This window comes from Haloactinospora alba (assembly GCF_006717075.1).
In the GTDB taxonomy this organism is placed as follows: domain Bacteria; phylum Actinomycetota; class Actinomycetes; order Streptosporangiales; family Streptosporangiaceae; genus Haloactinospora; species Haloactinospora alba.
On the sequence record NZ_VFQC01000001.1, the window covers coordinates 3,241,397 to 3,297,288 of the forward strand.

The 55,892-nt window shown below is 70.1% G+C and carries 55 protein-coding genes and 2 pseudogenes (1 of these 57 cut by a window edge); 13 read left to right on the plus strand and 44 right to left on the minus strand.

Annotation, left to right across the window (positions count from 1 at the left end; genetic code table 11):
* A protein-coding gene (locus FHX37_RS23900; RefSeq protein ID WP_141924407.1) for an RHS repeat domain-containing protein crosses the window boundary here: on the minus strand, positions 1-495 show its 5' end (the start). 6,036 nt of this gene lie to the left of the window's left edge; only the first 495 of its 6,531 coding nucleotides appear in the window; its start codon is at positions 493-495; its stop codon lies beyond the left edge, outside the window.
* Between the two features lie 143 nt (positions 496-638).
* A complete protein-coding gene (locus tag FHX37_RS14535) occupies positions 639-4,097 on the minus strand; it encodes a LamG-like jellyroll fold domain-containing protein (protein ID WP_141924408.1) in 3,459 nt (1,152 codons plus the stop codon).
* 431 nt (positions 4,098-4,528) lie between these two features.
* Between FHX37_RS14535 and FHX37_RS14540 the strand changes: the two genes are divergently transcribed.
* Together FHX37_RS14540 and FHX37_RS14545 are read left to right on the plus strand one after the other, a co-directional pair.
* On the plus strand, positions 4,529-6,265 hold the full coding sequence (locus FHX37_RS14540) for a stealth family protein (RefSeq protein ID WP_246062295.1): 1,737 nt from the start codon (positions 4,529-4,531) through the stop codon (positions 6,263-6,265).
* Between the two features lie 178 nt (positions 6,266-6,443).
* On the plus strand, positions 6,444-7,010 hold the full coding sequence (locus FHX37_RS14545) for an HDIG domain-containing metalloprotein (RefSeq protein WP_141924409.1): 567 nt from the start codon (positions 6,444-6,446) through the stop codon (positions 7,008-7,010).
* Positions 7,011-7,110: 100 nt separating this feature from the next.
* Here the strand turns inward: FHX37_RS14545 and FHX37_RS14550 are convergent, their stop codons facing one another.
* Together FHX37_RS14550 and FHX37_RS14555 are read right to left on the minus strand one after the other, a co-directional pair.
* Entirely contained in the window at positions 7,111-8,832 is a 1,722-nt protein-coding gene (locus FHX37_RS14550; protein WP_141924410.1) for a glycerol-3-phosphate dehydrogenase/oxidase, read from the minus strand.
* A 159-nt stretch (positions 8,833-8,991) separates the two neighbouring features.
* Entirely contained in the window at positions 8,992-10,107 is a 1,116-nt protein-coding gene (locus FHX37_RS14555; protein ID WP_141924411.1) for a GuaB3 family IMP dehydrogenase-related protein, read from the minus strand.
* A 251-nt stretch (positions 10,108-10,358) separates the two neighbouring features.
* Between FHX37_RS14555 and FHX37_RS14560 the strand changes: the two genes are divergently transcribed.
* Positions 10,359-11,027: a hypothetical protein gene (locus FHX37_RS14560; protein WP_141924412.1), complete on the plus strand. Its 669-nt coding sequence runs from the start codon at positions 10,359-10,361 to the stop codon at positions 11,025-11,027.
* Positions 11,028-11,083: 56 nt separating this feature from the next.
* Here the strand turns inward: FHX37_RS14560 and FHX37_RS23645 are convergent.
* A pseudogene (locus tag FHX37_RS23645) lies at positions 11,084-11,239 on the minus strand (DUF397 domain-containing protein); the annotation flags it as partial.
* Positions 11,240-11,377: 138 nt separating this feature from the next.
* Positions 11,378-11,518: a hypothetical protein gene (locus FHX37_RS22915; RefSeq protein ID WP_170181591.1), complete on the minus strand. Its 141-nt coding sequence runs from the start codon at positions 11,516-11,518 to the stop codon at positions 11,378-11,380.
* 67 nt (positions 11,519-11,585) lie between these two features.
* Here FHX37_RS22915 and FHX37_RS14570 point away from each other — a divergent pair, with 67 nt between their 5' ends.
* Entirely contained in the window at positions 11,586-11,789 is a 204-nt protein-coding gene (locus FHX37_RS14570; protein WP_211351837.1) for a ribbon-helix-helix domain-containing protein, read from the plus strand.
* A gap of 11 nt (positions 11,790-11,800) precedes the next feature.
* Positions 11,801-11,935: a hypothetical protein gene (locus FHX37_RS23905; RefSeq protein WP_281288301.1), complete on the plus strand. Its 135-nt coding sequence runs from the start codon at positions 11,801-11,803 to the stop codon at positions 11,933-11,935.
* 170 nt (positions 11,936-12,105) lie between these two features.
* Here FHX37_RS23905 and guaB read toward each other — a convergent pair whose 3' ends face one another.
* From guaB to groES, 4 genes are all read right to left on the minus strand, one after another.
* The gene (gene guaB / locus FHX37_RS14575) at positions 12,106-13,593 is read right to left on the minus strand and encodes an IMP dehydrogenase (protein WP_141924413.1); all 1,488 of its coding nucleotides are present in this window, start codon (positions 13,591-13,593) and stop codon (positions 12,106-12,108) included.
* 121 nt (positions 13,594-13,714) lie between these two features.
* The gene (shbA, locus tag FHX37_RS14580) at positions 13,715-14,347 is read right to left on the minus strand and encodes an RNA polymerase sigma factor ShbA (protein WP_141924414.1); all 633 of its coding nucleotides are present in this window, start codon (positions 14,345-14,347) and stop codon (positions 13,715-13,717) included.
* A 176-nt stretch (positions 14,348-14,523) separates the two neighbouring features.
* Positions 14,524-16,131, minus strand: coding sequence for a chaperonin GroEL (gene groL, locus FHX37_RS14585; RefSeq protein ID WP_141924415.1), 1,608 nt, complete (start codon positions 16,129-16,131; stop codon positions 14,524-14,526).
* 106 nt (positions 16,132-16,237) lie between these two features.
* Positions 16,238-16,546, minus strand: coding sequence for a co-chaperone GroES (gene groES / locus FHX37_RS14590; RefSeq protein WP_141924416.1), 309 nt, complete (start codon positions 16,544-16,546; stop codon positions 16,238-16,240).
* A gap of 194 nt (positions 16,547-16,740) precedes the next feature.
* Here groES and FHX37_RS14595 point away from each other — a divergent pair, with 194 nt between their 5' ends.
* Both FHX37_RS14595 and FHX37_RS14600 read left to right on the plus strand, forming a co-directional pair.
* Complete coding sequence (locus FHX37_RS14595) at positions 16,741-17,982, plus strand: class I SAM-dependent methyltransferase (RefSeq protein WP_141924417.1); 1,242 nt, start codon at positions 16,741-16,743, stop codon at positions 17,980-17,982.
* Positions 17,983-18,355: 373 nt separating this feature from the next.
* Positions 18,356-20,542: an apolipoprotein A-IV repeat region-like domain-containing protein gene (locus FHX37_RS14600; RefSeq protein WP_141924418.1), complete on the plus strand. Its 2,187-nt coding sequence runs from the start codon at positions 18,356-18,358 to the stop codon at positions 20,540-20,542.
* Between the two features lie 127 nt (positions 20,543-20,669).
* Here the strand turns inward: FHX37_RS14600 and tsaD are convergent, their stop codons facing one another.
* The 5 genes from tsaD to alr form a co-directional block, all read right to left on the minus strand.
* On the minus strand, positions 20,670-21,713 hold the full coding sequence (tsaD, locus tag FHX37_RS14605; RefSeq protein WP_141924419.1) for a tRNA (adenosine(37)-N6)-threonylcarbamoyltransferase complex transferase subunit TsaD: 1,044 nt from the start codon (positions 21,711-21,713) through the stop codon (positions 20,670-20,672).
* Positions 21,703-22,212 carry a ribosomal protein S18-alanine N-acetyltransferase gene (gene rimI, locus FHX37_RS14610; RefSeq protein WP_141925272.1) on the minus strand — a complete coding sequence of 170 codons (510 nt, stop codon included), beginning with the start codon at positions 22,210-22,212 and terminating at the stop codon, positions 21,703-21,705. The genes tsaD and rimI overlap by 11 nt, the downstream gene beginning before the upstream one ends.
* A 32-nt stretch (positions 22,213-22,244) precedes the next feature.
* The gene (gene tsaB / locus FHX37_RS14615; protein WP_141924420.1) at positions 22,245-22,910 is read right to left on the minus strand and encodes a tRNA (adenosine(37)-N6)-threonylcarbamoyltransferase complex dimerization subunit type 1 TsaB; all 666 of its coding nucleotides are present in this window, start codon (positions 22,908-22,910) and stop codon (positions 22,245-22,247) included.
* A gap of 11 nt (positions 22,911-22,921) precedes the next feature.
* Positions 22,922-23,413, minus strand: coding sequence for a tRNA (adenosine(37)-N6)-threonylcarbamoyltransferase complex ATPase subunit type 1 TsaE (gene tsaE / locus FHX37_RS14620; protein ID WP_141924421.1), 492 nt, complete (start codon positions 23,411-23,413; stop codon positions 22,922-22,924).
* Positions 23,414-23,518: 105 nt separating this feature from the next.
* A complete protein-coding gene (alr, locus tag FHX37_RS14625) occupies positions 23,519-24,646 on the minus strand; it encodes an alanine racemase (protein ID WP_141924422.1) in 1,128 nt (375 codons plus the stop codon).
* A 359-nt stretch (positions 24,647-25,005) separates the two neighbouring features.
* Between alr and FHX37_RS14630 the strand changes: the two are divergent.
* A pseudogene (locus FHX37_RS14630) lies at positions 25,006-25,292 on the plus strand (RNHCP domain-containing protein).
* Positions 25,293-25,305: 13 nt separating this feature from the next.
* On the opposite strand, the gene FHX37_RS14635 reads toward FHX37_RS14630, so the two are convergent.
* The 4 genes from FHX37_RS14635 to FHX37_RS14650 all read right to left on the minus strand — a co-directional run bounded on the left by FHX37_RS14635 (position 25,306) and on the right by FHX37_RS14650 (position 31,046).
* Positions 25,306-27,498: a PrsW family intramembrane metalloprotease gene (locus FHX37_RS14635; RefSeq protein ID WP_141924423.1), complete on the minus strand. Its 2,193-nt coding sequence runs from the start codon at positions 27,496-27,498 to the stop codon at positions 25,306-25,308.
* Between the two features lie 155 nt (positions 27,499-27,653).
* On the minus strand, positions 27,654-28,667 hold the full coding sequence (locus FHX37_RS14640; RefSeq protein ID WP_141924424.1) for an endonuclease/exonuclease/phosphatase family protein: 1,014 nt from the start codon (positions 28,665-28,667) through the stop codon (positions 27,654-27,656).
* Between the two features lie 106 nt (positions 28,668-28,773).
* Complete coding sequence (locus tag FHX37_RS14645) at positions 28,774-30,054, minus strand: methyltransferase family protein (protein ID WP_246062297.1); 1,281 nt, start codon at positions 30,052-30,054, stop codon at positions 28,774-28,776.
* Positions 30,051-31,046, minus strand: a complete 996-nt coding sequence (locus tag FHX37_RS14650; protein WP_141924425.1) for an SRPBCC family protein — start codon at positions 31,044-31,046, stop codon at positions 30,051-30,053. The genes FHX37_RS14645 and FHX37_RS14650 overlap by 4 nt, the downstream gene beginning before the upstream one ends.
* Before the next feature lie 125 nt (positions 31,047-31,171).
* On the opposite strand from FHX37_RS14650, the gene FHX37_RS14655 reads away from it, so the two are divergent.
* Together FHX37_RS14655 and FHX37_RS14660 are read left to right on the plus strand one after the other, a co-directional pair.
* Positions 31,172-31,819, plus strand: a complete 648-nt coding sequence (locus FHX37_RS14655) for a TetR/AcrR family transcriptional regulator (protein ID WP_246062298.1) — start codon at positions 31,172-31,174, stop codon at positions 31,817-31,819.
* A 37-nt stretch (positions 31,820-31,856) separates the two neighbouring features.
* Positions 31,857-32,348 (plus strand): NUDIX hydrolase, encoded by a 492-nt coding sequence (locus FHX37_RS14660; RefSeq protein WP_141924427.1) that lies wholly within the window; start codon positions 31,857-31,859, stop codon positions 32,346-32,348.
* Positions 32,349-32,411: 63 nt separating this feature from the next.
* Here FHX37_RS14660 and FHX37_RS14665 read toward each other — a convergent pair whose 3' ends face one another.
* The 3 genes from FHX37_RS14665 to FHX37_RS14675 form a co-directional block, all read right to left on the minus strand.
* Complete coding sequence (locus FHX37_RS14665; RefSeq protein ID WP_170181592.1) at positions 32,412-33,389, minus strand: zeta toxin family protein; 978 nt, start codon at positions 33,387-33,389, stop codon at positions 32,412-32,414.
* Between the two features lie 278 nt (positions 33,390-33,667).
* On the minus strand, positions 33,668-35,161 hold the full coding sequence (locus tag FHX37_RS14670; RefSeq protein WP_141924429.1) for an NAD(P)H-hydrate dehydratase: 1,494 nt from the start codon (positions 35,159-35,161) through the stop codon (positions 33,668-33,670).
* Between the two features lie 110 nt (positions 35,162-35,271).
* On the minus strand, positions 35,272-35,880 hold the full coding sequence (locus FHX37_RS14675) for a Uma2 family endonuclease (protein WP_246062405.1): 609 nt from the start codon (positions 35,878-35,880) through the stop codon (positions 35,272-35,274).
* A 515-nt stretch (positions 35,881-36,395) separates the two neighbouring features.
* Between FHX37_RS14675 and FHX37_RS14680 the strand changes: the two genes are divergently transcribed.
* Positions 36,396-36,944, plus strand: a complete 549-nt coding sequence (locus tag FHX37_RS14680; protein WP_141924431.1) for a DUF4913 domain-containing protein — start codon at positions 36,396-36,398, stop codon at positions 36,942-36,944.
* 146 nt (positions 36,945-37,090) lie between these two features.
* Here FHX37_RS14680 and coaA read toward each other — a convergent pair whose 3' ends face one another.
* Positions 37,091-37,996, minus strand: coding sequence for a type I pantothenate kinase (coaA, locus tag FHX37_RS14685; protein WP_211351929.1), 906 nt, complete (start codon positions 37,994-37,996; stop codon positions 37,091-37,093).
* A 363-nt stretch (positions 37,997-38,359) separates the two neighbouring features.
* On the opposite strand from coaA, the gene glmS reads away from it, so the two are divergent.
* Positions 38,360-40,213, plus strand: coding sequence for a glutamine--fructose-6-phosphate transaminase (isomerizing) (gene glmS / locus FHX37_RS14690; RefSeq protein ID WP_141924433.1), 1,854 nt, complete (start codon positions 38,360-38,362; stop codon positions 40,211-40,213).
* Between the two features lie 117 nt (positions 40,214-40,330).
* On the opposite strand, the gene glmM is transcribed toward glmS, so the two are convergent.
* The 4 genes from glmM to FHX37_RS14710 all read right to left on the minus strand — a co-directional run bounded on the left by glmM (position 40,331) and on the right by FHX37_RS14710 (position 44,142).
* Positions 40,331-41,671 carry a phosphoglucosamine mutase gene (gene glmM, locus FHX37_RS14695; protein ID WP_141924434.1) on the minus strand — a complete coding sequence of 447 codons (1,341 nt, stop codon included), beginning with the start codon at positions 41,669-41,671 and terminating at the stop codon, positions 40,331-40,333.
* A 208-nt stretch (positions 41,672-41,879) separates the two neighbouring features.
* A complete protein-coding gene (gene rpsI / locus FHX37_RS14700) occupies positions 41,880-42,395 on the minus strand; it encodes a 30S ribosomal protein S9 (RefSeq protein WP_141924435.1) in 516 nt (171 codons plus the stop codon).
* A 36-nt stretch (positions 42,396-42,431) separates the two neighbouring features.
* The gene (gene rplM / locus FHX37_RS14705) at positions 42,432-42,881 is read right to left on the minus strand and encodes a 50S ribosomal protein L13 (protein WP_141924436.1); all 450 of its coding nucleotides are present in this window, start codon (positions 42,879-42,881) and stop codon (positions 42,432-42,434) included.
* A 448-nt stretch (positions 42,882-43,329) separates the two neighbouring features.
* A complete protein-coding gene (locus tag FHX37_RS14710) occupies positions 43,330-44,142 on the minus strand; it encodes a hypothetical protein (RefSeq protein WP_141924437.1) in 813 nt (270 codons plus the stop codon).
* A 108-nt stretch (positions 44,143-44,250) separates the two neighbouring features.
* Here FHX37_RS14710 and FHX37_RS14715 point away from each other — a divergent pair, with 108 nt between their 5' ends.
* The gene (locus tag FHX37_RS14715) at positions 44,251-45,015 is read left to right on the plus strand and encodes a hypothetical protein (RefSeq protein WP_141924438.1); all 765 of its coding nucleotides are present in this window, start codon (positions 44,251-44,253) and stop codon (positions 45,013-45,015) included.
* 73 nt (positions 45,016-45,088) lie between these two features.
* Here FHX37_RS14715 and truA read toward each other — a convergent pair whose 3' ends face one another.
* From truA to rpsH, 17 genes are all read right to left on the minus strand, one after another.
* The gene (gene truA, locus FHX37_RS14720; protein WP_141924439.1) at positions 45,089-45,931 is read right to left on the minus strand and encodes a tRNA pseudouridine(38-40) synthase TruA; all 843 of its coding nucleotides are present in this window, start codon (positions 45,929-45,931) and stop codon (positions 45,089-45,091) included.
* Between the two features lie 82 nt (positions 45,932-46,013).
* On the minus strand, positions 46,014-46,487 hold the full coding sequence (rplQ, locus tag FHX37_RS14725; protein ID WP_141924440.1) for a 50S ribosomal protein L17: 474 nt from the start codon (positions 46,485-46,487) through the stop codon (positions 46,014-46,016).
* 69 nt (positions 46,488-46,556) lie between these two features.
* Positions 46,557-47,579 (minus strand): DNA-directed RNA polymerase subunit alpha, encoded by a 1,023-nt coding sequence (locus FHX37_RS14730; protein ID WP_141924441.1) that lies wholly within the window; start codon positions 47,577-47,579, stop codon positions 46,557-46,559.
* Positions 47,580-47,720: 141 nt separating this feature from the next.
* Positions 47,721-48,131, minus strand: a complete 411-nt coding sequence (rpsK, locus tag FHX37_RS14735) for a 30S ribosomal protein S11 (protein WP_141924442.1) — start codon at positions 48,129-48,131, stop codon at positions 47,721-47,723.
* 66 nt (positions 48,132-48,197) lie between these two features.
* On the minus strand, positions 48,198-48,578 hold the full coding sequence (gene rpsM / locus FHX37_RS14740; RefSeq protein ID WP_141924443.1) for a 30S ribosomal protein S13: 381 nt from the start codon (positions 48,576-48,578) through the stop codon (positions 48,198-48,200).
* A gap of 190 nt (positions 48,579-48,768) precedes the next feature.
* Positions 48,769-48,882 carry a 50S ribosomal protein L36 gene (gene rpmJ / locus FHX37_RS14745; RefSeq protein WP_141924444.1) on the minus strand — a complete coding sequence of 38 codons (114 nt, stop codon included), beginning with the start codon at positions 48,880-48,882 and terminating at the stop codon, positions 48,769-48,771.
* 63 nt (positions 48,883-48,945) lie between these two features.
* Positions 48,946-49,167: a translation initiation factor IF-1 gene (infA, locus tag FHX37_RS14750; RefSeq protein WP_211351839.1), complete on the minus strand. Its 222-nt coding sequence runs from the start codon at positions 49,165-49,167 to the stop codon at positions 48,946-48,948.
* 278 nt (positions 49,168-49,445) lie between these two features.
* Entirely contained in the window at positions 49,446-49,898 is a 453-nt protein-coding gene (locus tag FHX37_RS14755; RefSeq protein ID WP_342777616.1) for a DUF1707 SHOCT-like domain-containing protein, read from the minus strand.
* Between the two features lie 176 nt (positions 49,899-50,074).
* Positions 50,075-50,896: a type I methionyl aminopeptidase gene (map, locus tag FHX37_RS14760; RefSeq protein ID WP_141924446.1), complete on the minus strand. Its 822-nt coding sequence runs from the start codon at positions 50,894-50,896 to the stop codon at positions 50,075-50,077.
* Complete coding sequence (locus tag FHX37_RS14765; protein WP_141925275.1) at positions 50,896-51,534, minus strand: adenylate kinase; 639 nt, start codon at positions 51,532-51,534, stop codon at positions 50,896-50,898. The genes map and FHX37_RS14765 overlap by 1 nt, the downstream gene beginning before the upstream one ends.
* 11 nt (positions 51,535-51,545) lie before the next feature.
* Complete coding sequence (gene secY, locus FHX37_RS14770; RefSeq protein ID WP_141924447.1) at positions 51,546-52,862, minus strand: preprotein translocase subunit SecY; 1,317 nt, start codon at positions 52,860-52,862, stop codon at positions 51,546-51,548.
* 286 nt (positions 52,863-53,148) lie between these two features.
* Positions 53,149-53,607 (minus strand): 50S ribosomal protein L15, encoded by a 459-nt coding sequence (rplO, locus tag FHX37_RS14775; protein WP_141924448.1) that lies wholly within the window; start codon positions 53,605-53,607, stop codon positions 53,149-53,151.
* On the minus strand, positions 53,604-53,789 hold the full coding sequence (gene rpmD, locus FHX37_RS14780; RefSeq protein WP_141924449.1) for a 50S ribosomal protein L30: 186 nt from the start codon (positions 53,787-53,789) through the stop codon (positions 53,604-53,606). The genes rplO and rpmD overlap by 4 nt, the downstream gene beginning before the upstream one ends.
* A gap of 2 nt (positions 53,790-53,791) precedes the next feature.
* Positions 53,792-54,397 carry a 30S ribosomal protein S5 gene (gene rpsE / locus FHX37_RS14785; protein WP_141924450.1) on the minus strand — a complete coding sequence of 202 codons (606 nt, stop codon included), beginning with the start codon at positions 54,395-54,397 and terminating at the stop codon, positions 53,792-53,794.
* A 52-nt stretch (positions 54,398-54,449) separates the two neighbouring features.
* Entirely contained in the window at positions 54,450-54,839 is a 390-nt protein-coding gene (gene rplR, locus FHX37_RS14790; protein ID WP_141924451.1) for a 50S ribosomal protein L18, read from the minus strand.
* Between the two features lie 2 nt (positions 54,840-54,841).
* Positions 54,842-55,378 (minus strand): 50S ribosomal protein L6, encoded by a 537-nt coding sequence (rplF, locus tag FHX37_RS14795; protein WP_141924452.1) that lies wholly within the window; start codon positions 55,376-55,378, stop codon positions 54,842-54,844.
* A 15-nt stretch (positions 55,379-55,393) separates the two neighbouring features.
* A complete protein-coding gene (gene rpsH, locus FHX37_RS14800) occupies positions 55,394-55,792 on the minus strand; it encodes a 30S ribosomal protein S8 (protein WP_141924453.1) in 399 nt (132 codons plus the stop codon).
* Positions 55,793-55,892 lie beyond the last annotated feature (100 nt).

The following is a 55,892-nucleotide window of genomic DNA, read 5'->3' on the forward strand; positions in this document are numbered from 1 at the left end:
TGCGGACGGTTCGGGGGCCGCGGAGGGTGAGGCTTCCGGTGACGGTTCGGGCTGGCGGGGTGCCAGCGCGTTGTGCCGCCCCGGGTCGTCTTCCCCGCGGGACAGGGGGGATTCCCAGTCGGAACGGGTGTCATCGTCCACCGCGCCCAGGGTGGCGACGGTGCCGTCACTGTTGTCGGGCGCCCGGAACGTGCGCGGTTCCGGGGAGCCGGAACCGGGTGCCAACTCGACCGTGTGCCGGTCCGGCCAGTCGGCGTCCTCCAGTTCGGTCACCGCGGCCTCGTCCACGGCGTCATCGGCGCCGCTCGCGTCCGGTGCGGCGGTTTTCCCGGCCACGGACTCCTGTTCGGGTACGTCGGGCCGGTCGTTGTAGGCCACAGCGGAGGCCGGCATGACCGAGATCAGCCCGGCCACGAGGATGAACGCTGTCGCCTGGGTGAACCACGACCGGCCACGGGAGCGGGGTCTCACCGGCGTGTCGGGGGGTGTGGGCACAGGAGGCTCCTCCTACCCGGCGGCTCCTCCCACCGGGTGCCGTATCTGGGGGGAAGGGGGATCGTGGGGGTGGTACCTGTTCGATGGACGCGTGTTCTGCGGCGCGTTCACCGAACAGGCCTAACGCGGGGGGTGGGAGACGCTCAGGGCAGGTATCCCTCCTTGACCCGCTCGACTCCGGCGGCGCTGAGTACTCCCTGGTAGACGTGCACGTCGTCGATGTCGCCGTTCCAGGAGCCGTTGGGGCTGCCTTCGAACCGTCCGGTGCCGAGGGTGAGGGAGCCGTCGGCGTTCCACGGGCTTTCGTGGGTGTCGGTGGTGCCCTGCCTCACCCCGTTGACGTAGAGGGTGAGCTCGTTCGTGGTGTGGTCGTAGGTTGCGGCCAGGTGCGTCCACGCACCGAGTTCGGGAGCTCCTCCGGACAGGGCACGGTGCCAGCCGCTGGCATCCGCGTCGTCGGACGGGGGCATCTTCAGCACCCAGTTGTCCCAGTCGTAGGTGTTCTGGTGGCCGAGGTAGAACCCGCTGTGCACGTTCCCGTTCTGGGACACCGCTGTCGAGTTCGCGCCTTTCTCGTCCAACCGCACCCAGGCGGCGACGCTGAAACTGCGGTCCGTGCGCACGGCTGGAGCATCCGTGGTGATGCGATCCTCCGAGCTGTCCACCGTGGCTCCCGAGGAGGAGGTGGCGGGATTAGTCGCACCGCTCCACACGGTTTCCGGATCGCCGTGCAGCGTCCCGGTCAGGCCGTGGTCGCTGGAGTCCGCGGCTTCGGTTCCACTGGTCTCGTTCAACCGCCAGCGTCCTGCCAGCGCCGCCGGCTGATTCGCCAACCTCCAGGTTTCCGGCCTTCTATCAGAGCCGTCCGGTTGCTCACCGATGACCGTCCGGTCCCACAGGCGCACGTCGTCGATAGCGCCGGGCCAGGCGTCTGCGGGATCCTCCTCGAATTTGGCTCCGCCAATAACGAGCGGCCCGCCAGCGTTCCACGGGTTTTCCCGTTTTTCGGTGGTGTCCTGACGCACTCCGTTCACGTACAGGATCGCTTCACCGGTCTCTGGGTCCACTGTTCCCAACAGATGAGTCCATACCCCAGTCTTGGCGGGTTCGTTGGACACAGCACGGGTCCAACCGGAAGCGCCGACGGTGTCTTCCGGAGGAATCTTCAGTACCCAGTTGTCATGTCCGTATGTGGTTTGGTATCCGAGGTAGAAGCCGCTCTGCGCGTTTCCAACCTGGGAAACCGCAGTTGCGTTGGCCTCCTTGCTGTCCAGCCGCACCCAGGCTGCGACGGAGAACTCCTCGCTGGTGTCGACGACAGCCCCGTCGGTGGCGAGGCGGCTGTCATCGGTCCCGTCGGTAAGGACAGCGGTGCCGTTGGCCCGGTAGGAGTCGCCGTCGGGTTGTCCGACTCGTCCCCGGGTCCATTCCACGTTGCCGACCGCTGTGGCAGTACGCCCGTCGGCGACGGCGTCGGCCGCTGTGTCTCCGCTCCCCTCATCCATACGGAAACGTGCCACATCGCTGCTGGGCGGGGCGACGGTGAAGGTGTGTACGAGTACGCATTCGGATGAGTTGCCGTGCGCGTCCGTGGTGCGTGCGTGGATCAGGTTCGGTCCGTCCGCACGCGGGGTGATGGCGGCTGTGACCGAATCTCCCGGCTCGTCCGGTATGAGTTCGGTGGAGCAGGAGGCGTCGTTGACGCTGTAGTGGTACGCCTCCGCGTCCGCGACGCCGTTGGCGCTGAACGTGAATTCTCCGGCTTCCCCGACACCACCGTGTGTGGTGTCGTCGTCGGGGTAGTCCGTGGAGGAGACTTCCGGTCCGGTGTCGGGGGCGTCGGTGTCCACCTCGACGTAGCACCAGTTCGACCAGGGACCCCAGTGCTGGCCGTCGGAAGCTTTGGCACGGTAGCCGACGACGGGACCTTCGGGAAGACCACTGGCTTGGGCGCTGCGGTATGAGCCGTCGGGCCATTCGTCCACGTCGGTCGAGGCCGAGTCGGCGTCGCCGAGGGTGTCCCCGTCAGGGTGCTCGCGCCATTCGAACCGGGCTTTGACTTTCTGGCCGCCCCATTTGGAGTCGTAGTCGCGTACCTTGGCGCGCAGTGTCGGCTCGGTGGTGTTGATCAGTCGGGGGTCATCCGGGTCCGTGGAGCACACGCCACCATGTGAGTCCGACATGCTGTCGGTTTTCGGTGTCGCCGGGGTGGTGTTGTACTTCACGACAAGTTTGGGGTCCTTGGCGAACCGTCGCCAGTCCCAGTTGTCTCCGGAGGCGGTCTCGTTGCCGTACAGGCCGAGGGTCACGTTCGGCCAGTCCTCGTCCACGCCGGACGTGTAGGCGTCGGTGGCGTCGAATTCCACGCCGGGGCCGTCGCAGCCGGGACGCCCGTGGTCCACGTCGACGGTGTCCTGGTGGTCCGCTTTGCGGGGCTGGTTGTTCCAGGTGGTATCCGAGTCGATCGTTCCCGTGAGGTGCAGGCTGAATTCCGCGCCGGTGCAGCCGAACGCGTGGGTGACCTCCATGCGCAGGGTCGCGCTGTCGATGACGGTGTGGGGGCGTTTGGTGCGTCCCGCCACGTCGAACTCCCAGAAGGCCCGTTTGGTGTGGCCGTACTGGGGTTCGTAGCCGACACCGGTGTCCTCGTCCGAACTGTTGAAGTAGCTGGTGGAGGGGTACTGCTTGTCGACGTAGGCCCAGTCCTCACGGTTCACCGACACTGACGGGTCGATGTAGACGGGATATGTGGTATCCGCGCTGTCCAGCATCTCCTGGTCAGGGGTAAGCGTGACCGCATCCGGTGTGAGATCCGTGTCGACCCGAGCCGTGCGGTCACCGGAGGTGGGTGTTTGGGTGCGCAGTTCGGCCGGTGCGTCCCCGCCCTCGTTCTGGTTTCCACCGGAGTCCCACATCTGCGGTGCCGAGGCCACGAACACGTCCTCGCCACCGTCGTTCCCGGCGGCTGTCAGGTTTCCGGCCTCGTCCCGGCTCAGTTCCACGCCGGTAGTGTCCAGGGCGAACTCGAGTTGGTCCAGCTCGGGGCTGGCTGCGGCTTCGGCGCTGTGCACCTCCAGAACCTGGGAGAAACCGTCCACGCCGGCGGTCAACACCAGGTCCACGTCAGGTAAGACGTCAGGGTAGGTGGCCGTGTTTCCGTCCAACTGCGGTTCGGGCAGTTCACTGACCCAGTCCAGTTCGACGGTGTTGGATCCCAGCTGTATCCGGGCCATCGGCGCTGCACCACCAGCGGAGAACGCGAGGTCGGCGGCAGCCGCTTGAGGGCCGATGGTGCCGTCCTCATGCTGCGTGAGGGTGGTGTCGACAGGAGTCCACCCGTCTCCGTCACGCACCCGCACTGGTTGCGGGTACTCCTCCAGGGTGAAGGTGCCGTCCGGTTCGGCGAACACTTGGGTCGTTTCGGTGGTGGCTGACGGGACCTCGACACGTTCGCCGCTGTCATCCGCCTCAGCCAGCGCCTCACGCTCCTGCGCCGTTTCGGGTCCGGTAGCTTCGTCAGCTTCCGCTGTTCCTGTCACCAGTGCCGGAAGCACTACGAATCCCGCTACCGCGGCGCCGGCCGCCCGCATCGCAGCGCGCATAGTGTCGCGCCTCGCCTCTCATGTCGCTTTCCGCACCCGGATTTTTACGGTTCGTGATGTCCGGGTTAAAGACGAGCTAAAGGTGACATGGATATGTGAGAGTTAACAAATATGACTCAAATCACATAAAGCACTCACGCCCCAGTATCGCCAGTGCCGACAGGAGCGGGGTATTGCGGGGTCTCCAGGGGGGTCGCACCCGGGCCGGGTGACTGCCAAGAGAGGTCAACAAAATTCGCATAAAGATATATGGCCGACTTCGGCCACATAAGTTATTTAGTCGTGACGCGGTATATTGAACGGCGGCAAAACATCAGTTAAATTCGCCGCGCGTCCTGGAAGCCACCCCCCTCCCCCGTAGCATCCGCTCCGTAAGCCCCGCCGCTGTCCACGGTGGACGCGTCGCCACCCGGCACGAAGGAAACCAGCCGTTGCCCTCACACCTGCCCGCCCGCATCAGACGGGCCAGCGAGCGCCTGCTTCCCGCGAGCAAACGCCACGAGCTTGAGGAGCGGCGCCGCGCGGAACGGGAAGAAGCCGCCGAGCGCAAACGGCTGGCCCGCGTCGAACAGCGCCGTACGGACCTCCTCGCCGGGGACACGGAACTGCGCCGGTTCGACCTGGACGGTGTGGAGCGCATCGGACGCGTCGTTACGCGGTTCACCGCCGATGAGGCCTCCGCGCACAACCTGCGCCTGGTCACCGCGGCGCTGGACCAGGCGGAAGTGTCCTACTTCCTGGTTCCCGGCAACTCCCCCACCCGCTACGTGGTCGGGGTGGAGCGGTGGAACAAGAAGACGGCGCTGGAGGCACTGCGCGAGCTATACCGGACCAGCCCCCTCTACACGGGGGTCCCCGGCCCCAAGGGCGTGCTCGACAACGTCTCCTTCTACGTCGACGGTGCCCTTCCCGACGAGGTCAAGGCCGCCAACACGCTCCGGTTCGGAGAACTTTTGCTCGGCCCGCAGGAGCAGCTCCTCGGCGGTGTCGAGTTCGGCTGCGACGTGGAGTTCTGGCGCTCCGGGGACCAGATCTCGGAGGAGAAACGCGCCGCGCTGCACGTACAGGCGCCCGACGACGTACTCGGCGACGCCCTCGTCGCGCCGCGCGGCAACCAGGTCTCCGACGTGCTGGCCACCGACGCGCGCAAACCGGCGAGCCGCACCGTGCAGGGGCGGGACTACCCCACGTTCGTGCCGTTCACCCAACCCCGCGTCGACGAGGTCACGTTCCCGATCGACGCCGTGTACACCTGGGTGGACGGCTCCGACCCCGAACACGCCGCCAAACGGCAGGCCCACCGCTCCGGGGGGTCCACCTCCGACACCGTGGCGCACGCCACCGCCGACTCCCGTTACACCGACCACGACGAGCTGAAGTACTCCCTGCGGTCGCTGCAGATGTACGGCGGCTTCGTCCGGCACGTCTACATCGTCACCGACGGGCAGGTGCCGCCCTGGTTGGACACCAGCGCACCCGGGGTGACCGTGGTGGACCACCGCGACATCATCCCCGCCGACGCGCTGCCGGTGTTCAACTCCCACGCGATCTCGAGCCGGCTGCACCACATCCCGGGATTGTCCGAACGCTACGTGTACCTCAACGACGACATATTCCTCGGGCGCCCGGTCACGCCGGACCGGCTCTTCCACGCCAACGGCATCGCGCGGGTCGCGTTCTCGCCCTACCAGCTCGGTCTGGGGGTGCCTCACCCGGAGGAACCCGCCCCCAATTCCGCGGGGAAGAACGTCCGCGACCTGCTGCAGGAAGAGCACGGGCGGTTCATCACCCACAAGTTCAAGCACGTCCCGCACCCCCAGGTGAAGTCGGTGATGCGTGAACTGGAGGAGCGTTTCCCCGAGGACTTCGAGCGGACCTTCCACGCCAGATTCCGGTCCCTGAACGACATCGCGCCGGCGGCGATCATGCACCACCACCACGCGCTCCTGTCGGGCCGTGCCGTGCCCGGGAACCAGAAGCTGCGCTACGTCGACATCGGGGCGCCCGACGCGTGGGAGCGGATCGCCGACATCGAGGAGAGCCGCGGCTACGAGTTCTTCTGCCTGAACGACGTCAACACGCCCCAGGAGACCCAGGAGCGGATCGCCGGCCAGCTGCACGCGTTCCTGGAGCGCTACTTCCCGTTCCCGTCGACGTTCGAACGCTGATCCGAGGGGTCCGGTCGCGCGCGGGGCGTGTTGTCTCCGCCCGACCCCCTGGGATCAGGCGCTCAACAGCGACATACTCTCGTCCCGGCGGAGCGCGGAAAGCCGGTACCCGCCAGCCGCGACCGCGGACGGGGACCGGACGGCCCCACCCCTCTGCCCGCGTACTACGGTAGCGAGGATGGTCATCCCGAGTGACAAGGAGATCCGTCTCCTCCACGAGCGCTACGCGCCCAGCACCGAGGTGTTCGAGAAGGTCTACTCGCACTGCGCGATCGTGTGCGACATAGCCGAGCAGTTGATCGAACGGCAAGGGCTGGCTCTGGACCTCGAACTGGTCAGAGCCGGTGCTCTGCTTCACGACATCGGTGTTTACCGACTCGGTGGAGTAGGACACGACAACTACCTGCGCCACGGTGTTCTCGGCCATCGGATCCTGGCCGAGGAGGGGTTCCCCGAGGAACTGTGCCGGTTCTGCTCGTGCCACACCGGTGTCGGGCTGACCCGTGACGATGTCCGACTGCAGGGGATCCCGATCCCGGAGGCGGACTACGTCGCGGAGACCGGGGAAGAGGAGATCGTGATGTACGCGGACAAGTTCCACAGCAAGAAGGAGCCGCCGGTACTCGTCTCCGCGGATTCCTACTCCGCTACCGCCAGGGGCTTCGGCGCGGACAAGGCCGCGGCGTTCCAAACGATGCGGGAGCGGTACGGCGACCCCGACCTGACACCGTTCATGGACGGCTGACGAGCACCGGCGCCGGGAACGACCGCTCGCATCGGACCGGGGAGACGCGGATCCCACCGGCACCGGCGGGAGAACAGGCCGGCGGCAGGGACCGGTCCGCTCACCCCGAGACCGTGCGGACCTCCTGGACGATGTCGGCCGCGCCCTGCTGGACGGCGTCGGCCTCCTGGTCGCTGTCCTGCTCCTGGGCCTCGCGTTCGGCCTCGATGCGCTTGCTGTAGTACTCCACCTCGCGCCGGATCTGCTCCTCGTCCCAACCGAGTGGTTCGGCCATCAGCCGGGCGGCCTCGTCGGCCACGGCGATGCCCCGGTCCCAGGTCTCGATGGAGATCCGGGTGCGCTGGGACAGCGCGTCGTCCAGGTGGCGCGCCCCCTCGCACCGCGCCGCGTAGACGACCTCCGCCCGCAGGTAGTCGTCGGCGCCCGACAGCGGTTCCTTGAGGTCGGGGCGTTCGCGCATCAGCGCCAGCAGTTCCTCGGTCAGGGACCCGTACCGGTGCAGCAGGTGGGCCACCCGTGAGACGTGCAGCCCCTCCCGTTTCGCGATCCGGCCGCGCTGGTTCCACAGCGCCGCGTAACCGTCGGCACCCACCAGCGGGACCCGGTCGGTGACCGAGGCGGGGATCTTGCTGCCCAGGCCGTGGGCCACCGCGTCCACCGCGTCCTTGGCCATCACGCGGTAGGTGGTGTACTTGCCGCCGGCGATCAGCACCAGACCGGGCACCGGGTGGGCGACCGTGTGCTCCCGGGAGAGTTTCGACGTCTCGTCGGACTCGCCGCTGAGCAGCGGCCGCAGTCCCGCGTACACCCCTTCGACGTCGTCGCGGGTCAGCGGCACCTTCAGTACCCGGTTGACGTGGTCCAGCACGTAGTCGATGTCGGAGCGGCTCGCGGCGGGGTGGGCCTTGTCCAGGTCCCACGGGGTGTCGGTGGTGCCGATGATCCAGTGCCGCCCCCAGGGGATCACGAACAGCACACTCTTCTCCGTGCGCAGGATCATCCCGGACGACGCCTGGATGCGGTCGCGCGGCACCACCAGGTGGATGCCTTTGGAAGCACTGACGTGGATCTGGCCCCGGCCGCCCACCATCTCCTGGATGTCGTCGGTCCACACCCCGGCGGCGTTCACCACCTGCTTCGCGCGGATCTCGAACTCGGCACCGGTCTCCAGATCGTGGGCCCGCGCCCCGGTGACGTGCTCCCCCTCGCGCAGGAAACCGGCCGCGCGCACCCGCGAGGCGATGCGGGCGCCGTAGGTGGCGGCGGTGCGCAGCACCGTCGTCACGTAGCGGGCGTCGTCCACTTGGGCGTCCCAGTACTGCACGGCGCCGGCGAGCGCGTCGCGGCGCAGCGCCGGGAACACGCGGGTCGCTCCGCTGCGGGTGAGGTGGCGGTGGTGCGGGAGCCCGCGTTCGCCGCCCATCGTCATCGCCAGCATGTCGTACAGGGTCACGCCGGCGCCGATGTAGGCGCGTTCCCAGTGTTTGGCGAACGGGAACAGGAACGGCACCGGCCGCACCAGGTGCGGCGCGATGCGCTGCAGCAGCAGCCCGCGTTCCGTCAGCGCCTCCCGGACCAGTTCGAAGTCGAGCTGCTCCAGGTACCGCAGACCGCCGTGGATGAGCTTGCTGGACTTGCTGGAGGTGCCCGAGGCGAAGTCCCGCACTTCGATCACCCCCACGGACAGGCCGCGGGATACCGCGTCCAGCGCCACCCCGGCGCCGACGATGCCGCCGCCGACAACCAGGACGTCGAGTTCGTTGCCGGCCATGTAGGTGAGCGCTTCGACGCGCTCCTCCGGCCCCATCCGCGCTGCCGTCATCACGTGCCCTTCTGCGACGGGAGTCTCCCGGGCGGATGCCCGCACCGCCCGGGACTTCAGCCTAACCGCTCGCTCCCGCGTCACGCGGGAGCGACGGGCGGCACGGCGACGACGGGTCGCGACTGGCGGGCGCGGTGCCCCGCGCGAGGACAACGCGTCCTAGCGGTGCGGGTTCACGACCACCTCGACGCGCTGGAACTCCTTGAGGTCGGTGTAGCCGGAGGTGGCCATGGTGCGGCGCAGCGCCCCCATCAGGTTCATCGAACCGTCGCTGGTGGAGGCGGGGCCGTGCAGGATCGCGTCCAGGCTGCCGACCGTGCCCACGTCGACCCGCTCCCCGCGCGGGAGCTCGTAGTGGTGCGCCTCGCTTCCCCAGTGGTAGCCGCGCCCCGGCGCCTCGCTGGCGCGGGCCAGGGGCGAGCCCACCATGACCGCGTCGGAGCCGCAGGCGAGCGCCTTGGCCATGTCACCGCTGAGGCTCATGCCGCCGTCGGCGATGACGTGCACGTAGCGGCCGCCGGACTCGTCGAGGTAGTCGCGGCGGGCGGCGGCGACGTCCCCGATCGCGCTGGCCATCGGCACCGACACCCCCAGTACGGAGCGGGTGGTGTGGCCGGAACCGCCGCCGAAGCCGACGAGGACACCCGCCGCGCCGGTGCGCATCAGGTGCAGCGCGGCGCTGTAGGTGGCGCAGCCGCCCACCACGACCGGGACGTCCAGGTCGTAGATGAACTGTTTGAGGTTGAGCGGCTCGGCCTGCCCGGAGACGTGCTCGGCGGAGACGGTGGTGCCGCGGATGACGAAGATGTCCACGCCCGCGTCGATGACGGCCTGGTGGTAGCGGGCTGTGTGCTGGGGGGACAGCCGGGCGGCGGTGACGATGCCGGACTGGCGGATCTCCTCGATCCGGCGGCCGATCAGCTCCTCCTGGATGGGAGCGGTGTAGATCTCCTGGAGCCGTTTGGTCGCGGCCGCGTCGTCCATCTCCGCGATCTCGGCCAGGAGCGGTTCGGGGTCCTCGTAGCGGGTCCACAGCCCCTCCAGGTCGAGCACACCCAACCCGCCGTGCTGTCCGATGGCGATGACGCTCTGCGGCGAGGCGACACTGTCCATGGGGCTGGCGACCAGCGGCATGTCGAACCGGTAGGCGTCGATCTGCCAGGTGAGGGACACCTCCTCCGGGTCACGGGTGCGCCTGGCCGGGACGATCCCGATGTCGTCGAGCTCGTAGGCGCGGCGTGCGTTCTTGCCCAGCCCGATCTCCGTCTGCGCCAAGGCTTCGACCCCCTCTGCTGTGTTTCACCGGCGGGACTGCCGGCGCGGTTCACCGACGGCCGAGTTTACCCGGGTGACGACCCCGTTCCCGCCCCGGTGGTGGGCACGGGCCCCGCGCTGGCCGCCGTCGGGCTGGAGTGGAGGACCTGCCGCCGGGAGGCGCTCGGGCACTCGGCGGCGGTGCGCGGAAGAGGCCGGGAGGGTCCACGACGGGCTTCTGTTCCCGTTGCCCGCTCTGTTTGGGTAGAGGCATGGACGCCACCCCCCACACGACCCCCGACCCTGACGTGGTCGCTTACGCGGAGCACGTCCTGGACCTGTACGGGGAGCCAGCGGACGGTTCCGCCACCGGTGGTCCCTACCTGCCCCAGGGCTACGGGGCCTCTCCCTCAGAGGCCGGTACTGTCCCACCGCCGCCGTACCCCGCGCCCGGGCCGGAGGGGACGAGCGGAGGAACACCGGCCGCCGGAGCGCCCGCCCTGGGTGCTCCGCCGCAGGGCGCTCCCGCTCCGGGTCCTCCCCCGCAGGGCGTTCCCGCACCGCCTCCCCGGCGCCGGCCCGGCCCTCTCAGGAGACTCTGGGACTCGGTGCGGGATCCGGAAACCGTCAGGGCCCGCGGCCGGCAGCGCCCCTACGGCGAGAACGCGTCCCAGGCGCGGCGGGATCTCACGCGCAGTCTGGAGAGCTACAGGACCGAGCCCAGCAACGACCACCATCTGGAGCTGCTCCACGACATCTCCAGGAGCCTGCACGAGCATCTCCGTGTCCAGGCGGAGGCGGCCCAGGAGCAGCGGGACCAAGCCCACCAGGCCCAACGGGACTCGACGGTGTCCCGGAGGATCGCGCTGGCCAGCATGGTCTTCGGCGCGGCGGGGTGGATCGTGGCCCTGAGCCAACTACTCCTCGACGCGTTCGGATAGCCGCGCCTTCCCGGCTACCGGCGCCCCGTCCTCAGAGGAGGGAGCCGGCACCGGCCTCACAGCTCACCGCGACGCACGCTGGCCAGGAACACGTTCCACTCCCGGGCGGGAACCGACACCCGGTCGCCCTTCCGATGCTGGGTGTCCCGCATCCACACACGCCGAGGCTGCTCCGCAACCTCAAGGCAGTTTCCGCCATCCGGCCCCGAGTAGCTGGATTGATGCTATTCAAAGCTCATCTTCAGAGTCCTTCCGGAAAAGCTCGAATCATCCCAGTCGACTCCTGTGGTGACAACGCCCCACGTTCGGTAGATGCGAAGACCGTACCGAGGACCTCAACTTCTTGGAGATCATCGGAGAGTTCTCCCCAGTGCGCTCTCTGCATAGGAAATTTCCCCCTCCACGCCCTCCAGGATGAGCTTGTCCTCGGTGGTCACCTCGGCCTGGGAATAACGGTCCTTGGAGGACGACCGGCCACGCATCTCCCCCATCGAGCACAGCGTTACTCTCGAACGCGCCTCTTTTATCCGGATTCCCTTGGAGTGGCACCATCAAGGTATGCCGATAGCGCCCCGCCTTTCCGACTCCGAAGCGGCCGCCCTGCGCAGTCTCGCCGAACGCGAGAACCGTTCGCTGCAGGACGTCGCCAGAGAGGCGATCCGCGAGTACGCGGAGAACCGCAGTAGGACTGAACTGCTCGACCAGATCCTCGATGAGGAACTCCCGCGCTACGCCGAGGCGCTGGAACGGCTCGGCCAGTGATTTATCTGATCATGCCCGGGTTTATCCACGCCGCCGAACGGACGTTCGGAGGCGAGACCGTCATCCGCAACCACGGGTTACTCGCCTCGGCACTGGCTCGACCACAGGCAACGGTCTTCGGTAAACGTGCCGACACCCGCCTGTAGGAGAAGGCCGCGGCTGTGCTCCACTCCCTGGCCCGCAACCACAGGGGAGCCGGTCCAGCTCATCGGCGGTCTCACCTTCCCCAGCACACCGGCCACGCTAAGTGCCGGGCGCGCCCCTTATCTCCCGGAGACGGCGCGCCCGACGGCACACGGCCGCCAAGGACCACGTCTCACCCCTGGTAGTTGGGGGCCTCCACCGCCATCTGGATGTCGTGCGGGTGGCTCTCCTTCAACCCGGCGGAGGTGATCTGCATGAGCTGGCCGTGCTCGCGCAGATCGGCGACGGTGCGGGTTCCGGCGTACCACATGGACTGCCGCAGCCCACCGGTGAGCTGGTGCGACACCGCGTGCAGCGGCCCCCGGTAGGGAACCTTGCCCTCGACACCCTCCGGGATGAGCTTGTCCTCGGTGGTCACCTCGGCCTGGGAGTAGCGGTCCTTGGAGAAGGAGCGGCCCCGCATCGCCCCCAGCGAGCCCATGCCCCGGTAGGTCTTGTACTGCTTGCCGTTGATGAAGATGAGCTCGCCCGGGCTCTCCTCCACACCGGCGAGCAGGCTGCCCACCATCACGGTGCTCGCGCCGGAGACGAGGGCCTTGGCGATGTCACCGGAGTACTGCAGACCGCCGTCGGCGATCAGCGGCACCCCCGCCGGCCCGGCCGCCTTGGCGCTCTCCATCACGGCGGTGACCTGCGGCGCCCCCACACCGGCGACGACCCGGGTGGTGCAGATGGAGCCCGGCCCGACACCGACCTTGACCCCGTCGGCGCCGGCGTCGATCAGCGTCTGGGCGCCGCCGCGGGTGGCGATGTTGCCGGCGACCACGTCCACACGGGAGTTGGCCTTGAGCTTGGCGACCATGTCGGCGACACCGCGCGAGTCTCCGTGGGCGGTGTCCACCGTCAGGAAGTCCACGCCCGCCTCCACCAGGGCCCGGGCACGCTGCTCCCCCTCGGGCCCCACCCCGACGGCGGCGCCGACGATGAGGCGGCCGTCGGCGTCCTTGGTGGCGTCCGGGAACTGTTCGCGTTTGATGAAGTCCTTGACGGTGATCAGCCCGCGCAGCCGGCCGCGTTCGTCCACCAGCGGCAGCTTCTCCACCTTGTTCTCGCGCAGCAGCCGGTAGGCCTCGTCCCTCTCGACGCCGACCGGTGCGGTCACCAGCGGCATCGGTGTCATGACGTCGCGGACCTCGCGGCTGCGGTCCTCCTCGAACCGCATGTCGCGGTTGGTGACCATTCCCACCAGACGCCCCTCGGCGTCGGTCACCGGTGCGCCGGAGATGCGGTAGTGGCCGCTGATCTCCTCCACGTCGGCCAGGCTGTCGTCCGGGCGGCAGGTGACCGGGTCGGTCACCATGCCCGCCTCGGAGCGTTTCACCAGGTCGACCTGGTCCGCCTGCTCCTCGGTGGTCATGTTGCGGTGCAGTACTCCGGCGCCGCCCTGGCGGGCCATGGCCACGGCCATCCGGGCCTCGGTCACCGTGTCCATCGCGGCCGACAACAACGGGATACGCAGCTCGATATTGCGCGAGAGGCGCGTTCCGGTGTCGGCTTCGCCCGGCTGCAGGTCCGAATAGGACGGCACCAGCAGAACGTCGTCGTAGGTGAGCCCCGGCGGCAGCACCTTGCCGCCCTCCCCAGTGAACAGCTGCGTCATCAGCATCTCCAACCACTCGCGCCTGTAGTCTCATCCTAGGACGCCAGTGGAGGGGTGCGGTGCCCAATCCCGAGGTCGTGACCGCCGGAGGCGTGTGGGCACGGCCACCCGCCGGCGCCGGTCAGCCGAGCCGGTCGAGGGGACCGCTCGCCGCCAGGTGGCGCAGCCGGGTGAGGGCGCGGTGCTGGGCGACCCGCACCGCCCCGGCGGACATGCCCAGGGCGTGGCCGGTCTCGTCTGCTGTGAGTCCCGCGATCACCCGCAGCACCAGCAGCCGCCGCTGCTGGTCGGGGAGTTCGTCCAGCAGGTCGCGCGCGTGTTGGGAGTCGAGGGCGCGGACCGTGGCCTCCTCCGGGCCGGGCCGTTCGTCGGGGTGGTCGGGGACGGTGTCGGTGGGGAGGTCGGCGCGGGAGGTCTTGCGTAGCGCGTCGGCGACCTTGTGTGAGGCGATGCCGTAGACGAACGTCGCGAACGGGCGCCCCATGTCCTGGTAGCGCGGCAGCGCGGTGAGCAGCGCGATGCACACTTCCTGGGCGACGTCGTCGGAGTGGTGGGTGGCGCCGGAGACGCGTGCCAGGCGTGCCCTGCAGTAGTTGAGGACCATGGGGCGGACCTCCCGGATGAGGGAGTCCACCGCACCGTGCTCGCCCCGGAGCGCACGCGAGGTCAGGCGGTTGAGTTCCGTGTCGTTCGTTTCGCGCCGGGTGGGCGTTCGTTTGGCGCGGCCGTCCCGCGCGGCGCGTCGATCGGTCACATCTGGAATGGTGCCCCGCACAGTGGACTCACCCGGCACAGTCAGAGGCTACAGAATGGTCACATTTCACTGTAAGGGCGGAAACACACACGTGTGCCCCGGGAGTGTTCCCGGGACACACATGGTAGGAGCTCACGGCTCGGCGGGCGCTGTGCCGCGCTGCCGCGCCGGAGGTATCAGTGGCCGTGTCCGTGACCGGACTCGGACTCCTCCTCTTCCGGCTTGTCCACGACCAGCGCCTCGGTGGTGAGCAGCATGCCGGCGATGGACGCGGCGTTCTCCACCGCGGAACGGCTGACCTTGACCGGGTCGATGATGCCCTGGCTCATCAGGTCGGCGTACTCGCCGGTGGCGGCGTTGTAGCCCTGGCCCTTGCCGAGCTCGGCGATCTTGTGCGTGACGACGTAGCCCTCGGCGCCGGTGTTCTCCGCGATCCAGCGGGCCGGCTCCTGCAGCGCGCGGCGCACGATGGCCGCGCCGGTGGCCTCGTCGCCCTCCAGGTCGATCCCGTCGAGCGCGGAGGCGGCGTGCACCAGGGAGGCACCGCCGCCGGAGATGATGCCCTCCTCGATCGCGGCGCGGGTGGCCGAGATCGCGTCCTCCAGACGGTGCTTCTTCTCCTTGAGCTCGACCTCGGTGGCGGCACCCACGCGCAGGACGGAGACGCCGCCGGCGAGCTTGGCGAGCCGCTCCTGCAGCTTCTCCCGGTCCCAGTCGGAGTCGCTGGCCTCGATCTCCTTCTTGATCTGGCGGACCCGGTCGTCCACGTCGGCCTGGTTGCCCGAGCCGTCCACGATCGTGGTGTCGTCCTTGGTGACCGTGATGCGGCGGGCGTTGCCCAGCACGTCGAGGTCGGCGTTCTCCAGGGTGAGGCCGACCTCCTCGGCGATGACCTGGCCGCCGGTGAGGGTGGCGATGTCCTGCAGCATCGCCTTGCGGCGCTCGCCGAAGCCGGGCGCCTTCACCGCGGCGACGTTGAGCTGGCCACGGATCTTGTTCAGCACGAGCGCCGCCAGGGCGTCACCCTCGATGTCCTCGGCGATGATCAGCAGCGGCTTCTTGCTCTGGGCGGCCTTCTCCAGCAGCGGGAGCAGCTCGTTCAGGTTGGAGATCTTGCCCTGGTTGATCAGGATGTTCGCGTCCTCGAGCACCACTTCCTGGCGCTCGTTGTCGGTCACGAAGTAGGGCGAGACGTAGCCCTTGTCGAACTGCATCCCCTCGGTGAAGTCGAGGTCCAGCCCGAACGTGGGCGACTCCTCCACGGTGATGACGCCGTCCTTGCCGACCTTGTCGAAGGCCTCGGCGATCATGTCACCGATCTGCTCGTCCTGAGCGGAGTTGGTGGCCACGTAGGCGATGTCACCGCGCTCCTCCACGGAGCGGGCGTTGTTCACCAGCGTCTCGGAGACGGCGCGCGCGGCGGCGTCGATGCCGCTCTTCAGCGACATCGGGGAGGCGCCGGCCGCCACGCTGCGCAGGCCCTGGTGCACCAGCGCCTGAGCGAGAACGGTGGCGGTGGTGGTGCCGTCGCCGGCGGCGTCGTTGGTCTTGGTGGCGACCTCCTTGACGAGCTGAGCGCCGAGGTCCTCGTAGGAGTCCTCCAGCTCGATCTCACGCGCGACGGTCACGCCGTCGTTGGTGATGGTGGGTGCGCCGTACTGCTTGTCGATCACGACGTTGCGGCCGCTGGGGCCCAGGGTCACCTTGACGGAGTCGGCGAGGTGGTCCACACCCCGCTCGAGGGCGCGGCGGGCCTCGTCCTCGAATTCCAGGATCTTCGGCATAGTTACGAGTCCTCGCAAGTACGTGGGAATCAAAAACCGCCCCGCCCGGCGTCGCGCCGGCCGGGGCGGGAGGTCATGTCAATGACGCCGGGAAGCGCGGTCGGCGCTACTTCTCGACGACCGCCAGCAGGTCGCGGGCGGAGAGCACGAGGTAGTCCTCGTTGTCGTACTTGACCTCGGTGCCGCCGTACTTGCTGTACAGGACGATGTCACCGACCTTGACGTCCAGCGGGGTGCGGTTGCCGCTGTCGTCCAGGCGGCCCGGCCCCACGGCCAGAACCTCGCCCTCCTGCGGCTTCTCCTTCGCGGTGTCCGGGATGACGAGGCCGGACGCGGTGGTCTCCTCGGCCTCGAGCGTCTTGACAACGACGCGGTCGTCAAGGGGCTTGAGTACGGTCTTGGTGGCGGTCGACACGGTTGTGACCTCCCCCTCCATGGTCAATGATCCGAAACGGCACGCTAGCTAAATGGGGCGACCACGGCGGCCTGCCGTCGCGGGTGCCAGACCGGCCTCGTCGCGATTAGCACTCTACCTTGGCGAGTGCCAGTATGGAACATTAGTCGGGCCCACACGGCTCGTCAAACAGCGGATAACAGGAGAGCAACCCGGTGACGAGCGACCCATCAGCGGCACTGCAGGCCCTGCGCACCCCGGATGGGCAGCGGCTACTCGGCGCGGTGAGCGCCGCGGACGCCGCGGCCGATCCCCTGGCTGCGGCGACCCGACTGCGCCGCGATCCCCACGCGCGCGCGGCCGCCGGCGACGACGGCGCCGACGACGTGGCCGCGGCGGCGCTGACCCAGATCCGGCTGCGGGACCGGGCACGCGCGAAGTTCGGCGATGAGGCCGAGGCGATGTACTTCACCACCGACGGGTTGGAGCAGGCCACCCGCCTGACCGTGGCCCGGCACCGGGCCGGGAGGTTCGCCTCCGCCCTGGCACCGGGTTCGCTCGTCGCGGACGTGTGCTGCGGCATCGGCGCCGACACGCTCAGCATGGCGCGTGCGGGACTGGCGGTGGAGGGCGTCGACAGCGACCCGCACACCGTGGCCGTCGCCAACGCCAACATCGACGCGTGGGGCGTGGGCCAACGCGCCACGGCACGCGTGGCCGACGCGGAGGCGCTCGACGCGGGCGCCTACGACGCCGTGTTCTGCGACCCGGCCCGCCGGGGCCAACGGGGCCGGGTGTTCGACCCCGACGCCTACTCGCCGCCGTGGTCGACCGTGCTCGGGCTCGCCCGCGGCGCGCGCGCCGCCTGTGTGAAGGCCGCCCCCGGGATACCGCACGAACGCGTCCCCGAGGGGGCCCACGCGGAGTGGGTCTCGGTCAACGGGGAGGTGAAGGAGGCGGCCCTGTGGTTCGGCGCCCTGGGTGGTTCCGGGCGCCGGGCCACACTGCTGCGGGAGGGCTCCGCGGAGCCCGCGACACTCACCAGCGCGGCCGAGGAGGACTCCGCGCCCGTGGCCGCGCCCGGACGCTACCTGTACGAACCCGACGGCGCGGTGGTGCGCGCGCACCTCGTGGCGGCCGCCGCCCGCGAGGTCGACGGAGCCCTGCTGGACCCGCACATCGCCTACATCACCGCCGACCGGCTCGTGGCCACCCCGTTCTGCCGGGCCTACGAGGTCACCGACGTACTGCCGTTCTCGGCCAAACGGCTCCGGGCCGTGCTGCGGGAGCGGAGGGTCGGGACGGTAACGATTAAGAAACGCGGTTCGGCCGTGGACGTGGACAAGCTCCGCCGCGACCTCAAACCCTCCGGGCCGAACTCCGCCGTTGTGGTCCTCACCAGGATCGACGACCGCCCGGTGTGCCTGCTCTGCAAAGACGCCGCCTCCGCCCGGTGACGACGTGTCCGGGGTCACCGGCCGCCGCGGGCGTGACCGCGCCCCGGCGGCGTACTAACGTGACTCACGCGGGCGGCTGCGAAAATCCCGGATCTTTGGCACTTGGCCCAGGCAGCCAGGGCCTGTGTCGTTAAACTGGCCCCGCTGAATCCTTCCCCTCTCATCGCGGGTTTGTCCGACGGAACCACCGGGCGGTCGACAACAAGTGGAGTGTTCGCCATACGTCGTCGCTGCACCATCACGGAACGCCAGGGAACAGCTCCCGCCTGTGGCGCCCGCGCCGGTGCGCTCCCGGAGCCCGCCGGGATCCGTCGAGAACACCATCCATCCGCGGCCGAAACCGGATGGGCGTCAGACCAAAAGGAGCACCTCGGTGGAACAGACCAACCAGGACTTCCTCAACGGAGGAGGCCAGACCGGGATCTCCGACCGAATGCGGGATCTCCTGTCCCGAGCCGCGCAGGACCAGGCCTCCGAGCAGAAAACGCAGGGGGCGGTCAGCGAGGAGATGCGCCAGCGGCTCGAGGGCATGGAGTGGCTGCTGCGCGAGTTCCGCGAGCGTGAGTTCGCGGCGCTGTCCGAATCGGTCGCGACGATCCAGACCCGTGTGGACGAGCTCGCCTCGCGCCCGCCGGAGTGGGCCGAGACGCTGGCGGAGCACATCGAGTCGGTCGGTGAGCGGGTCAAGCCCCTCAGCGAGATCCCGTCGATGCGGGAGGACATCCACGGCATCGCCGGGAACCTGGAGACCACGCTCTCCCGGCTGCAGACGGTCGCCGACGCGGGCGAGCGGACCGAGAGCCAGATCGAGGCGCTGACCACCCGCGTGGAGGAGCTCGCTTCCAACGTGCAGGAGCGGTTCGCGCGGCTCGACGAGGCGATGGCCTCGCTCACCTCCCGCGCCGAGGCGCTGGAGAGCTCCCTGAGCACCACCACCGAGCGTCTGGACTCCCACCACGAGACGTTGACCACGACGATCTCCGAGGGCCGGGAAGCGCTGGAGCAGGCCGTCAGCGACGGCAAGGAAGCCCTGGCGGCCACCGTCAACGAACGCCACGACACCCTCGCGACAACCCTCCAGGACCAACACACCACCGTCACCAACAAACTCGACACCACCGAAGAAAACCTCCGCACCACCACCAACGAGACCCACACCGCCCTCACCAACAAACTCGACGAGAACCGGGCGGCGCTGGAGCAGGCCGTCAGCGACGGCAAAGAGGCCCTGGCGGCCACCGTCAACGAACGCCACGACACCCTCGCGACAACCCTCCAGGACCAACACACCACCGTCACCAACAAACTCGACACCACCGAAGAAAACCTCCGCACCACCACCAACGAGACCCACACCGCCCTCACCAACAAACTCGACGAGGTCAACAACGCCCTCGCGGCCAAGGCCGACGAGCAGCACGAGGCGGTGGCGTCCAAGGTCTCCGAGGGGGTCAGCCGCCTCAGCACGCAGGCCGAGGAGAACCACGCGGAGGCCACGGCCGCGGTCGCCGACGCGAACAACGCCGTCGGCAAGCTCACCGAGACCACCGAGGAGAAACTCGGGGAACTGCGCGGCCAGCTGCAGGACCGGCTCACCGAGCTCAACGAGCAGCTGGAACTGCACCGCGCCGACGTGCGGGACCGCGACGACCAGCACCGCGAACACCTGGCCGCCAAGCTGGAGGAGAACACCCAGAGCCTGCGCGCCAAGGCCGAGGAGGACCTCGCCGCGACCACCGCGGCCCTCGAGGAGCTGCGCGGGTCGGTGGAGGAGAGCGTCAACACGCTCAACACCAGGACCGACGAGCAGCACACCGTCGTCACCGGACTGTTCGAGGAGCACCGGAGCTCGGTGCACGAACGGCTCGACCAGCACGAGAAGGACCTCACGGAGAAGGTCGACCAGCACGGCAAGGGGATCACCGAGAAGGTCGACCAGCACTTCACCAGCCTCAGCGGCGACTTCGAGCACAAACTCGGCCGGCTGAGCGAACGGTTCGACACCTTCGAGGGACACTTCGACGGCAGCTTCGAAGGTGTGGAGGGCAAGGTCGACGGTGTCGACGGACGACTCGACGGCATCAACGGGCGCCTGGAAGGCATCGAGGGCCGGGTCAACGGCGTCGAGGGCCAGTTCGAAGGGGTCAACGGCCACATCACCGGTGTGGACGGCCGGCTGGAGGCGGTCGACGACCGGCTGGAGGCGCTCAACCAGCGCCTCAGCCAGCTCCCCGCGAACATGGAGGTCAGCGAGCTGCACCGCCGGCTCACCGAACTTGCGGAGCGCCCGCAGGTCGACCACTCCGACAAGCTCGCCGCGATCGACCAGCGGCTGGTGGACTCCCTCGAACCGCTGATGCGTGAGCTGCAGTCCCGGCCCGACCGGCACGAGTTCGAGGAGACGGTCAGCGACACGGTGGAGACGTCGCACGACGACATCACCAAGCGCCTGGCGTCGCTGGAGGAGACCATGCTCGCCCTCGCCGAGGCGCTGCTGCGGCCGGGCGACCGGAAGAAGAAGCGCCGCAAGGACGACGAGGACGAGGACGACGACGAGTAGAGGAACCCGACTCGTCGCTTCCGACGCTCACGGCAGGGGCCGGCCCGCGCGGTCGGCCCCCTCGCGTGTCACCCCCCGCCGGCGGGACCCGTGCGCCGGCCGGTGCACGCCGCGCGGGCGGTGCGGATCATCCCGCCAGCGGCCGTTCCACCGGCAGGGAGGTGTCGGTGGCCAGATCCAGCGGTGACGGGGGGAAACCGGCCGCGACGATGTCGGCCCCGAGCGCGGCGATCATCGCCCCGTTGTCGGTGCACAGCCGCGGCCGGGGAATCCGCAGCTCCACCCCGGTCTCGGCGCAGCGCTGGCCCGCGAGGTCGCGCAGCCGCGAGTTCGCCGCCACACCCCCGCTGATCACCAGGTGCCCCACGCCGTACTCCACGCACGCGTCCACGGCCTTGCGGGTGAGCACGTCCACCACGGACTCCTGGAACGCCCCCGCGATGTCGGGCACGGACGGCTGGAGGCCGTTGCTCTGCCCGTCCTCCACCTGCCGCGCCACCGCGGTCTTCAGACCGGAGAACGAGAAGTCGTAGCTGCCGTCCCCCAGCTTGCCGCGCGGGAACCGGAGCGCCAGCGGGTCGCCCTCCCGGGCAGCGCGGTCGATCGGCGGACCGCCCGGGTACGGCAGCCCCAGCAGCCGCGCCACCTTGTCGTAGGCCTCGCCGGCGGCGTCGTCCACCGTGTCGCCGAGCAGCCGCACGTCCGTGGCGACGTCCCGCACCAGCAGCAGCGAGGTGTGCCCGCCGGAGACCAGCAGCGCGACGCAGGGGGTGGGCAGGGGGCCGTGCTCCAGCTGGTCGACCGCCACGTGCCCGAGCAGGTGGTTCACGCCGTAGAGCGGTTTGTCCAGCGCCAACGCGTAGGCCTTCGCCGCCGACACGCCCACCAGCAGCGCTCCCGCCAGCCCGGGGCCGGCGGTGACGGCGATCGCGTCCACGTCCTCGAGGCGCGCGCCCGCGCTGTCCAGCGCCCGCTCCACGGTGGGTGACATCGCCTCGAGGTGGGCGCGGCTGGCCACCTCCGGCACGACCCCGCCGAACCGGGCGTGCTGCTCGACGCTGGAGGCGACCTCGTCGCTGAGAAGCTCGCACCCGCGCACGAGACCGACACCGGTCTCGTCGCAGGAGGTCTCGATACCCAGAACCAGCGGGTGACCGTCGTTACTGGCCATGGTGACTCCCCTCGGAGGGTCGTTCCTGTTCCGGTGCGGTACGGCGCATCACGATCGCGTCCGCGTCCCGGTAGTAGTTGCGTCGCGTCCCGATCTCGGTGAAACCGAACCGCCGGTAGAGTTCCTGCGCCCGGGGGTTGTCCGAGCGCACCTCCAGGAAGACCTCGGTCAGTTCCTCCTGGCGGGCCCGGTCGAGCAGCCCGGTCAGCAGGGCGGCACCGATCCCCCGGCCCCACTGGGCGGACGACACCGCGATCGTCTGCACGTCGCCCTCCGGCGGGACCATGCGCAGCCCGGCGTAGCCGAGGATCTCGCCGCGTTCCGGGTTGCCCGGACGTCCCGGAAGGACCATGCGCTCGCCCGGGTCCGGTTGGACGGCCACGATGTAGTAGCGGGTGGGCTCGGCCACCTCCGAGCGCAGCATCCCCTCGGTCCAGGCCTCGCCGTGGAACACGGCGCGTTCCAGCTCCATCACCGCGGCGACGTCCTCGTCGGCCATCCGGCGCAGTTCGTAGTCGGGGGTGGCGTCCGTCACTGTCGCACCTTCTTGGGGGAGCCCGGCTGGGCGGCGTCGGGTCTGCGGAGGTAGAGCGGCCGTGCGGCGGGAAGCTCCTCCCCGGCATTCAGCCGGCCGAGCGCGACCTCGCCCAGGGCGGCGGCCGAGGGGTACAGCGGCTCGGCGTCCTCGGCGGACACGCCGAACACGTCGGCGTGGAGCCACGCGCCGTGGCCCACTACCGGGAGGCCGCCGGTGGCGACGTCGGCGGGACGGTCGACGGCGATCTCGCCCGTGCGGGTGGCCGCGTTGGCGTAGTGCGCCCAGAACACCTCCTTGCGGCGGGCGTCGCTGACCGCGATGAACGGTTCCCGCCGCCCGGAGGCGAACGCGACCGCGTCCAGGGTGGGAACCCCGTGGCACGGGATACCGAGGGAACCGGCGAGCGCCTGGGCGGTGGCCAACCCCACACGCAGCCCGGTGTAGGGGCCGGGCCCGATACCGACGGCGACGTGGGTGAGGTCGCCCGGGGAGGCGCCCGCCTCGTCGAGGACCCGCCGGATGGTCGGGGTCAGCAGCTCACCGTGGCGGCGGGCGTCCACCGAGGAGGCGCTCGCGCGCACGTTGACGTTCTTCCCGTCGTCCGCGCATACCGCTGCGGTCACGGCGGGGGTAGCGGTGTCGAAAGCCAGAAGCAGCACGGCCAACCAGCTTATTCGGTGTCGGGGAGCGCGCCGGACCACCGGTCGCCGTGGCCGGTGAACCGCACGATCCGGGTCTCGTCGGGGTGGCGTTCGATGTCGACCTCCAGCCGCCGCTCGGACAGCTCCTCCGCGAGGCCCGAGCCCCACTCCACGACGGTGACCGTGTCGTCCAGGCTCGAGTCCAGGTCGATGTCGTCGAGCTCCGCGGCGTCGGCCAACCGGTAGGCGTCCGCGTGCACCAGGTCGGGTCCGCCGCTGCGGGAGGGGTGGACACGCGTCAGTACGAAGGTGGGCGAGGTGATCGGACCGCGCACCCCCAGCCCCTCGGCGATCCCCTGGGTGAGGGTGGTCTTCCCCGCTCCCAGCGGGCCGGAGAGGATCAGCAGGTCGCCGGCGCGCAACCGGCCGGCCAGGCTCCGCCCGAGTTCCCGCATGGCGGCGTCACTCGCCGCGGTGACAGTGGTGGTGTGCGCGGCGGTCGCTGCTGTGGTGTCAGACATTGGCTCACCGTGGTGCTCTGTTCCGGTGGTCCCCGTTCCCGTCGCGGGGCTCCCTCCCAGGGTAGGGCCGCGGCGGCAGCGCCCGTGCGGCCCGCGGGATGGGCGTCAGCAGACGCCGACGTGGACGCGCGGCACCCGCGGGCCGACGCGGGTGACCACCTCGTAGGGGATCGTGGACAGGACGCTCGCCCAGTCGTGGGCGGTGGGCTCGCCGCTGTCACCGGGGCCGAACAGCACGGCGTACTCGCCGTGGCCGTTCGTGGCGTCGTCCCCGAGGTCCACGACGAACTGGTCCATGCACACCGTCCCGGAGATGGTGCGCCGCTTCCCGGCGACCAGCACCGGTGCGGCGTTGGAGGCGGCGCGCGGCACCCCGTCGGCGTAGCCGAGCGGGACGAGGGCCAGCGTCGTCTCCCGGTCGGTGGTGTAACGGTGACCGTAGGACACCCCGCTGCCGGGCGGTACGCGCTTCTCCAGGGCGATGGCGCAGCGCAGCGTCATGGCCGGGCGCAGGCCGGTGTCCGCGAGGTCCGGGATGGGGCTCAGGCCGTAGGCGGCGATACCCGCCCGCACCAGGTCGAAGTGGGTATCCGGCAGGGTCAGGGTCGCCGCGGAGTTCGCCAGGTGACGCACCTCGGGCCGCAGCCCGGCCTCGCGGGCGGCCCGCAGCGCCGTGTCGAACGCCTCCTGCTGGACGGCGATGGACGGGTGGCCGGGTTCGTCCGCGCAGGCGAAATGGGAGAAGACACCGGTCACCCGCAGTTCGCCCGCCTGCTCGGCGCGCGCCGCCGCCTCCACGGTGGCGGGCCAGTGCTCGGCGACGACACCGCCGCGGCTCAGACCGGTGTCGGCCTTCAGGTGCACCCGTGCGGGCCGCCCCGCCGCCCGTCCCGCGGCGGCGGCCTCGGTGACGAGGGAGGGGGTGCTCACCCCGAGGTCGATCCCGGCGGCGACCGCGTCGGCCAGGGGCGCGCCCGGCGGGAGGATCCAGGCGACCGCCGGCGCGGCGACGCCGGCGTCGCGCAGTTCGAGCGCCTCCTCCACGAACGCCGTTCCCAGCCACGTCGCCCCGCCGGCCAGCATCGCCCGGGCGGCGGGAAGCATTCCGTGTCCGTAACCGTCGGCCTTGACCACTCCCATGACGGCCGAACGGGGTGCTGTGCGCTGGAGGGTCGCGATGTTGTCCCGGATCGCGCCCAGGTCGACGCGGGCTTCGGCGAACGTAGGCGGCATGCTGTCCAGTCTGGCACGGGTGCGCGGTCACCGGTACGGAGAAATCGGGTTGCGCCGCCCGTACCGCGGTGGTCGACTGTCGGGCGGACCGCGGTGTCGTGGAACGAAGAGAGGTGGCCCCGTGCCGACGAACCGGACTGCTCCGAGTGCGCCCCGCATCTCCCGTGCCGGGGACGCGCCGCCGGCCTGACCCCCGACGGCCGGCGGCGCGGGACACGACTCCCGCACGGGGCGCCGGGCGCGCTCGGAGGACGGAGACACCCGTCACCACCCGAGTTCCCGTCTGGAGTACCACTGTGTCCCAGAACCGACAGCGTTCCCGTACCGCGTCGTTCCGCTGCCTCAACTGCCGCACGGACGTGGCGGCCAGCGCACCGGGGACGGCGCACCGCAACCACTGTCCCGTGTGCCTGTGGAGCAGGCACGTCGACGACGGCGCACCCGGCGACCGCAAGGCGGAGTGCCGCTCCCGTCCGTGTCCGTGCGCGGGGACGGCGAGTGGGCCCTGATCCACCGCTGCACCGGATGCGGCCGGTTGAACGGCAACCGCACCGCCGGTGACGACACTCCGCTGGCGCTGTTGCGGCTGGCGGTGCGGCCGCTGGCACGTCCCCCGTTCCCGTTGGAGCACCTGGTGCGGCTGTGAGGAACAACTCCCCTCACCGGGGGCGCAGCAGCCGCACCACCCCTGCGGGAAGCAGTCCGCCCAGCAGGGGCACGGCGACGTAGCCGAGCTGGCCCGGAGCGGCGGCCCCCAGGATCGTGCTGAGGCTGCTGCCCGGGTGACGCAGCACGTTGCGCAGCGCGGGGTGGGTGTGCGGCACGCCCACCCCGACCGTGACCAGGTTCACCAGGGCGAACGCCGCGGCTGCCGCCCACAGCCGCTCGTGGGCGGGCAACGCCCGGAGCCACTGCCCGGCCTCCTGCACCGTGACGGCGGCCACCGCGACTCCCCCGTCGCCCGCGCCGTCCGGAAGCGCGCTCGCCGCGGGAAGAGTGAGGGCGGCCACCGCCCCGGCCGCCGCGACCGCCGCGGCGGTCGCGGCGGGAGCGCAGCGCAGCGCGGTCTCCAACCGTTCCCTGGTCGCGCTGAGGTCGTCCCGGGTGGGGAACGCGCGCCAGGGCCTCTCCTGCGCCCGGGCGGCACCCATCGCGTGCGCGCGGCGGTGCCGCAGGAACCGCCAGGCGGTGGCGAGCGTCTCCGGTCCCTGCCGGGCCGAGGCCAGCATCACCGCCGCCTCGTGCAGGACCGCCGACAGGGCGGTGGCCAGCGTCACCGGGAACCGCGCCCACACCAGGGCGGCACGGCGGAACACGGGCGCGATGTCCCCGGGGACCCGCACCGCGATCCGAACGGCGCGGCCGCGCGCCCGGCTCCGCAACCGCGCCAGTGGCGCGCGGCCCGGAAGCGGCGGGGTGGTGTCGGCGGAGAAACGCGCCAACCGGTAGTCCAGCAGGACCGCCGCGGCCAGCAGCGCCAGCAGCAGCCAGCGGGTCGCCGCGCCGTTGCCGACCACGGCCGCGAGGGCGGCGGTGGCGGCGGTGGGCTCCACACCGCTGCGGGCCGCGTTGAACATGAGGTGTTCGAGCGAGGCGACCCACACCGCCGCGGCCGGAAGCAGCCACAGCCACGCCCCGTAGTAGCGGCGCCCCACGATCGCCAACCCCAGCGCCGCTCCGACGAGGCCGGTGGTCACGGCGTGCCCGGAGAACCGGATCCCGTCGGCGGGAAGGTCGACCCAGCCGGGCAGCAGCGTGAACACGCCGAGGTGGGCGGCGACGGGGTAGAAACCGGCGCCGGCGGCGGCCCGCACCCCCTGTTCGGCCAGGTGGAAACCCGCGCCGGAGGCGGCGGCGAGCAGCAGGTAGTCCACGGCGGCGAAGCGCCTGCAGCGGCGGCGCGCCACCACCTTGCACAGCAGCAGCGGCGCGAACTTGCCCACCTCCTCCACCGGGACCGCGACGTAGGTGGCGGTGAGCCACCCTCCCACGTCCGCTCCCACGGCACGGGCGGCCGCCTGCTCGGCCAGCGCCAGCGGCCACAGCGTGAGCGCGCCCAGTGCCAGCACCCGCAGCAGGGTCGCGACGCTGACGGTGCGCGACCGCGCCAGCCAGGCGAGCTGCAGCAGCAGCCACAGCATGCCGGTGACGACCGGAACGGCGGTGGGAAGCCCCGGAACGAAGGTCAGGGACAGCAGCAGCACCGCGGCCATGGCCCATCCCCACGCCCCGCGCAGGGCCCGCGCGGCGTTGACGGCGGCGCCGGCGTTCTCCCGCACGGTCCGGGCCCGGTTGGCGACGCGTTCGGCCAGGTCCGGGCCGGGGCCGCGGTTGCCGCGCGCGTGGCGCGCCCCGGCCTCGATGCAGTTGTAGCGTTGCGCGGCGCGGATGAGTTCCTGGTCGTGGCTCTCCCGCGCCTCGGTGGCGAAACCGGCGCGCGCCCGCGGAATGTCGTCCCCCACGAACGCGCGGACGAAGTCGTCGGGGCCGGCGGCGACGGTGAGGGGGGATGCGGTCACCAGCACGGCGGCGGAGAGGTCCTCGACCGCGACGAGGACGTCGGTGGGTTCGGAGCCCCAGTCGCGGATGACGTCGACGATGCCGGGGACGGTGGCCGGAACCAGTGTCACCGGCTCGTAGGAGAACTCTCCCCTGGTGCGGCACATCAGCAGGCGGTCCACGCCCATGGTGCGGCTGGCGGCGACGATCGTCTCCAGGAGGGCGTTGTCCCGTTCGGCGGTGAACGGGGCGGTGATCCTGCGATCCTGCCGGAGCCAGTCGTGGTCGAATTCGGTGGGACTCGCGCAGATGCGCAGCACGAGGTCCCGGGTGAGCATGGCCTGTTCGTCCATAAGACCCCTTCAACCGTGCCCGGTCGCGACGGGTTTCCGGCGTTCTCCGGCGTGCGGCACGCGGCGACGCGCGTATCGCCGGGGGGCGACTACCGTACCGCGCGCGGGGTGGCGGGTGACCACGAGGCCGCCGCGGTCGGCGGCCGGTCGCGGCCTCACTCCGCCGGGAGGGTGAGCGAGGCCAGCACCGCGGCGTGGTCGGTCCCCTCCACCCGGTGCACCCCCACCTGCGTCACGGCGGCGCGGTCGTCCACCAGGACATGGTCGATGGTCAGCGGAGGGAGCGGGAGATCGTCGGGCCAGGTGCTGCGCCACCCGTCTCCGGTGGCGGCAGCGGCGTCGGTGTAGCCCGTCGCGAGGAGGGAACGCAGCCGCGCGTGGTCCAGTGTGGCGTTGAGGTCACCCGCCACCACCCGCAACGGCCCGTCCGCCTCCGCCTCGGGCAGGGCGTCCAGGGACTCCTCCCACTGGCCGATGGTTCCGGGGAGCATTGGCGGCATCGCGTGGGCCGACACCACCTCCACCGGGGGTGCCTTCGGCACGTCCAGTTCCGCGTACGGCATCGCGAACTGCGTCTCCGCCGGAGCCGCGACGCGTTCGAGCGGGTGGCGGGCGAACAGCGCGCCGCCGCCCGCCCCGGGTGCGGGTTCGGCAACGCTGTGCGGCAACGCCTCGGCCACCCCCTGCCGGGAGAGCGCCTCCGCGGCGTCCGGTGTCAGTTCCTGGAGGCTGAGCACGTCCACGTCGTGTTCCCGCACCAGCTCCATGACCCGCTCCGGGTCGGCGTCGCCGAACCCGGTGTTCACCGTGAGTACCCGCAGGGTCGGCCCGTCGGGTTCGGGGCGGGGATCCGGGGCCGGGAGGGCGCGGGGAACGACGCAGTACCCCAGGAAGGCGAGGACGGCGACCGCCACGGTGGCACCCCACCACCAGCGCGCCAGCAGCGCCGCCGCGAGCGGGATGACCGCCGTGACAGCGGCGTAGGGGGTGAACGCGACGGTGGGAACCAGGGGGAACCCGGTCTCCAGGCCGAACAGCCGCACGACCGCCCAGACGGCCCACGGCGCGATCAGGAGGGCGAGCAGGAAGCGCGGCCACCGGCGCCGCCGCGGGGCGGGGCGGTCGGGGCGGGGCTCCGCTGCGGGGGCGGTCTCACTGTTGTTCTGCATCGTGGCTCCTGCCGGTTCCTCACTCCCGGAGCAGTATGGCGGTCACACGCGTCACCGCAATCCCGGAACCGGGGTGCGCCCCTCCGCGGGAGGCCGGGCCGTGGGGTCAGCCGCGGTCGGGGCGGGGGAGCCGCCGCGGTCCCGCGCCCGCGGCGTCCGCGGCCAGTTGCAGGAAGTGGCGGAGCCCCGGCAGCGCTATCGCCCACCCGAACAGGGCCCAGCCCAGGTGGAGGTGTTCCAGTGCCCGCGCCAGTGCGGCCACACCACAGACACGGAGTCCGTGCCCTCCCTCGTAGGTCAGCCTCTCCAGCGGCCGGTGGTGCTCCTCGGCAGGGCGCAGCCGCAGCGCCACCGGTCGGCGCGACGCCAGCCACCGGCCCAGCTCGGAGCACATGCCGCAGCTTCCGGCCACGTACAGCGTCGCCGGGTCGCGGCCCGGGTACGGCCGGATCCGCGGCAGCCACGGCCGCACCCCGGCGCGGTAACGGCGCCAGTCCTCCCCGAAGCGGCGGTGCAGCCGCCCGTTCTCGTGCCACGTGGCGAGCGCGCCGTAACCGGCGGCCGTGGCGACGCCGGCCAGTACGCGGACGTCGGCGGCCAGCAACGCGTAGGCGGCGTAGGCGGCGGCGACCGACACCTGCATGGGGTTGCGCAGGTAGCCGTACGGTCCGCTGGTGACCAGGCGCCTCGGCGGGTCGTAGGGCAGTGGGGTGCCCCGGCCCGCGGCGGCGAACTCGCGGGCGGCCGCCAGCCCGGGCAGGACGGTCCCCGCCACGAGCTGCGCGCCGGCGGCGACCCGCCACGAGGGGCCGGTGGGCTCGGCCCCGAGCAGGTACAGCGGCAGCGCCAGGGTCAACGCCCCCGCGAGCAGGGCCTGGGTTCCGCTCCGGAGGGCGGGGTTACGGCCCGAACGGGTCAGGGCCGACAGCGCCGCCGCCGGCCCCAGGCAGGTCACCACCCCCGCGAGCTCTCCGACCAGCCACCCCTCCCCGAGGCGGACCACCGGACCGGCCAGCGGCATCGTGGCCACGTCCAGCCAGGTGAGTCCGGCCAGTACCGGCACCGTGGGGAGGTCGCGCAGCAGCAGCGCCGGGAGCGCGCCCCACAGGAGGGCCCACCCCAGCCACAGGTCGACGGGGGTGCCGCGCACCACGGCGCCGTCGGCGTGCAGGGACCACCACTCCAGCGCCGGCGCCGCCTGGTTGAGCAGGAACACGCCCAGACCGCTCCAGGCGGTCGCGACGACGGCGCCGGCGGTGTCCACGGGGGTGGGCGGGCGCCGCGCCGCCACCGCCAGCAGTGCCAGCAGCGGCGCGAAAACGGCGACGGCGCGGATGACGGCGGCGTCCTGCAGCATCGCCCCGTGGGCGACCAGAGCGGGGATCACGGTGCGGTGCGGCCGGCTGGCGGCTGGCCGTAGGCCTCGGCGGCGACGGTGTCGAGGAGGTAGCCGGCGGCGCGGTCCATGCCGTAGCCCTGCAGCGGCCCCCAGTACCAGGAGGGGTCGAAGGTCCGGCGGTAGCGCAGTGTCCAGTCGAGCTTCGTGCCGCCCGGCGCGGGCTCCCAGCTCGCTTCGGCGGAGCGCAGCTCCAGCCAGCGGGCCAGTGTCGTGTCCCCGACGACGGTGAAGACGACCCGGCCGCTGTCGGCGCGGACGTCGCTCTCGGTGACCTCGAGCGTCATGGTGGTGCGTTCGTGTCCGGCGAACTCGACCGTGCGGCGGTCTCCCACCTCCAGTCCGGAGCCGCGGGCCTCGTCCGGGCGCGGGAACGGCACCACCCGCAGGAACGCGGAGCGCGGGGAGGCGTAGTCGGGTGGTTCGGCGAGCGCCGCGGCGACCCGCTCCGGGCCGGCGCCGACGACACGCTGTGCCGTTCCCTCCCCGCCGCGCGGGAGGTAGCTGACACCGGCCACCCCCTCCACGCACAGCAGCAGCACCGGGACCAGCACCAGGGCGTGGTTACGGCCGGGGTGCCGGGTGCCGCGGCGCGCCCGGGCGAGTCCGGCCCCCAGTACCGCCGCGGTTCCGTAGAACAGCGGCGCGGCCATCAGCAGGCACACCACTCCCTCGTTCAGCAGCGGTCCGGCGAGTGCCAGCCCGATCGTGGTCACCGCCATGGCGACGCCGACCGGACTCCGGGGGGCCGCCGTCGCCGCCACGGTCAGCGCGATGAGGGCGGGAAGGCCCACGTAGAACAGCGCGGTCTGCTCCAGGCCTCCCGCCTCCAGGATCTTGTAGCCGAGCATCGCCGCGAACAGGGCGAGCAGGACTGCCGCCAGGAGGAGGCGCCCTCCCGCAGGGCTCCGGGCGCCGCTCGGCGGGGCGTCCGGGGGTTCGGGGGTGTCGGCGGGGTCCTCGGGGTTCGGGGGGTGGTCCATGGTCTCGCTCTCCGTTCGCTTTTGACCGATCGTTTTAATCAGTTGATTAAAACGAATGATCAAACCCTATGATGAGAACGGGACGATGGAAAGGGCCGCCCACGCGGCGACGACGGGAGAGACACGTGGCCAGGGACACCGCACGCACCCAGCGCCCCAGCGAGGGGACCCGGGACCGGTTGATCGACGCGGCGGGCACGGTCCTTCGCGAGGAGGGGTACGCCGGCGCCTCGGCACGCGCCATCGCCACGTCCGCGGGGGCCAACCCGGCCCTGGTCTTCTACCACTTCGGCGGTGTGGACCAGCTGCTACTCGCGGCTCTGGACCGTTCCTCCGCGAGGCGTATGGAACTGCACCAGGCCACTGCGGCGCAGGCCACCACCCTGGAGGAGCTCGTCGAGGCCGCCACGACGATCTACCGCACCGACCTGGAGCACGGGTACCTCGCCCAGTTCTGCGAACTCGTGGCGGCGGCGGTCACCAAACCCGCGCTGCGGGCCGAGATCAGCAGCCGCTCCGAACCCTGGATCGCGTTCATCGAGCACCACTGGGAACGGGTCGTCGGCGGCTCCCCGCTGGGCCGGCTCCTACCCGCGCGCGAGGTCGCCTTCGCGGCGGTCACCTACTACCTGGGGGTGAACCTGTTCTCGGTGCTGGACGAGGACAGCAGCCGCACCGACGCGGTCCTCGACCTGGCGCACCGCGTCGCCCCCCGCGCGAAGCTCCTCACCATGCGTTTTCCCGGGAGCGGTCCTTCCCCCGAGGGGCGGTAGGCTCGCCCCCGGCGCCGCAGGACAACCAGGAGGGGCTATGGCCGAAGTAGAGGTCGCCGACGGCATCTCGTTCCCGGACACCAACGACGGCAACCGGTGGGTCGTGGGCGGCGTCATCACCGACGGCACCGGGCGGGCCTTCGCCCAGCGGCGCTCGCCGAACCGCGCGCTGTTCCCGCACTGCTGGGACATCGTCGGCGGCCACGTCGAACCGGGCGAGAGCATGCTCGACGCCCTCGGCCGCGAGATCACCGAGGAGACCGGGTGGCGGCTCACCGCCGTACTGGCCGACCTGTACCGCCTGGTGTGGACACCGGGGGACGGCGTCGACCGCTACGAGATCGACTACCTGGTGCGCGTGGACGGGGACCTGAGTGCCCCGGAGCTGGAACGGGAGAAACACACCGAGTTCATGTGGGTGGACGAGAACGAGACCCACCTGCTGCGCGACCACCGCGACCCCGGCGACTACTTCGTCGCCGACATCGTCGCCCTGGGGTTGGGGCGCGCGAAGGAACTCGGCTGCTGAGGTGCCCACCGCGGGGCGGCGGGCACCCGCCCGGCCGGCCGGCGCACGCGTGTCCCACCGCTCCTACCGCGCGGCGCGCTCCTCGGCGTCGGCAGCCGCCTCCAGCACCCATTCCGGAACACTGGCGGCGTGCGCGGCGGTGTCCCGCAACCCCGCCAGCCGCGCGGAGAAGTCCCGGACCTCCGCGGCGGTGCGGGCACGTTCGCGCTCCGCCGCGAGCGCGCGGGCCACACCCGCCGCGCCGCGCATCCGGCCGTCGCCTCCCAGCTGGTTGGCGTGGGTGACCGCCCCGGAACGCGACAGCACGTACAACGCGTCCACGTGTCCCCCCGTCTCCAGGTCGTGGGCCACGTCGGACAGGCCGGCGTACGACTCGTCGTGCTGCTCCGTACGCACCCAGCGCCCGAACCCCTGCTGGTCCCGGCTGCGCTGGTACCGGTCGGCCGCGCCGAGCAGGCTCGCCGCCGAGGGCACCGCCAGCAGCGCCGCGGTGACGTGGCACCCCGCCGCGCGGAACCCGTCCACCCAGGCCCTGGCCCACTCCACACGGCCCAGCGGGTGGCTGGCCGCCAGCGAGAACCCGTGGGCGCGGACGTGTTCCATACAGGCGGTGTGGACGGGGAGCGTCTCCGCGATGATGCCGTGCCCGGTGACGTCGTCGGCGCGCATCACCGCGGCGTAGTCGGGGTGGAGGGTGGCGGTGTCGTCGCCGTCGTAGAACACGCTCCCCCGCGGCATCGCCGCGAAGACCTGCTTCTGCACGCTCGTCTTGCCCGAGCCCTGCTGGCCCCCGACGATGACGATCCGGGGGCGCGATTCTCCGGAGGGGTCGGCCCCGGGTGTCACGTCGGCGATCCGCTGCGCGCGTATCCGGGCCAGCGCCGCGGGGTCCAGTTCCCGCGGCAGGGAGCGCCTTGCGATCCCGGCGGGGAGCTCCCGCAGGTGGTCCCGCGCCTCGGCGGTGAGTTCGCGCAGGTGGTCCCGCGCCTCGGCGGTGAGTTCGCGCAGCCGGGACGGCTCCAACAGGGGGTGCTGGCGCATGGCCCGCTGGTAGTACGCTCCCCCTCCTCCCATCCCGCGTCCGGCTGGTCGTGCAGCAGCCGGGAGTACTCCGCCAGCACGGCGTTGAGCGTGTTGTAGGTGGTCTCGCGCTGGTCGCGCAGCTCAGCGCCGGGCGCGGGGAACCATGCTCCCGGCCCCAGCTCGTCCAGGGGGTGGCTGTGGTCCAATGTGGCTCCAGTGGTGTAGGGGGGATGGAGTGGCCAGGGCCTGTTCGACGGATGCGCCGCGCAGCAGGACAAGCGCCCACCGGACAGGCCCTAGACGGCGACGTCCCGGAACGCCCGCGGCAACGCCTCGACCAGGTCCGTCGCCGACACCGGCGCGCCGTCCCGGGCGATCCGGGCCGCCAGACCGTGCAGGAAAGCACCCGACATGGCGGCCGTACGCGGCGCGAGCCCCGAGGAGAGCAGCGCCCCGGCGAACCCGGACAGGACGTCGCCGGTTCCCGCGGTAGCCAGCAGCGGCGTACCGGTCGGGTTGGCCACCGCCGGGCGCCCCGGTTCGGCGACAACGGTGGTGGAGCCCTTCAGGAGCACGGCGCAGCCGTACTCCTCCGCCGCCCGCGTCGCGTGCTCCAGCCGGCGCGCCTCGACGCTCTCGCGCCGCGTCTCGGGAAGCAACCTGGCCAGCTCGCCGGCGTGCGGGGTGAGGAGGGTGGGAGCCTCCCGTTCCCGCACCAGGCGCGGCCTGCGCCCCAGCAGGGTGAGCGCGTCGGCGTCCACCAGGACCGGAGCATCCGAGGCCAGCAGGGTTTCCAGTTCGCGTTCCGCGTCGGCGTCCACCCCGCGTCCGGGGCCCACCACCCACGCGTCGACCCGGTCGGGCAGCCCGGCGAGGGGCCGCTGCGGGTCGAGCACCGAGACGACCGTCTCCGGCCAGCGGTCCAGGACGGCACCGGCGACGCTCTCCCGGCCGGCGTAGCGCACCATCCCCGCGCCGCCGCGGAACGCGCCACCCGCCGCCAGCACGGCCGCTCCCCGGTAGCGGTCGGACCCCACGGCCAGGGCCAGCACCCCGCGCCGGTACTTGTCGGACTCCGCGCCCGGTCGCGGCAGCGAAGCGGCGACGTCGGCGGCCCGCGGGCATTCCAGGCAGGCGGTGGGAAGCTCCGGCTCCAGCCCGATGTCGACCAGTTCCACCACGCCGGCCCGGCCAGCACCCGGGTCGACGAACAGGCCGGGTTTGTACGTCCCGAACGTGACCGTGACGTCGGCACGCACCGCCGGCCCGCGCACGGCCCCCGTGTCGGCGTCGACACCGCTGGGCAGGTCCACCGCCACCACGGGCGCACCGGAACCGCTGGCCCACGCGGCGACGGTGGCGTGCGGCTCCCGCAACCCGCCGGAGCCGCCGATACCGACGAGCCCGTCCACGACGAGGTCGGCGCTGTCCAGCTCGGCCGCGGCCTCGGAGTCCGTGTCCACGGCGGAACCACCGGGGAGTTCGACCGGGCGGCCGCCCGCGGCCCGCAGCGCCCGCAGCCCGGCCTCGTGGACGCGCGAACCGGCCAGGACGGCCCGCACGGCGGCGCCGCGCCGGGCCAGTTCCGCCCCGGCGTACAGCGCGTCCCCGCCGTTGTCGCCGCTACCGACGAGCAGCACCACCCGCGCCCCGTACACCCGGGGCAACATCCGCGCGCACACCACCGCCAGTCCGGCCGCGGCGCGCCGCATCAGCTCCCCGTCGGGCAGGCGCGCCATGAGCGCGTCCTCGGCGGCGCGCACGGTCTCCACCGTGTGGGCGTAGCGCATGCTGAGCCTCCTGAGACCATCCCGATCCGTTCCGTCCGTACCGAGTCTCGCACCACCCGCCACGGGGAATCGGCCAGGCGGCTCGCAGGCGCGCCGTTGGAGAACGCGCGTCACATCCGGTCGATCCCGGTGAGGTCGACCTCAACCTCGAACGGGGCCTCGAGCTTCAGGCTGTGGCGGTGGATCCCGGTCAGCGCGTACGAACGGGTTGCGGGGTCGCGCTCGTACACGTAGACCACCGGCGCGCCGTCGTCCTCCTCCACCCGCCAGAAGTGCGGGATGCCGGCCGCAGCGTACAGCTCCGGCTTGCGGTAGCGGTCGCGTTCCTCGGAGTCCGGCGAGACCACCTCGACGGCGAGGAGCACCGCGTCGGGCGAGTAATACGTCTGCTCCATGCTCACGACAGCGTCATCCCGAACAACCAGAACATCCGGTTCGGGACGCTGCCGGGCCCCCAACCGCACGCTCATCTCCCGCCGCACCCGCGCGTAGGACGGGGAACACGCACGCACCCCCGTTTCGAGCAGGGAGAGCACGAGGCTGTGGAAGTTCTTCTGCGGGCTCACGAAGACCAGGCTCCCGTCGATGAGCTCGGTGTGCGGAGGTAGATCCGGGAGTCGGTCAAGGTCCTCAGCCGTGAATCCCCCGGGGGGCGGAACCGGCCAGGTCACGTCGCGCTGCTGGCCCTCCGGCCGCTCCGTAGCGGGTACTGCTCCCATACCGTCGCCTCCGGTCCTCGGATCGCTACCGCCGTCCAGCGTAGACATCACGGCCCTCCCATCGCGGGGTTTTCCGGACTCTTTCCCACTACTTCCCTCTCGCACCGGTGGGGCGGCCGGATATCCCACCACATGGCCCGCCAACCGTGGGGCGGACTCGGAACGCCCCGGGATGCTCCCCGCCCCGGCCCGGATACGGAAACGTGTGGGCAGTGGCCGCGGCCCTCCAGCTCCCGGACGAGCGGATCCCAGCCGCGGCGGGTCTGGACGGTTCCGTGCAACAGGACGTACTCCACCGGAACGAGCCTTCCCTGAGGTCGGGGTGCCGTCGCGGTCACGCTAACCGTCCCCGCCCCGAGGGGCCAGGCGCGACCGGCGGGGTCGGCTGCCGGCGGACATGTCGCGTACGGTCGAGAGGGTCCGGCACCGCGCTCCGGCGTGTCGGCGTGGGAAGCGCCCGCTTCCGTCGAACAACCAGAATCCAGGCACGGCCAGTAGCACGGGATCTCTCAGGCATGACCTCCACTGACGACCGCCTCGCGGGCGAGGACGACCTGTCCAAACGTGTCGCGCACCTGCAGAACGCCATGCACAAGCTCGGTGCGGACGTCATCCGGCTCCAGACCCAGCTCACCGACCTCGCGGCCAGCGAACCGCAGCCGGCGCAGGAGCCGGAGGGCGAGGAGGAGGGCGAACAGGCGACGCCCTTCATCTTCAACATGTCGCGCGAGGCCTACAAGAACGAGCTCGCCGCGCTGGTCACCTGGGTGAACACGTTCCTCGTCCCGGTCTATGTGGGGGACGACCCGGCCTGGTGCCCGGTGTGGTGGGAGCACCACGAAGCCGTCGGCCGGTTGCACGCCCTGCGGCTGGCGTACCAGGAGCTGTCGGACACCGCGGCCTCCGGCACGACGGGACCGGCCGTCTGGCACCGGGACCACCTCGACCCGGTGCTGGCGCGGCTGCGGTCGCAGACGGGCCCGTTCGCGGCGTGCACCACCGGGGAGGGGCATGTGGAACGGGCCAGGTCCCAGGCGGCGAGCCAGCAATCCCAGACGGCGTGACCGGCCGCACGCGGGCGGCGGCCACCGGCCGCCATCCGGCCGTGACCAGCGTGATGGGACACCGCATCGGGTCCCGTCCGGTGGAGGCCGTTCGTCACGAACGGCGCCGGGGCGCCGCGCGGTAGGGCGAGCACCCCGGACCGGACCTACGTCTTTCGCAGCCGGACGCGGCGCACCCCGTGGTCCTCGCCCTTGTACAGCACGAGGGTGGCCCGGCCCCGCGTCGGCCGGATGTTCTCCACCAGGTTCACCTCGTTGATGCTGCGCCAGGTGTTGCGGGCGAACTCGAGTGCCCGGCTCTCGTCCAGGGTGGTGGCCATCGAGTGGAAGTAGGAGCGCGGGTCCGAGAAGGCGGTGCGGCGCAGCTCCAGGAACCGTTCCAGGTACCAGGAGCGGATGTGTTCCACCTTGGCGTCCACGTAGATGGAGAAGTCGAAGAAGTCCGCGACGGCGAGCCGCCCCGCCTGAGGCGGTTGGAGGACGTTGATCCCCTCGACGATCAGGATGTCCGGCCGGTGGACCGTCTGCACGCTGTCGTCGAGGATGTCGTAGGCCAGGTGCGAGTAGACCGGGATGTCCATCCGGGAGGCGCCCGCCTTCATCGCGGACACGAACCGCACCAGGCTGCGGCGGTCGAAGCTCTCCGGGAACCCCTTGCGGTTCATGAGGCCGCGTTCCTGCAGGACCGCGTTGGGGTAGAGGAAGTTGTCGGTGCTGACCAGTTCCACGTGGGGATGGTCCGGCCACTGGGCGAGCAGGGTGCGCAGCAGCCGGGCCGTGGTGGACTTCCCGACCGCCACGCTGCCGGCCACGCCGATGATGAAGGGAACGGGCTGGTCCCCCTCCCCCAGGAAGTCGCGTACCGCGGCGTGCCGCTGCCGGGTCGCCTTCACGTACAGGTTGAGCAGCCGCGACAGCGGCAGGTAGATGTCCTCGACTTCCTCCATCGAGGTGGGGTCGGTGGTACCGCGCAGGACTTCGAGCTCCGACTCGGTCAGCGCGAGCGGAGTGGAGCTGCGCAGTGCGGCCCACGCCGTCCGGTCGAGTTCCACATACGGCGACGTGATGCCGTTCTTCGTCGCGTGAGACACGTTTGCCCACTGTAGACCAGGGTGGTCCTCCTGCCGCCCACCGGGAGGGCACTACCGGTCCTGTCCCGTGACCCGACGCTGGTGGGAGGGGCCCTCACGGGCCCTCCGGCGGGTACGGCCAGCCACGTTGGGGTAAATTTTCCGGTTTTCCCGCCCCGGAACGGCACCGTGCCACGCGCCCGGCGCGGGAGGGTCGCACCTCGCTGACGTGCGTGGTCTATCCCCGCCCTTTCTAGTGGTCTATACCGATACCAGGGAAAATATCCAGTGGTATGGCGCGCTGGATGGTTCGTTTCCCCGGGAGCGTTGGTTACGCTGACACCCATGTGCGGAATCGTTGGCTACGTCGGGCCGCAACCGGCGCTCGAGGTCGTCGTTGACGGCCTGTCACGGCTGGAATACCGGGGTTACGACTCCGCGGGCGTCGCCGTTCTCGCGGACGGCAAACTGGACACGGAGAAACGCTCCGGCAAGCTCGCCAACCTCATGACGGCGCTGGAGGAGACGCCCCGATCCAGCGACGGCATCGGTATCGGCCACACCCGCTGGGCCACACACGGCCCGCCCACCGACACCAACGCCCATCCGCACACGGACGGGGACCGCCGGGTGGCGGTCATCCACAACGGCATCATCGAGAACTTCGCCACGCTGCGCATGGAGCTCGAGGAGCGCGGGTGCGTGTTCGCCTCGCAGACCGACACCGAGGTCACCGCCCACCTCCTCAGTGAGGAGATGAAGAACCGCGGCGACGACGACCTCGCCGGCGCGATGCGCACCGTGTGCCAGCGGCTCAAGGGCGCGTTCACCCTCGTCGTCATGGACACCGCCAACCCCGAGCTGATCGTCGGCGCGCGCCGCAACTCCCCCCTCGTCGTCGGTCGGGGAGAGGGCGAGAACTTCCTCGCCAGCGACGTCGCCGCGTTCATCGCCCACACGCGCAACGCCGTCGAGCTGGGCCAGGACCAGGTGGTGGAACTGCGCCGGGACTCGGTCACCATCACCGACTACGACGGCAACCCCGCCGACGTGCGGGAGTACTACGTGGACTGGGACGCCTCGGCCGCCGAGAAGGGCGGCTACGACTACTTCATGCTCAAGGAGATCGTGGAGCAGCCCCAGGCGCTCTCGGACACGCTCCTGGGCCGGGTCACGACCGACGGCACGCTCACCCTCGACGAGATGCGGATCTCCCCCGCCGAGCTGCGCGAGCTCGAGAAGATCGTGGTCATCGCCTCCGGCACCTCGTACCACGCCGGCATGATCGCCAAGTACGCGATCGAGCACTGGTGCCGCATCCCCTGCGAGGTGGAGGTCGCCAGTGAGTTCCGCTACCGCGACCCGATCCTGAACCGGCAGACGATGGTGATCGCGATCTCCCAGTCGGGAGAGAGCATGGACACACTGATGGCGGTGCGCCACGCCCGGGAACAGCGCGCCCGCGTCCTGGCCATCTGCAACGTCAACGGGTCGACGATCCCGCGCGAGTCCGACGGGGTGCTCTACACCCACGCCGGGCCCGAGGTGGGTGTGGCCGCCACGAAGACCTTCCTCACCCAGCTCGCCGCGTGCTACCTGGTGGGCCTCTACCTGGCCCAGGCGCGCGACCTCAAGTACGGCGACGAGATCCGGGCGGTCGTGGAACAGCTGGCGAGCATGCCCGAGTACGTGGAGCGGGTCATCGGCACCGTGGACCGTGTGCGGGACCTGGCCCGGTCTCTGGCCGAGGCGAGCACGGTGCTGTTCCTCGGTCGGCACGTGGGTTACCCGGTCGCGCTGGAAGGCGCCCTGAAGCTCAAGGAACTCGCCTACATCCACGCCGAGGCGTTCACCGCGGGGGAGCTGAAACACGGGCCGATCGCGCTCATCGAGGACGGACTGCCGGTGGTGGTCGTGGCCCCCTCCCGCGAGGGTCGCGGGGTGCTGCACGACAAGATCGTCAGCAACATCCAGGAGATCCGGGCGCGCGGGGCACGCACCATCGTGGTCGCGGAGGAGGGCGACGAGGTGATCCGCCCGTTCGCGGACGAGATCGTCGAGGTTCCCTCCGTCCCGACCCTGCTGCAACCGGTGGTGGCCACCGTCCCGCTGCAGGTGTTCGCCTGCGAGCTCGCCCTCGCCAAGGGCAACAACGTCGACAAGCCGCGCAACCTCGCCAAGAGCGTGACCGTGGAGTAGGCCAGAGCGGGAGGGAGTGAACCCTCCCGCGGGAGCGGGTTCCTCCGCCGCGGCGGAGGAACCACAGCGCGGCTCCGCCGCCGGACGACGCGCGGGCAGGCGGTGCCAGCCGGGGCCCTACCCCAGGTCGGAGCGGACCACTCCGGCGAGGCGTTCGGCCACCTGGTATGCGTGGGACTCGGCCGCCGCCTCGACCATGACGCGCACCATCGGTTCGGTACCACTCGGCCGGATCAGCACACGCCCCGAGTCACCCAACTCCGTCTCCGCCAGCGTCACCGCTTCCGTCACCGCTGCGGAGGTCTCCAGGCGGTCCTTGTCCACACCGCGCACGTTCACCAGTGCCTGCGGCAGCCGGGTCATGACGGTCGCCAGCTCACTCAGCGCCACACCGTTCGCCGCCACCGCGCTGAGCAGCTGCAGCCCGGTGAGCAGACCGTCGCCCGTGGTGGCGTGGTCCGACATGATGATGTGGCCCGACTGCTCCCCGCCCAGCACGTACTCGCCCGCGCGCATCGCCTCCAGGACGTGGCGGTCGCCGACCGGGGTGTCCACGGTGGTGATCCCGCTCTCCCGCATCGCCAGCCGCAGGCCGAGGTTCGACATCACGGTGAGGACGAGCGTGTTACGGGCGAGGCGTCCCGCCTTGTACAGCTCGTGGGCGAGGATGCCCAGGATCTGGTCGCCGTCCACCGTCGAACCGTCGGCGGCGACAGCGAGGCACCTGTCCGCGTCCCCGTCGTGGGCGATACCGGCGTCCGCCCCGTGCTCCAGCACGGCCCGACGCAGGGCGTCCAGGTGTGTGGAACCGCACTCCTCGTTGATGTTCAGCCCGTCCGGCCGGTCGTGGACGGCCACCACCTCGGCACCCGCGCGCTCCAGCGCGGCGGGGGCGATCCCGGTGGCGGCGCCGTGCGCGCAGTCCACCACGACCCGCAGCCCGTCCAGGGAGTGCGGCAGGGTCGCCACGAGGTGACCGACGTAGCGTTCCACGGCCTCGTCCGAGTCGGTGACCCTTCCCACCTGGCCGCCCGAGACGGTTGGTGCGGAGGCGCCGAGGTTGGCCTCGATCTCGTCCTCCGCCTCCTCGGAGAGCTTGTCCCCGCCGCGGCCGAAGAACTTGATGCCGTTGTCCGGCGCCGGATTGTGGCTCGCCGAGATCATCACACCGAAGTCGGCCGCGAGATCCGAGGTGAGGAACGCCACGGCCGGTGTGGGCACCACTCCGAGACGGACCACGTCCACGCCGGAACCGGCCAGGCCGGCGGCGACAGCGGACTCCAGGAACTCCCCGGACACCCGGGGGTCGCGGCCGATCACCGCGAGGGGGCGCTCCCGCGTACCGTCCGGGGTGCCCAGCACCCGTGCGGCGGCGGTCGCAAGGTCCAGCGCGAAGGCCGCGGTGAGGTCCTCGCCGGCGACGCCGCGCACCCCGTCAGTACCGAACAGCCGAGCCACGGATCACTCGTCCCTTCCCAAACACGAGACGGTCACCGCTCGGGGCGGTGACACGAGATACACGTAAGGCCCGCGGATCCCAGCGAGGGACCGGCGGGCCAACAGTACACACCCACACGGGCGGCGGCACGGAACGCTCCGGGCGTTTTCCGGGAACCGGCCGTCGTGGCCGGTTCCCGACGCGTCCGGAGGCACAGCTCCGGACCGCTTAACGCTTGGAGTACTGCGGAGCCTTGCGGGCCTTCTTCAGGCCGGCCTTCTTACGCTCCACCTTGCGGTCGTCCCGGGTGAGGTAACCGGCCTTCTTCAGCACCGGACGGTTGTTCTCCGAGTCCAACCCGGCAAGCGCGCGGGCGAGCCCGTGCCGCAGCGCACCGGCCTGCCCACTCGGGCCGCCGCCGTTCAGACGCGCGAAGATGTCGTAGGCCCCGTCGAACCCGAGGGCGACCAACGGCTCCTTGATGATCTGCTGGTGGACCTTGTCCGGGAAGTAGTCCTCCAGGGACTTGCCGTTGACCGTCCACTCGCCGGAGCCGGGCGTGATCCGGACACGGGCGACCGCCTTCTTGCGCCGCCCGGTACCGCCACTCGGTCCGGAAGCGGTGGGAACGTACTCCGCGACGGGCGCCTCGGGCGACTCGCTGGTGTACTCCGCCGGGAACTCGTCGGGGGTGTCTTCGACGTCCTGGGGGACGGCGTCTTCGATGCCGGTGGGCTCGACCACGGTTCTCCTCGTACTTCCTCTAAGTCTCGCGAACGCCTACGCGGGCTGATCGATCTTGGTGAGTTCGAACGGCACCGGCTTCTGCGCCTGGTGCGGATGCTCAGGTCCGGCGTACACCTTGAGCTTCTTGCCCATGCGGCGGCCGAGAGGACCCTTCGGCAGCATTCCTTTGACAGCCTTCTCAATGGCGCGCTCAGGCTGCTTGGCGAGCAAGTCACCGTAGGCGATGGAACGGAGACCGCCGGGGTAGCCGGAATGCCGGTAGGCGCGCTTCTGCACCAGCTTGTTGCCGGTCAACTTCACCTTTTCGGCATTCACGACGATCACGAAGTCACCGGTGTCCATATGCGGTGCGTAGTACGGCTTGTGTTTGCCGCGAAGCAGCGTGGCGACGTGGCTGGCCAGCCGCCCAAGCACGACATCGCGGGCGTCGATGACGTGCCACTGACGCTGGACATCGCTGGGCTTAGGGCTGTATGTGCGCACGATCGTAAGCCTTCGTCTCGGTCGGCGGTATCCATCCCCGCGAGCGGAGATGCAGAACTCGTATTACTGGTCCGGGATGCCCCAGGTAACTCTCGGGGTCTTCCGGTGGGAGTGCGCGGACGATGATGCGTGATCGGCGCCCCAACACGAGGTTATGGCAGCCCACGGCAACTCAACGCACAACGACGGAGCATTCTACTGTTCGTTAGTACCACAGGTCAAAATGCCCCGCGAGCGCACCTAGGTCTACACTGGCACCATAGTTGGTGCGTGCTCCACATCCAATTATGCCTGCCCCGGGAGAGTGCTTTGGCCGCCCGCCGCTCCTCTCCCGCCCGAGAACCGGCGGGCGATCGTCCGTGTTCCCGGGAGTAGCGGGATTCCAGCCGCCACGTTTCCGGTCTGGATTCGTGTGGTTTGGGGAGATTACTCTCATCCGCGACGGCGCTTATACTCGACTGCCGTCGGTGAGCACAGCGACGCTCTGGCCTGGAGCTCTCGCGATCGGCCACCGTACACCGTACTCCCGCAGGAAGCCGCGGTCTCCCCCGACAGTGCCGTTCGCGCACTCGACCCAGTTCAGCAGCCCACAGACAGTCTTGGGAGCCCTGCCATCGCACCGCATCCGAACGATTCCAACGACGGTCCTCCCACCCCCCAGGGAGGGTCCCAACAACCGCAGAACATCCCCCCGGACCGGTACTCGGCGGACGAGGACCCGCAACACGAGCAGTGGAACGCGCCCCAGGCCGATCCCGCGTCCCACCACCCCCAACCGGGTCCTCCTCCCGGAGCTCCAGGACAGCCACCGAACGGCTCCACGTCTGGCCAGCCACCGCAGGCTCCGCCGCCCCCGCATCCCCCGCAGGGACAGCCGCCCCAGGGACAGCCGCCGCAGGGCCCGCCCGCGTCCGGGCCACAGTCCCCCCAGGGACAGCCGCCACAAGGCCAGCCCCCGCAGGGACCACCACCAGCGGGCCAGCCCCCGCAAGGCCAACCACCCCAGGGACAGCCGCCCCAACGGCCGCCCGCGTCCGGACCGCAACACCCCCACGGACAACCGCCACAAGGCCAGCCCCCGCAGGGACCACCACCAGCGGGCCAGCCCCCGCAAGGCCAACTCCCGCAGGGACAGCCACCCCAGGGGCCGCCCGCGTCCGGACCACAGCAACCACCCACCGGACCGCCTCCCCCCGGGCAGCCCCCGCCCCCGCAACAGCCGCTGCAGGGACGTGTCGTACAGCCGGAGAACCAACCCCACGACGCGGTCCAGGCCGAACCCGTCGAGAGCGCCCCTCCCGACGGAGCCGCCTCCGGTCCCCCTTCCAGCGGCTCGGCCCCGCAGGCGGAGGGTCTCGGGGGGCGCCCCATGTTCCGGGACGAGTCCCCGGCGGCAGGCTCCCCGGCGCCCGGAGGAGACGTCCCGCAGAGCGGCACCACCGCCGAGATCGACGTCTCCGCCATGGGCGAGGAGAAGCCGTCCCGTCGGATGACCCCCCGGACCACCATGCTGCTGAGCGCGGGGTTCGTGGTCCTGCTGCTGCTCAGCGGCGGCGGTGCGTTACTCCTCGCCACCAGCGGCTCGGGCGCCTCCGAGGCCGAGCTCACCGGCGAAGGCGTCGCTGACGAGTCGAACGACTCCGAGCCGCTGCGGTCCGGGAACCTCTTCCCGGAGACCGTCGACGCCGGCGGGGAGGAGTACTCGCTCGTCATCGACGACGACACCGACGACTGCGCCACCGCCGCCCAGGGAGGTTACGGCGAGCAGCTCGAGGAGAACGAGTGCCGCCAGATCGTACGCGCCTCCTACACCAGCGAGGAAACGAACCGGGCGGTCACCGTCGGCGTCGCCGCCATGTCCACGGCCGACAACGCCCAAGCGGCGCAGGAGGCCCAGGACCTCGGCTCCTCCTGGTTCGCCGGGCTCAACGGGGAACAGGGCAGCGGCACGGAACGCATGCGCTACGCGTCCGGCCAGGGGTCCGGAGCCCAGTGGGGGCGGTACCTCATATTCGCCCTCGCCGCCAACAACGACGGACGCGCCGCCCCGAGGGACGCCGAGAAACTCACCACTCTCAGCGACGACTTCGTGGAGGTCCCCTTCGACTCGCTGAGCGAACGCGCCCAGGAGTGAGCCGGGCCCGAGGGGCCGGTGGCGACGGGCCCACTCCCGCTGGTCTCCGCCACCGGCCCCTTCCGCGTGAGCGTCAGCACCCGCCCGAGGAGAGACTGCGGATCCTGCGGGTGGCGGTCGCCCGCTCGGCGAGCTCACTGTCCGGCGGGTAGCGCACCTCCTCCAGGGTGAGCCCGTGCGGCGGAACCACGTGCACCGCGGAGTCGCGCACCCCGGCGTCCAGCACCCGGCGCGGCCAGCCCGGGTCCCGTCGGCCGTCCCCCACCGCCAACAGGGCTCCCACCAGCGCGCGGACCATGTTGTGGCAGAACGCGTCGGCCTGCACCGTGGCCGCGTACACGTGTTCGGCCTCCATGGACCACCGCAGACGCAGCAGCTCCCGGATCGTGGTCGCGCCCTCCCGCTTGCGGCAGTAGGCGGCGAAGTCGTGCTCACCGGTCAGTTCGGCAGCGGCCTCGTTCATCAGTTCCAGGTCCAGGGAGCGCTTGTGCCACAGGACATCCTTGCGGCGCAGCGGATCCACCCCGCCCGGGGCGTCACTGACCCGGTAGACGTAGGTGCGCAACAACGCCGAGAAGCGGGCGTCGAACCCCTCCGGAGCCGCGGTGGCGGCGCCGACGCGCACATCCTGCGGGAGGACACCGGTCAGGCGGTGCACCAGCCGCTGCCCCTCGGCCTCCCACACCGCCCGCGGCAGGTCGACGTGGGCGACCTGATCCCGGGCGTGCACCCCGGCGTCGGTACGGCCGGCCACCGTCAGCTGGACGTCCTCCTCTCCCAGCCGCAGCACCCGCGCCAGCGCCGCCTGCAGCTCGCCCTGGACGGTTCTCCGGTCGGGCTGCCGCGCCCAACCGGAGAAGTCGGCACCGTCGTAGTCGATGTCCAGTCTCACCCGGACACGCGCGGACTCGTCCATGTTCGCTCCCCCGGCGACGTACAACGTGCCCGGCCCCGCGGAAGGGGACCGGGCACGGCAGGACGGAACGTGAGCGGGAGTCTTACCGCTCCTCGGCCGTCTCCTCGGCGCTCTCGGCGCTCTCGGCACTGTCGGTGCTCTCCTCGGCCGCCGCCTGTTCGGCTGCGGAAGCACCGCGGGCGCGGCCGGCGCCCGCCGGCAGAGCCTCCACCAGCTCGATCACGGCCATCGGAGCACCGTCACCCTTGCGCGGCCCGACCCGGGTGATGCGGGTGTAGCCGCCCTCCCGGTTCTCGTAGCGCGGGCCGATCACGGTGAACAGCTCGTGCACCACCGACTTGTCGGTGATCTTCGTCAGAACCTGACGGCGCGCGTGCAGGTCGCCCCGCTTGCCGAGGGTGATGAGCTTCTCCGCGTACGGACGCAGACGCTTGGCCTTGGCCTCGGTCGTCTTGATCCGGCCGTGCTCGAACAGCGCGGTCGCCAGGTTGGCCAACAGGTGTTTCTCGTGGGTCGGGCCGGCGCCCAGCCGCGGCCCCTTGGTTGGCGTGGGCATGGTGTCGTTCTCCTCGTGGTGCGGTCCCCGGTAGGGCTGTACCCGACCAGGGACCATGGGCGGCGTCTCTTAGTACTGTTCGGTCTCGACGAACGACTCGTCGTCCTCGTCGTCCGACTCGTAGGAGTCCGCCGCGGTGCTCGGGTCGAATCCAGGCGGGGAGTCCTTCAGGGAAAGCCCCATGTCGATCAGTTTCTGCTTGACTTCCTCGATCGACTTCGCGCCGAAGTTCCGGATGTCCAGCAGGTCCTGCTCGGAACGGGCCACCAGCTCGCCGACGCTGTGGATGCCCTCACGCTTGAGGCAGTTGTACGAGCGAACCGTGAGGTTGAGGTCCTCGATCGGCAGCGCGAGGTCAGCGGCCAGCGCGGCATCCGTCGGCGACGGGCCCATGTCGATCCCCTCGGCATCGACGTTGAGCTCGCGCGCCAGCCCGAACAGCTCGACCAGCGTCTTTCCGGCGCTGGCGATCGCGTCCCGCGGCCGGATGCACGGCTTGGTCTCGACGTCCACCGACAGCCGGTCGAAGTCGGTGCGCTGTTCCACACGGGTCGCTTCGACCTTGTAACTGACACGCAGCACCGGCGAGTAGATCGAGTCGATCGGGATGCGACCGATCTCCTGACCCGGCTGCTTGTTCTGCGTCGCGGAAACGTAACCACGGCCGCGTTCGACCGTCAGCTCCATCTCCAACTTGCCCTTGCTGTTCAGCGTGGCGAGGTGCAGGTCGGGATTGTGCACCTCGACGCCGGCGGGCGGGGCGATGTCCGCGGCGGTGACAACGCCGGGCCCCTGCTTGCGCAGGTACATCAGCACCGGCTCGTCGTGCTCCGAGCTGACCACCAGACCCTTGAGGTTCAGGATGATCTCGGTGACATCCTCCTTGACCCCGGGAACGGTGGTGAACTCGTGCTCGACCCCCTCGATCCGGATGCTGGTGACAGCCGCACCCGGAATGGAGGACAGCAGGGTCCGCCTGAGCGAGTTACCGATGGTGTAGCCGAAGCCCGGCTCCAACGGTTCGAGTACGAACTTGGAGCGGAACTCCGAGAGTGACTCCTCGGAGAGCGCTGGACGCTGAGCGATCAACATGGTCCGTGATTCCTTTCCCACGGCCGCCCGCTATTTGACGGCCACTGGTCGGCTCCGCGCGGCGGAGCCTGTTACTAACCCGTTCTTCCCGGGATCTCGCGGATCACGCGGATCCGCGAGGGCAACGCGGCGCCGAGGTCCTCAGACCCTCCGCCGCTTCGGCGGACGGCAGCCGTTGTGCGGGACCGGTGTGACGTCCTGGATGGAACCCACCTCGAGCCCGGTGGCCTGCAGCGACCGGATCGCGGTCTCGCGGCCGGAGCCGGGCCCCTTCACGAAGACGTCCACCTTGCGCATCCCGTGCTCCTGCGCGCGGCGCGCGGCGGCCTCGGCCGCCATCTGCGCGGCGAACGGGGTGGACTTGCGCGAGCCCTTGAAGCCCACCTGCCCCGAGCTGGCCCAAGAGATCACCGAACCTCCGGGGTCGGTGATGCTCACAACCGTGTTGTTGAACGTGCTCTTGATGTGAGCATGTCCATGGGCTATATTCTTCTTTTCCTTGCGGCGCACCTTACGCTGGGTGGCCTGCTGCTGGCGGCCCTTAGGCGGCATGGTTGAAAACTCCCAAGATCATCGGTCCGTTGGCGTTCGGGCACACGACCGTGCGTCCGGAGTGGACTACTTCTTTCCGGACTTCCGCTTTCCGGCCACGGTCTTCTTCTTGCCCTTGCGGGTGCGCGCGTTCGTCTGGGTGCGCTGCCCGTGCACGGGAAGGCCGCGGCGGTGTCGAATGCCCTGGTAGCAGGCGATCTCCATCTTGCGGCGGATGTCGGCCTGCACCTCACGCCGGAGGTCGCCCTCGACCTGGTAGTTGGCGTCGATCCAGTCGCGCAGCTTGATCAGCTCGTCCTCGGAGAGCTCGTGCACCCGGGTGCTCGCCGGGACCCCGGTGTTCTCCAGGGTCTCGTTGGCGCGAGTACGGCCGATCCCGTAAACGTAGGTGAGTGCGATCTCCACCCGCTTCTCGCGGGGGAGGTCGACGCCGGCAATACGTGCCATATGGGCGAACTCCTTCATGCGTATGCGGAGGTCTGACGCGCTCCCTCCCCGTCGCCCATCCGACGGGGCCCCAGCCTCCGACCGGGGGTTGTCCCCTCGCCTCCTGCGGGAGAGGACCGGAACGCGTTTCCGTCGATTACGCCGCGAGACCCAGCGCCGCGCGGCGGTGTCGCGTCGGGTGAGCGGGACGCTAGCCCTGACGCTGCTTGTGCCGCGGATCCGAGCAGATCACCATGATCACGCCCTTACGGCGGATCACCCGGCACTTTGAACAGATTCTCTTGACGCTCGGCTTGACCTTCATGGTGGCTCCGGACTCATACCAACACCGGCGAGCGCAGCCCGAAAGCCGGCCGCGGATGGTGGATTACTTGTAGCGGTACACGATGCGCCCGCGCGTAAGATCGTACGGGCTCAGTTCGACGACGACCCGGTCGTCGGGAAGGATGCGGATGTAGTGCATCCGCATCTTGCCGCTGATGTGGGCAAGGACCTGGTGCCCGTTGTCGAGCTCCACTCGGAACATAGCGTTAGGTAGGGACTCGATAACGGAGCCCTCGATCTCGATGGCGCCGTCTTTCTTTGCCATGTCCTCCACGCTTCGTTCATCGGTTGTTCACTGGACTAACCCGACGCGCTTCCAGGAGGCGCCCCAGAACAGGGAGCACCTGCGGAACTCGCCTCGAGAAGGAAGCCCCGCGAGAAATGCGCTCTGGAAGATCAGGTCAACTGCGTTAGCATACGCCAGCACAATGAACGAATGCGAATGAAGGCAGACTGACCCAACAGCCCGCGTATGGGCACTATCAGTTTAGCGCCTTGATACGGGTGCTCCCAACGCAGCCTGGGTACGGCCCGACAGCGGTGTCACCCGCGCCTGCCCCGCAGGAGGCCGATCGCCCCTACGCCGAGTGTGACAAAAAGCATAACCGCCCCCCAGGGAACCAGCACCCAGAGGAACCAGGGGTATCCGCTTCCGCCCGCGAGGAGGGCGGTGAGCCAGACCGCCAGGCACACGGCGTTCACACCGCCCCACAGGACCCACGGGAGCACCAGGGCCGGATGACCCAGCAATGCCAGTCCGCCCCGCCTCTCTCGGTCCACGGCCCGCTCTTCCACGAACTCGGCGAGGTCCCGTTCCGGGAGGTCCGCGGTGAGGGAGAACAGCTGCCCGCGGGTACGGGCGCCCTCGGCCTCCGCCAGCCGGTCGCTGAGTTCGCCGTCCGCCAGCCGCCCCCGGTCGGCGTGCTCACGCAACAACTGCGCCACCCGATCGCGCTCAGCGTCGGAGGCCCTCATCTGGGCTGTGGAATCGGCCACACGACACCATCCTCACCGGCAGACCGCCGTGTCCGGACACCGTCGCGCCCGCTGGGGAGGTTCCGGCGGGGCGGAGACGGTTGCTGTCGGATGGAACACACGCCGCCCGCGCGGCATTCCGCGCCATCGCGGACACACGCCGCGTTGGCACGGCCGCCGCGGGCGACGGGAACGGCTCAGAACCCGGGGTCGGGGAAACCGAGTTCGGCGAGTTTCTTCTGGTTCTCCGGACGGGCCGTCAGAACCAGCGGCCCGTCCTCGGTGATGGCCACGGAATGCTCGAAATGCGCTGCCCGCTTACCGTCCCGAGTGACCACGGTCCACCCGTCGTCCAGCTCGACCACGTGCCGGTTCCCCTGGGTGGCCATCGGTTCGATCGCCAGACACATCCCCGTCGTCAGTTTCATCCCCTTACCGCGTTTCCCGTGGTTGGGGACGTGGGGCTCCATGTGCATCTGGGTGCCGATGCCGTGCCCGCCGTACTCCAGGACGTTGCCGAACCGGCTCGCCCGGAGGTAGCTGTCGATCGCGTTCCCGATGTCCTCGAGGCGCCTGCCGCTCCACAGCTGCGCGATCCCGGCCCACATGGACTCCTCGCAGGCCTCCATCATCCGGCTGTCCTCCCGGTTCGGAGTACCCACCGGGAACGTGATCGCGGAGTCCCCGTGCCATCCGTCCAGGATCGCACCGCAGTCGACCGAGACGATATCGCCGTCCGCCAGCACCGTGGACGCGGACGGGATACCGTGCACGACCCTCTCGTTCACCGAGGTGCAGATCGAACCGGGGAACCCGTAGTAGCCCTTGAACGACGGAACCGCTCCGGCGTCCCGGATCATCCGCTCGGCTATCTCGTCGAGATCCAGAGTGGACATCCCGGGACGCGCGGACGAACGCAGCTCGCCCAACGTGCGCGCGACGATCCGGCCCGCGGCGCGCATCCGGGCGATCTGGTCCGCGCTCTTGATCTGAACCTCGGGTTCGGCCTTTCGGAACATCAGGAGGAACGTCCCATCGCCGCCAGCGCCCGAGCCGTGACCTCCTCGACCGTTCCGGTCGCGGTGATCGTGACGAGCAGCCCCTCGTCGGCGTAGAACGACACCAGCGGCGCCGTCTGCTCCCGGTACACCTCCATGCGGTGCCGGATCGTCTCCTCCTTGTCGTCCTCCCGCTGGAAGAGCTCACCCGAGCACTGGTCACACACCCCAGCGACCGTCGGGGGGTCGTAGAGGGTGTGGTGGGCGTAGCCGCAGCTCCGGCAGGAACGACGGCCGGAGAGGCGGGTGACCACCTCCTCCTCGTCGACCTTCAGCTCGACGACGGCATCCAGCTCCTCGTCCAGCTCCACCAGGATCTTGTTCAGCACCTGAGCCTGGCTGACGTTGCGCGGGAACCCGTCCAGGAGGAAGCCTTGCAGCGCGTCCTCCTGGACCAACCGGTCCCGGACCATCGCGTTGGTGATCTCGTCGGGAACCAGGTCACCCCGGTCCATGTACTCCTTGGCCTGCAAGCCAAGCTCTGTGCCACCACTCACGTTGGCACGGAAGATATCCCCGGTGGACACCTTCGGGATCGACAACTCTGACGCCAAAATCTGGGCCTGGGTACCCTTACCGGCACCTGGGGGCCCTAGCAGTACGGCACGCACTATCGCAGAAAACCTTCGTAGTTCCTCTGCTGGAGGTGACTCTCGATCTGCTTCACCGTATCCAGCCCGACACCGACCATGATCAGGATGCTCGTACCACCGAACGGGAAGTTCTGGCTCGCGCCGGACGCGCCCATCGCCACCATCGGCAGCAGAGCTATCACACCCAGGTACAGCGAACCGGGAGTCGTCAGCCGCGTCAGCACATAGTCGAGGTACTCCGCGGTCGGACGCCCCGGCCGGATACCCGGGATGAACCCACCATACTTCTTCATGTTGTCGGCGACTTCAGCGGGGTTGAACGTGATCGCCACGTAGAAGAACGCGAACCCGACGATCAGCAAGAAGAACGTCGCCATGTAGACGGGATGGGTGCCGCTGACGAAGTACGTGGAGAGGAAGTCCACGACGACGTTGTCCGAGTCCTGGCCCATCAGCCCGATCGCCAGCTGCGGCAGGTACAGCAGCGAGGAAGCGAAGATCACCGGGATGATGCCGGCCTGGTTCACCTTCAGCGGGATGTAGGTGGAGCTGCCCCCGTACATCCGCCGACCGACCATCCGCTTCGCGTACTGCACCGGGATGCGCCGCTGTGCCTGCTCGATGAAGACGACTCCCGCGATCAGCACCAGGCCGGCAGCGCAGATGAGCCCGAACACCCACTCCGGCTGCTCCTGCCAGATGGTCTGGATCGCCGAGGGGAACGTGGCGATGACCTGGGTGAAGATCATCAACGACATACCGTTGCCGACGCCGCGCTCGGTGATCAGCTCACCGAACCACATGATGATGGCGGTACCGGCGGTCATCACGAAGACCATCGTCACCAGGGTGACGAGGTCCTGGCGGGGCATGTACTGGGCGGCCTGGATCCCGGTCTGCTGGAAGAGCTGGCCGGTGCGCGCCATCGCGATGATGCTGGTGGACTGCAGGACCGCGAGCGCGAGGGTCAAGTACCGCGTGTACTGCGTGATCTTGGTCTGCCCCGCCTGGCCTTCCTTCTTCAGCGTCTCCAGCCGGGGGATGACCACGGTCAGCAGGTTGATGATGATACTGGCGGTGATGTAGGGCATGATGCCCAACGCGAAGACCGCGAGCTGCAGCAGGGCACCGCCGCTGAAGAGGTTGACCAGCGCGTAGACGCCGGACTCGTCGGCGTTCTGGGCCGACTCCACTTGCTCCCGAATCGCCGACGGGTCGATTCCGGGGGCGGGTATGACCGACCCGAGCCGGAAAATGGTCAGAATGAAAATCGTAAAGAGCAGTTTGTTCCGCAGGTCAGGCGTGCGGAACGCACGGACGAACGCACCTAGCACGTCTCCTCCTGCGCGGCTTCGGCGGCGGAACCGAGTCGAGACATCGCGGCCGATCCTGAATCGTCGTAGAGCGTCAGCGCCGGGGGTGGCCCGGAGCTCGGAAACATCGCATCAAGCAAAGGGCACTTTAACACTCATCCGCAGTGACAGCAGGTTACTGGTGCCGACAGTGGGTATAACGACAGCTCAGCATACCCACCTGAGATACGCGCAGGGGCGCCCGCCCGAACCTGACGGTTCGTACCGCGGGCGCCCCTGAACTGGCTGTGCCGGTGGTAGGCCATCGCTACAACTCGGTGGCACTGCCACCGGCTGCCACGATCTTCTCCTTCGCCGATGCCGAGAACGCGTGCGCACTCACTCGCACGGCGGAGGTGATCTCACCCGTCCCGAGCACCTTCACCAGCTCGTTCTTGCGCACGGCCCCCTTGGCGACCAGGTCCTCGACCGTGACCTCACCGCCCTGGGGGTAGAGCTCGTTCAGCTCATCCAGGTTGACGACCTGGTAGGTCTTCTTGAACCTGGCGTTGCTGAAGCCCCGGCGCTTGGGCAGCCGCTTGATCAGCGGCATCTGGCCGCCCTCGAAGCCGGTGGGCACGGTCGAACGGGCCTTGGTGCCCTTGTGGCCACGGCCCGACGTCTTGCCCTTGGAGCCCTCGCCCCGGCCCTTGCGGATCTTGTTCTTGTTCGACCCGGGTGCCGGTTTGAGGTGGTGCAACTTCAACGGTTCGTCGTTGTCGCTCATTTGCTGACCTCCTCGACGTTCACGAGGTGCGCAACGACGTTGATCTGCCCGCGAACCTCGGGACGGTCCTCGTGGACGGCCGTCTTGCCGATCCGCCCCAGGCCGAGCGAACGCAGGCTCTCACGCTGTTTGTGGTTCCCGCCGATCTTGGACCGGACCTGCGTGATCTTCACGTTAGCCATGGTTACGCACCCGCCTTCGTGTCTTCCTGCCGGGCGCGCAGCATCGCTGGCGGGGCGACGTCCTCGATCGGCATACCGCGCCGTGCCGCGATCTGCTCCGGCCAGCTCAACTGCTTGAGCGCGGTCTCGGTCGCGCGCACGATGTTCAGCGGGTTGGCCGAACCGAGGGACTTGGTCAGCACGTCGTGGACGCCGGCGCAGTCCAGCACCGCACGCACCGGGCCACCGGCGATAACACCGGTACCGGGCGCCGCCGGGCGCAGCAGGACGACACCCGCCGCGTCCTCACCCTGCACCTGGTGCGTGATCGTGCCCTGGACCCGGGGCACACGGAAGAAGTTCTTCTTCGCCTCTTCCACACCCTTGGCGATGGCCGAGGGAACTTCCTTGGCCTTGCCGTAACCGACGCCGACCATGCCGTTGCCGTCGCCGACAACCACCAGGGCGGTGAAGCTGAAGCGACGCCCGCCCTTCACAACCTTGGCGACCCGGTTGATGGTCACGACTTTCTCGGTGTAGGAGACACCCTTGTCTGCGGCGCCGCCGCGGCGATCGTCGCGGCGGTCGCGCCGCTCGCCACCGGCGCCGCGCCGCGGAGCTGCAGCCATCAGTGGTTCCTCTTCCCGTCGATAAGATTGCTCTTGACCGAGTTCGTCATTGTTAGAACTCCAGTCCGCCGGAACGCGCGCTGTCGGCCATGGCCGCGATCCGGCCATGGTAGCGGTACCCTCCCCGGTCGAAGACGACCGCGCTGATACCGGCGTCCGCTGCCCGCTGCGCCAGCAGCTCGCCGACCTTGTGCGACTTCTCGGTCTTCGTTCCCCCGACCGCGCGGATGGTCGGGTCCATGCTGGAGGCCGACGCCAGGGTGTGGCCCTGGGTGTCGTCCACGATCTGGGCGACCATGTGCTTGGAGGAACGAGTGACGACCAGACGCGGACGCTGAGGAGTCCCCGAGATCTTCTTGCGAACCCGCAGATGCCGCCGCGCACGGGAAGCCGCGCGCGTGGCCGTTCCCTTGCTGCGGGCCAGCGTCGTGCTCTTCGCCATGCTTACTTACCAGCCTTTCCGGCCTTGCGGCGGATCTGCTCGCCCTTGTACCGCACGCCCTTGGCCTTGTACGGATCGGGCCTGCGCAAGTTTCGGATGTTGGCGGCGACCTGACCCACGAGCTGCTTGTCGATTCCCTCGACGACCAGCTGCGTCGGTTTCTCCACCCGGAAGGTGATGCCCTCCGGGGGCTCTATGGTGATGGGGTGGCTGTAGCCCAGCGAGAACTCGAGGTTCTCCCCCCGGGCCTGCACCCGGTAACCGACACCGGTGATCTCCAGGGTCTTGCTGAACCCGTTGGAGACGCCCTCGACGAGGTTGGAGAGCAGTGCCCGGGTCAGCCCGTGCAACGACCGGGTGTCCGGCTTGTCGTCCGGGCGGTCCACCGTGATGGTGCCCTCGGAGTGCTCGGCGGTGATCGGCGAAGCGATAGTGTGGCTCAGTTCGCCCTTCGGCCCCTTGACTTTGACGTCCTGACCGTCAATCGTGACTTCGACGCCCTTGGGGACCGAGATCGGCAGTCGACCAATACGCGACATGCTGATTTCTCTCCCTTACCAGACGTAGGCGAGGACTTCGCCACCCACGCCATGCTTTTTGGCCTGCTTGTCGGTCATCAGGCCACCGGACGTCGAGATGATGGCCACGCCGAGGCCACCCAGGACACGCGGAAGGTTGTCCTTCTTCGCATAAACCCGCAGCCCCGGCTTGGAGACTCGACGGATGCCGGCGATGGAACGTTCCCGGGTCGGCCCGTACTTCAGCTCCACCACGAGGCTCTTGCCCACTGTGGCCTCTTCGGAACGCCAGCCCTGGACGTATCCCTCCTGCTGGAGGATCTCGGCGATGTGCGCCTTGATCTTGGAATACGGCATCACCACGACGTCGTGGTGCGCCGAACTCGCGTTACGCAGACGCGTTAGCATGTCTGCGATCGGATCGGTCATCGTCATGGCCGATAGGCCCTTCCTCGCTGCGGTTTCCCCAAGGACAGGACGTGTTCCCGCACGCCCTGTTCTCCCGTACTGGTGACGCGGCCCCTCTGGGACCTAC

Bases quoted from the DNA above. Each gene is read 5' to 3' on its own strand.
- FHX37_RS14535 (WP_141924408.1), bottom strand. From the start codon at position 4,097: ATGCGCGCTGCGATGCGGGCGGCCGGCGCCGCGGTAGCGGGATTCGTA.
- FHX37_RS14545 (WP_141924409.1), top strand. From the start codon at position 6,444: ATGGTCATCCCGAGTGACAAGGAGATCCGTCTCCTCCACGAGCGCTAC.
- FHX37_RS14550 (WP_141924410.1), bottom strand. From the start codon at position 8,832: ATGACGGCAGCGCGGATGGGGCCGGAGGAGCGCGTCGAAGCGCTCACC.
- FHX37_RS14560 (WP_141924412.1), top strand. From the start codon at position 10,359: ATGGACGCCACCCCCCACACGACCCCCGACCCTGACGTGGTCGCTTAC.
- FHX37_RS22915 (WP_170181591.1), bottom strand. From the start codon at position 11,518: ATGGGGGAGATGCGTGGCCGGTCGTCCTCCAAGGACCGTTATTCCCAG.
- FHX37_RS14570 (WP_211351837.1), top strand. From the start codon at position 11,586: ATGCCGATAGCGCCCCGCCTTTCCGACTCCGAAGCGGCCGCCCTGCGC.
- FHX37_RS23905 (WP_281288301.1), top strand. From the start codon at position 11,801: ATGCCCGGGTTTATCCACGCCGCCGAACGGACGTTCGGAGGCGAGACC.
- guaB (WP_141924413.1), bottom strand. From the start codon at position 13,593: ATGACGCAGCTGTTCACTGGGGAGGGCGGCAAGGTGCTGCCGCCGGGG.
- groL (WP_141924415.1), bottom strand. From the start codon at position 16,131: ATGCCGAAGATCCTGGAATTCGAGGACGAGGCCCGCCGCGCCCTCGAG.
- tsaD (WP_141924419.1), bottom strand. From the start codon at position 21,713: ATGGCCAGTAACGACGGTCACCCGCTGGTTCTGGGTATCGAGACCTCC.
- rimI (WP_141925272.1), bottom strand. From the start codon at position 22,212: ATGGCCGACGAGGACGTCGCCGCGGTGATGGAGCTGGAACGCGCCGTG.
- tsaE (WP_141924421.1), bottom strand. From the start codon at position 23,413: ATGTCTGACACCACAGCAGCGACCGCCGCGCACACCACCACTGTCACC.
- alr (WP_141924422.1), bottom strand. From the start codon at position 24,646: ATGCCGCCTACGTTCGCCGAAGCCCGCGTCGACCTGGGCGCGATCCGG.
- FHX37_RS14635 (WP_141924423.1), bottom strand. From the start codon at position 27,498: ATGGACGAACAGGCCATGCTCACCCGGGACCTCGTGCTGCGCATCTGC.
- FHX37_RS14640 (WP_141924424.1), bottom strand. From the start codon at position 28,667: ATGCAGAACAACAGTGAGACCGCCCCCGCAGCGGAGCCCCGCCCCGAC.
- FHX37_RS14650 (WP_141924425.1), bottom strand. From the start codon at position 31,046: ATGGACCACCCCCCGAACCCCGAGGACCCCGCCGACACCCCCGAACCC.
- FHX37_RS14660 (WP_141924427.1), top strand. From the start codon at position 31,857: ATGGCCGAAGTAGAGGTCGCCGACGGCATCTCGTTCCCGGACACCAAC.
- FHX37_RS14665 (WP_170181592.1), bottom strand. From the start codon at position 33,389: ATGCGCCAGCACCCCCTGTTGGAGCCGTCCCGGCTGCGCGAACTCACC.
- FHX37_RS14670 (WP_141924429.1), bottom strand. From the start codon at position 35,161: ATGCGCTACGCCCACACGGTGGAGACCGTGCGCGCCGCCGAGGACGCG.
- FHX37_RS14675 (WP_246062405.1), bottom strand. From the start codon at position 35,880: ATGGGAGCAGTACCCGCTACGGAGCGGCCGGAGGGCCAGCAGCGCGAC.
- FHX37_RS14680 (WP_141924431.1), top strand. From the start codon at position 36,396: ATGACCTCCACTGACGACCGCCTCGCGGGCGAGGACGACCTGTCCAAA.
- glmS (WP_141924433.1), top strand. From the start codon at position 38,360: ATGTGCGGAATCGTTGGCTACGTCGGGCCGCAACCGGCGCTCGAGGTC.
- FHX37_RS14715 (WP_141924438.1), top strand. From the start codon at position 44,251: ATGTTCCGGGACGAGTCCCCGGCGGCAGGCTCCCCGGCGCCCGGAGGA.
- truA (WP_141924439.1), bottom strand. From the start codon at position 45,931: ATGGACGAGTCCGCGCGTGTCCGGGTGAGACTGGACATCGACTACGAC.
- rplQ (WP_141924440.1), bottom strand. From the start codon at position 46,487: ATGCCCACGCCAACCAAGGGGCCGCGGCTGGGCGCCGGCCCGACCCAC.
- FHX37_RS14730 (WP_141924441.1), bottom strand. From the start codon at position 47,579: ATGTTGATCGCTCAGCGTCCAGCGCTCTCCGAGGAGTCACTCTCGGAG.
- rpsK (WP_141924442.1), bottom strand. From the start codon at position 48,131: ATGCCGCCTAAGGGCCGCCAGCAGCAGGCCACCCAGCGTAAGGTGCGC.
- rpsM (WP_141924443.1), bottom strand. From the start codon at position 48,578: ATGGCACGTATTGCCGGCGTCGACCTCCCCCGCGAGAAGCGGGTGGAG.
- rpmJ (WP_141924444.1), bottom strand. From the start codon at position 48,882: ATGAAGGTCAAGCCGAGCGTCAAGAGAATCTGTTCAAAGTGCCGGGTG.
- infA (WP_211351839.1), bottom strand. From the start codon at position 49,167: ATGGCAAAGAAAGACGGCGCCATCGAGATCGAGGGCTCCGTTATCGAG.
- map (WP_141924446.1), bottom strand. From the start codon at position 50,896: ATGTTCCGAAAGGCCGAACCCGAGGTTCAGATCAAGAGCGCGGACCAG.
- rplO (WP_141924448.1), bottom strand. From the start codon at position 53,607: ATGAGCGACAACGACGAACCGTTGAAGTTGCACCACCTCAAACCGGCA.
- rpmD (WP_141924449.1), bottom strand. From the start codon at position 53,789: ATGGCTAACGTGAAGATCACGCAGGTCCGGTCCAAGATCGGCGGGAAC.
- rpsE (WP_141924450.1), bottom strand. From the start codon at position 54,397: ATGGCTGCAGCTCCGCGGCGCGGCGCCGGTGGCGAGCGGCGCGACCGC.
- rplR (WP_141924451.1), bottom strand. From the start codon at position 54,839: ATGGCGAAGAGCACGACGCTGGCCCGCAGCAAGGGAACGGCCACGCGC.
- rplF (WP_141924452.1), bottom strand. From the start codon at position 55,378: ATGTCGCGTATTGGTCGACTGCCGATCTCGGTCCCCAAGGGCGTCGAA.
- rpsH (WP_141924453.1), bottom strand. From the start codon at position 55,792: ATGACGATGACCGATCCGATCGCAGACATGCTAACGCGTCTGCGTAAC.